General features: G+C 66.2%; 70 protein-coding genes. 9 read left to right on the forward strand and 61 right to left on the reverse strand.

What is annotated here, in order from left to right:
- The first annotated feature begins 7 nt into the window (after positions 1-7).
- The 8 genes from J2S55_RS47750 to J2S55_RS47785 all read left to right on the forward strand — a co-directional run bounded on the left by J2S55_RS47750 (position 8) and on the right by J2S55_RS47785 (position 3,943).
- Entirely contained in the window at positions 8-337 is a 330-nt protein-coding gene (locus tag J2S55_RS47750; protein WP_306876288.1) for a hypothetical protein, read from the forward strand.
- A 146-nt stretch (positions 338-483) separates the two neighbouring features.
- Positions 484-747, forward strand: a complete 264-nt coding sequence (locus J2S55_RS47755; protein WP_306876290.1) for a hypothetical protein — start codon at positions 484-486, stop codon at positions 745-747.
- A gap of 9 nt (positions 748-756) precedes the next feature.
- Positions 757-924: a hypothetical protein gene (locus tag J2S55_RS47760; RefSeq protein ID WP_306876291.1), complete on the forward strand. Its 168-nt coding sequence runs from the start codon at positions 757-759 to the stop codon at positions 922-924.
- An 11-nt stretch (positions 925-935) separates the two neighbouring features.
- Positions 936-1,217, forward strand: a complete 282-nt coding sequence (locus tag J2S55_RS47765) for a hypothetical protein (RefSeq protein ID WP_306876293.1) — start codon at positions 936-938, stop codon at positions 1,215-1,217.
- A 29-nt stretch (positions 1,218-1,246) separates the two neighbouring features.
- Positions 1,247-1,603, forward strand: coding sequence for a hypothetical protein (locus J2S55_RS47770; protein ID WP_306876294.1), 357 nt, complete (start codon positions 1,247-1,249; stop codon positions 1,601-1,603).
- 86 nt (positions 1,604-1,689) lie between these two features.
- On the forward strand, positions 1,690-2,388 hold the full coding sequence (locus J2S55_RS47775) for a hypothetical protein (protein WP_306876296.1): 699 nt from the start codon (positions 1,690-1,692) through the stop codon (positions 2,386-2,388).
- Between the two features lie 176 nt (positions 2,389-2,564).
- Positions 2,565-3,185, forward strand: coding sequence for a hypothetical protein (locus tag J2S55_RS47780; protein WP_306876297.1), 621 nt, complete (start codon positions 2,565-2,567; stop codon positions 3,183-3,185).
- Positions 3,186-3,274: 89 nt separating this feature from the next.
- Positions 3,275-3,943 (forward strand): hypothetical protein, encoded by a 669-nt coding sequence (locus tag J2S55_RS47785; protein WP_306876298.1) that lies wholly within the window; start codon positions 3,275-3,277, stop codon positions 3,941-3,943.
- Between the two features lie 125 nt (positions 3,944-4,068).
- Here the strand turns inward: J2S55_RS47785 and J2S55_RS47790 are convergent, their stop codons facing one another.
- The 10 genes from J2S55_RS47790 to J2S55_RS47835 form a co-directional block, all read right to left on the reverse strand.
- Positions 4,069-5,562 carry a hypothetical protein gene (locus tag J2S55_RS47790; RefSeq protein WP_306876300.1) on the reverse strand — a complete coding sequence of 498 codons (1,494 nt, stop codon included), beginning with the start codon at positions 5,560-5,562 and terminating at the stop codon, positions 4,069-4,071.
- Entirely contained in the window at positions 5,562-7,202 is a 1,641-nt protein-coding gene (locus J2S55_RS47795; protein ID WP_306876302.1) for a hypothetical protein, read from the reverse strand. The genes J2S55_RS47790 and J2S55_RS47795 overlap by 1 nt, the downstream gene beginning before the upstream one ends.
- The gene (locus J2S55_RS47800; protein ID WP_306876304.1) at positions 7,199-7,678 is read right to left on the reverse strand and encodes a hypothetical protein; all 480 of its coding nucleotides are present in this window, start codon (positions 7,676-7,678) and stop codon (positions 7,199-7,201) included. The genes J2S55_RS47795 and J2S55_RS47800 overlap by 4 nt, the downstream gene beginning before the upstream one ends.
- Positions 7,675-8,679, reverse strand: a complete 1,005-nt coding sequence (locus J2S55_RS47805; protein ID WP_306876306.1) for a hypothetical protein — start codon at positions 8,677-8,679, stop codon at positions 7,675-7,677. Before J2S55_RS47805 ends, J2S55_RS47800 begins: the two co-directional genes overlap by 4 nt.
- 86 nt (positions 8,680-8,765) lie before the next feature.
- Positions 8,766-9,119 carry a hypothetical protein gene (locus tag J2S55_RS47810; protein WP_306876308.1) on the reverse strand — a complete coding sequence of 118 codons (354 nt, stop codon included), beginning with the start codon at positions 9,117-9,119 and terminating at the stop codon, positions 8,766-8,768.
- On the reverse strand, positions 9,116-9,424 hold the full coding sequence (locus J2S55_RS47815) for a hypothetical protein (protein WP_306876310.1): 309 nt from the start codon (positions 9,422-9,424) through the stop codon (positions 9,116-9,118). The genes J2S55_RS47810 and J2S55_RS47815 overlap by 4 nt, the downstream gene beginning before the upstream one ends.
- A gap of 3 nt (positions 9,425-9,427) precedes the next feature.
- Positions 9,428-9,934, reverse strand: a complete 507-nt coding sequence (locus J2S55_RS47820) for a hypothetical protein (protein ID WP_306876312.1) — start codon at positions 9,932-9,934, stop codon at positions 9,428-9,430.
- Between the two features lie 32 nt (positions 9,935-9,966).
- The gene (locus tag J2S55_RS47825; protein WP_306876313.1) at positions 9,967-10,749 is read right to left on the reverse strand and encodes a C40 family peptidase; all 783 of its coding nucleotides are present in this window, start codon (positions 10,747-10,749) and stop codon (positions 9,967-9,969) included.
- Positions 10,746-10,898, reverse strand: coding sequence for a hypothetical protein (locus J2S55_RS47830; protein WP_306876314.1), 153 nt, complete (start codon positions 10,896-10,898; stop codon positions 10,746-10,748). The genes J2S55_RS47825 and J2S55_RS47830 overlap by 4 nt, the downstream gene beginning before the upstream one ends.
- On the reverse strand, positions 10,895-11,065 hold the full coding sequence (locus tag J2S55_RS47835; RefSeq protein WP_306876316.1) for a hypothetical protein: 171 nt from the start codon (positions 11,063-11,065) through the stop codon (positions 10,895-10,897). Before J2S55_RS47835 ends, J2S55_RS47830 begins: the two co-directional genes overlap by 4 nt.
- Positions 11,066-11,582: 517 nt before the next feature.
- Between J2S55_RS47835 and J2S55_RS47840 the strand changes: the two genes are divergently transcribed.
- Positions 11,583-11,741, forward strand: coding sequence for a hypothetical protein (locus tag J2S55_RS47840; protein ID WP_306876318.1), 159 nt, complete (start codon positions 11,583-11,585; stop codon positions 11,739-11,741).
- Positions 11,742-11,744: 3 nt separating this feature from the next.
- On the opposite strand, the gene J2S55_RS47845 is transcribed toward J2S55_RS47840, so the two are convergent.
- From J2S55_RS47845 to J2S55_RS48095, 51 genes are all read right to left on the reverse strand, one after another.
- The gene (locus tag J2S55_RS47845) at positions 11,745-13,304 is read right to left on the reverse strand and encodes a hypothetical protein (protein WP_306876319.1); all 1,560 of its coding nucleotides are present in this window, start codon (positions 13,302-13,304) and stop codon (positions 11,745-11,747) included.
- Positions 13,305-13,307: 3 nt separating this feature from the next.
- Positions 13,308-13,832: a hypothetical protein gene (locus tag J2S55_RS47850; RefSeq protein WP_306876320.1), complete on the reverse strand. Its 525-nt coding sequence runs from the start codon at positions 13,830-13,832 to the stop codon at positions 13,308-13,310.
- Between the two features lie 187 nt (positions 13,833-14,019).
- Positions 14,020-14,334: a hypothetical protein gene (locus tag J2S55_RS47855; RefSeq protein ID WP_306876321.1), complete on the reverse strand. Its 315-nt coding sequence runs from the start codon at positions 14,332-14,334 to the stop codon at positions 14,020-14,022.
- A gap of 346 nt (positions 14,335-14,680) precedes the next feature.
- Positions 14,681-14,977, reverse strand: coding sequence for a stage V sporulation protein S (locus J2S55_RS47860; protein WP_306876323.1), 297 nt, complete (start codon positions 14,975-14,977; stop codon positions 14,681-14,683).
- 157 nt (positions 14,978-15,134) lie between these two features.
- Positions 15,135-15,704 carry a hypothetical protein gene (locus J2S55_RS47865; protein ID WP_306876325.1) on the reverse strand — a complete coding sequence of 190 codons (570 nt, stop codon included), beginning with the start codon at positions 15,702-15,704 and terminating at the stop codon, positions 15,135-15,137.
- Entirely contained in the window at positions 15,698-15,931 is a 234-nt protein-coding gene (locus J2S55_RS47870) for a hypothetical protein (protein WP_306876326.1), read from the reverse strand. Before J2S55_RS47870 ends, J2S55_RS47865 begins: the two co-directional genes overlap by 7 nt.
- Complete coding sequence (locus tag J2S55_RS47875) at positions 15,919-16,182, reverse strand: hypothetical protein (protein ID WP_306876328.1); 264 nt, start codon at positions 16,180-16,182, stop codon at positions 15,919-15,921. The genes J2S55_RS47870 and J2S55_RS47875 overlap by 13 nt, the downstream gene beginning before the upstream one ends.
- A gap of 5 nt (positions 16,183-16,187) precedes the next feature.
- Positions 16,188-16,757: a deoxynucleotide monophosphate kinase family protein gene (locus J2S55_RS47880; protein WP_306876330.1), complete on the reverse strand. Its 570-nt coding sequence runs from the start codon at positions 16,755-16,757 to the stop codon at positions 16,188-16,190.
- On the reverse strand, positions 16,754-16,912 hold the full coding sequence (locus J2S55_RS47885; RefSeq protein ID WP_306876331.1) for a hypothetical protein: 159 nt from the start codon (positions 16,910-16,912) through the stop codon (positions 16,754-16,756). Before J2S55_RS47885 ends, J2S55_RS47880 begins: the two co-directional genes overlap by 4 nt.
- Positions 16,912-17,604 carry an FAD-dependent thymidylate synthase gene (gene thyX, locus J2S55_RS47890; RefSeq protein WP_306876332.1) on the reverse strand — a complete coding sequence of 231 codons (693 nt, stop codon included), beginning with the start codon at positions 17,602-17,604 and terminating at the stop codon, positions 16,912-16,914. Before thyX ends, J2S55_RS47885 begins: the two co-directional genes overlap by 1 nt.
- Entirely contained in the window at positions 17,601-17,933 is a 333-nt protein-coding gene (locus J2S55_RS47895; RefSeq protein ID WP_306876334.1) for a hypothetical protein, read from the reverse strand. Before J2S55_RS47895 ends, thyX begins: the two co-directional genes overlap by 4 nt.
- Positions 17,921-18,175: a hypothetical protein gene (locus J2S55_RS47900; RefSeq protein WP_306876336.1), complete on the reverse strand. Its 255-nt coding sequence runs from the start codon at positions 18,173-18,175 to the stop codon at positions 17,921-17,923. Before J2S55_RS47900 ends, J2S55_RS47895 begins: the two co-directional genes overlap by 13 nt.
- Positions 18,138-19,394, reverse strand: a complete 1,257-nt coding sequence (locus J2S55_RS47905) for a hypothetical protein (RefSeq protein ID WP_306876338.1) — start codon at positions 19,392-19,394, stop codon at positions 18,138-18,140. The genes J2S55_RS47900 and J2S55_RS47905 overlap by 38 nt, the downstream gene beginning before the upstream one ends.
- Positions 19,331-19,705, reverse strand: coding sequence for a WhiB family transcriptional regulator (locus J2S55_RS47910; protein ID WP_306876340.1), 375 nt, complete (start codon positions 19,703-19,705; stop codon positions 19,331-19,333). Before J2S55_RS47910 ends, J2S55_RS47905 begins: the two co-directional genes overlap by 64 nt.
- Complete coding sequence (locus tag J2S55_RS47915) at positions 19,705-20,013, reverse strand: hypothetical protein (protein ID WP_306876342.1); 309 nt, start codon at positions 20,011-20,013, stop codon at positions 19,705-19,707. The genes J2S55_RS47910 and J2S55_RS47915 overlap by 1 nt, the downstream gene beginning before the upstream one ends.
- Positions 20,010-20,339, reverse strand: a complete 330-nt coding sequence (locus J2S55_RS47920; protein WP_306876343.1) for a hypothetical protein — start codon at positions 20,337-20,339, stop codon at positions 20,010-20,012. Before J2S55_RS47920 ends, J2S55_RS47915 begins: the two co-directional genes overlap by 4 nt.
- Before the next feature lie 115 nt (positions 20,340-20,454).
- Complete coding sequence (locus J2S55_RS47925) at positions 20,455-21,018, reverse strand: 3'-5' exoribonuclease domain-containing protein (RefSeq protein ID WP_306876345.1); 564 nt, start codon at positions 21,016-21,018, stop codon at positions 20,455-20,457.
- Between the two features lie 401 nt (positions 21,019-21,419).
- Complete coding sequence (locus J2S55_RS47930; protein WP_306876347.1) at positions 21,420-21,716, reverse strand: hypothetical protein; 297 nt, start codon at positions 21,714-21,716, stop codon at positions 21,420-21,422.
- A complete protein-coding gene (locus J2S55_RS47935) occupies positions 21,709-22,785 on the reverse strand; it encodes a RecA family protein (protein WP_306876349.1) in 1,077 nt (358 codons plus the stop codon). Before J2S55_RS47935 ends, J2S55_RS47930 begins: the two co-directional genes overlap by 8 nt.
- Positions 22,782-22,994, reverse strand: a complete 213-nt coding sequence (locus J2S55_RS47940; protein WP_306876351.1) for a hypothetical protein — start codon at positions 22,992-22,994, stop codon at positions 22,782-22,784. Before J2S55_RS47940 ends, J2S55_RS47935 begins: the two co-directional genes overlap by 4 nt.
- Positions 22,995-23,149: 155 nt before the next feature.
- On the reverse strand, positions 23,150-23,290 hold the full coding sequence (locus tag J2S55_RS47945; RefSeq protein WP_306876353.1) for a hypothetical protein: 141 nt from the start codon (positions 23,288-23,290) through the stop codon (positions 23,150-23,152).
- Positions 23,287-25,422: a glycyl radical enzyme family protein gene (locus J2S55_RS47950; protein WP_306876355.1), complete on the reverse strand. Its 2,136-nt coding sequence runs from the start codon at positions 25,420-25,422 to the stop codon at positions 23,287-23,289. The genes J2S55_RS47945 and J2S55_RS47950 overlap by 4 nt, the downstream gene beginning before the upstream one ends.
- Positions 25,423-25,460: 38 nt before the next feature.
- Positions 25,461-25,898, reverse strand: a complete 438-nt coding sequence (locus J2S55_RS47955; protein ID WP_306876357.1) for a hypothetical protein — start codon at positions 25,896-25,898, stop codon at positions 25,461-25,463.
- Positions 25,895-26,257 carry a hypothetical protein gene (locus J2S55_RS47960; protein ID WP_306876359.1) on the reverse strand — a complete coding sequence of 121 codons (363 nt, stop codon included), beginning with the start codon at positions 26,255-26,257 and terminating at the stop codon, positions 25,895-25,897. Before J2S55_RS47960 ends, J2S55_RS47955 begins: the two co-directional genes overlap by 4 nt.
- 5 nt (positions 26,258-26,262) lie before the next feature.
- Positions 26,263-28,209 carry a DNA polymerase gene (locus J2S55_RS47965; RefSeq protein WP_306876360.1) on the reverse strand — a complete coding sequence of 649 codons (1,947 nt, stop codon included), beginning with the start codon at positions 28,207-28,209 and terminating at the stop codon, positions 26,263-26,265.
- A 75-nt stretch (positions 28,210-28,284) separates the two neighbouring features.
- Positions 28,285-29,088, reverse strand: a complete 804-nt coding sequence (locus tag J2S55_RS47970) for a hypothetical protein (RefSeq protein ID WP_306876362.1) — start codon at positions 29,086-29,088, stop codon at positions 28,285-28,287.
- A 42-nt stretch (positions 29,089-29,130) separates the two neighbouring features.
- Positions 29,131-29,439, reverse strand: coding sequence for a hypothetical protein (locus tag J2S55_RS47975; RefSeq protein WP_306876364.1), 309 nt, complete (start codon positions 29,437-29,439; stop codon positions 29,131-29,133).
- Positions 29,436-29,909, reverse strand: coding sequence for a MerR family transcriptional regulator (locus J2S55_RS47980; protein ID WP_306876366.1), 474 nt, complete (start codon positions 29,907-29,909; stop codon positions 29,436-29,438). Before J2S55_RS47980 ends, J2S55_RS47975 begins: the two co-directional genes overlap by 4 nt.
- A gap of 29 nt (positions 29,910-29,938) precedes the next feature.
- Positions 29,939-30,403, reverse strand: a complete 465-nt coding sequence (locus J2S55_RS47985; protein ID WP_306876368.1) for a hypothetical protein — start codon at positions 30,401-30,403, stop codon at positions 29,939-29,941.
- A 530-nt stretch (positions 30,404-30,933) separates the two neighbouring features.
- Positions 30,934-32,415, reverse strand: coding sequence for a hypothetical protein (locus J2S55_RS47990; protein WP_306876369.1), 1,482 nt, complete (start codon positions 32,413-32,415; stop codon positions 30,934-30,936).
- 134 nt (positions 32,416-32,549) lie between these two features.
- Positions 32,550-34,130, reverse strand: a complete 1,581-nt coding sequence (locus tag J2S55_RS47995; RefSeq protein ID WP_306876372.1) for a DEAD/DEAH box helicase — start codon at positions 34,128-34,130, stop codon at positions 32,550-32,552.
- Between the two features lie 39 nt (positions 34,131-34,169).
- Entirely contained in the window at positions 34,170-35,069 is a 900-nt protein-coding gene (locus J2S55_RS48000; RefSeq protein WP_306876374.1) for a toprim domain-containing protein, read from the reverse strand.
- A gap of 109 nt (positions 35,070-35,178) precedes the next feature.
- Positions 35,179-36,432, reverse strand: coding sequence for a DnaB-like helicase C-terminal domain-containing protein (locus J2S55_RS48005; protein WP_306876375.1), 1,254 nt, complete (start codon positions 36,430-36,432; stop codon positions 35,179-35,181).
- On the reverse strand, positions 36,432-36,875 hold the full coding sequence (locus tag J2S55_RS48010; RefSeq protein ID WP_306876377.1) for a hypothetical protein: 444 nt from the start codon (positions 36,873-36,875) through the stop codon (positions 36,432-36,434). The genes J2S55_RS48005 and J2S55_RS48010 overlap by 1 nt, the downstream gene beginning before the upstream one ends.
- Positions 36,872-37,366 carry an HNH endonuclease signature motif containing protein gene (locus J2S55_RS48015; RefSeq protein WP_306876379.1) on the reverse strand — a complete coding sequence of 165 codons (495 nt, stop codon included), beginning with the start codon at positions 37,364-37,366 and terminating at the stop codon, positions 36,872-36,874. Before J2S55_RS48015 ends, J2S55_RS48010 begins: the two co-directional genes overlap by 4 nt.
- Positions 37,351-37,818, reverse strand: coding sequence for a hypothetical protein (locus J2S55_RS48020; RefSeq protein WP_306876381.1), 468 nt, complete (start codon positions 37,816-37,818; stop codon positions 37,351-37,353). The genes J2S55_RS48015 and J2S55_RS48020 overlap by 16 nt, the downstream gene beginning before the upstream one ends.
- A 66-nt stretch (positions 37,819-37,884) precedes the next feature.
- Positions 37,885-38,568 carry an ATP-binding protein gene (locus J2S55_RS48025; RefSeq protein WP_306876383.1) on the reverse strand — a complete coding sequence of 228 codons (684 nt, stop codon included), beginning with the start codon at positions 38,566-38,568 and terminating at the stop codon, positions 37,885-37,887.
- Positions 38,565-39,632, reverse strand: a complete 1,068-nt coding sequence (locus J2S55_RS48030; protein WP_306876384.1) for a hypothetical protein — start codon at positions 39,630-39,632, stop codon at positions 38,565-38,567. Before J2S55_RS48030 ends, J2S55_RS48025 begins: the two co-directional genes overlap by 4 nt.
- A 188-nt stretch (positions 39,633-39,820) precedes the next feature.
- Positions 39,821-40,858, reverse strand: coding sequence for a hypothetical protein (locus J2S55_RS48035; protein ID WP_306876386.1), 1,038 nt, complete (start codon positions 40,856-40,858; stop codon positions 39,821-39,823).
- 146 nt (positions 40,859-41,004) lie between these two features.
- On the reverse strand, positions 41,005-41,307 hold the full coding sequence (locus tag J2S55_RS48040; protein WP_306876387.1) for a hypothetical protein: 303 nt from the start codon (positions 41,305-41,307) through the stop codon (positions 41,005-41,007).
- Entirely contained in the window at positions 41,304-41,630 is a 327-nt protein-coding gene (locus tag J2S55_RS48045; protein ID WP_306876389.1) for a hypothetical protein, read from the reverse strand. The genes J2S55_RS48040 and J2S55_RS48045 overlap by 4 nt, the downstream gene beginning before the upstream one ends.
- Positions 41,631-41,730: 100 nt before the next feature.
- Positions 41,731-44,001, reverse strand: coding sequence for a carbohydrate binding domain-containing protein (locus J2S55_RS48050; RefSeq protein ID WP_306876391.1), 2,271 nt, complete (start codon positions 43,999-44,001; stop codon positions 41,731-41,733).
- A 1-nt stretch (position 44,002) separates the two neighbouring features.
- Complete coding sequence (locus J2S55_RS48055; RefSeq protein ID WP_306876394.1) at positions 44,003-45,982, reverse strand: hypothetical protein; 1,980 nt, start codon at positions 45,980-45,982, stop codon at positions 44,003-44,005.
- 12 nt (positions 45,983-45,994) lie between these two features.
- Entirely contained in the window at positions 45,995-47,143 is a 1,149-nt protein-coding gene (locus J2S55_RS48060) for a hypothetical protein (protein ID WP_306876396.1), read from the reverse strand.
- 2 nt (positions 47,144-47,145) lie between these two features.
- On the reverse strand, positions 47,146-48,249 hold the full coding sequence (locus J2S55_RS48065) for a hypothetical protein (RefSeq protein ID WP_306876398.1): 1,104 nt from the start codon (positions 48,247-48,249) through the stop codon (positions 47,146-47,148).
- Positions 48,249-48,608 carry a hypothetical protein gene (locus tag J2S55_RS48070; protein ID WP_306876400.1) on the reverse strand — a complete coding sequence of 120 codons (360 nt, stop codon included), beginning with the start codon at positions 48,606-48,608 and terminating at the stop codon, positions 48,249-48,251. Before J2S55_RS48070 ends, J2S55_RS48065 begins: the two co-directional genes overlap by 1 nt.
- Positions 48,608-49,300: a hypothetical protein gene (locus J2S55_RS48075; protein WP_306876402.1), complete on the reverse strand. Its 693-nt coding sequence runs from the start codon at positions 49,298-49,300 to the stop codon at positions 48,608-48,610. Before J2S55_RS48075 ends, J2S55_RS48070 begins: the two co-directional genes overlap by 1 nt.
- Before the next feature lie 10 nt (positions 49,301-49,310).
- A complete protein-coding gene (locus tag J2S55_RS48080) occupies positions 49,311-50,825 on the reverse strand; it encodes a baseplate J/gp47 family protein (protein WP_306876404.1) in 1,515 nt (504 codons plus the stop codon).
- On the reverse strand, positions 50,818-51,186 hold the full coding sequence (locus J2S55_RS48085; RefSeq protein ID WP_306876406.1) for a GPW/gp25 family protein: 369 nt from the start codon (positions 51,184-51,186) through the stop codon (positions 50,818-50,820). The genes J2S55_RS48080 and J2S55_RS48085 overlap by 8 nt, the downstream gene beginning before the upstream one ends.
- A gap of 94 nt (positions 51,187-51,280) precedes the next feature.
- A complete protein-coding gene (locus J2S55_RS48090) occupies positions 51,281-51,967 on the reverse strand; it encodes a phage baseplate assembly protein V (protein WP_306876408.1) in 687 nt (228 codons plus the stop codon).
- A partial coding sequence (locus J2S55_RS48095) for a hypothetical protein (protein ID WP_306876410.1) occupies positions 51,964-52,632 on the reverse strand: 669 nt, incomplete at its 5' end. The genes J2S55_RS48095 and J2S55_RS48090, both read right to left, overlap by 4 nt.

Here is a 52,632-nt window from a genome sequence, read left to right on the forward strand (position 1 = left end):
TGACGCGATGGCCGAGAAGCAATGGTCGGTCCAGGTCGACTGGGGAAACGTCCCCAGCGAGCGCGAGATAGACACCATGCTGGACTACCTGAACGAGCACCGGCCGGACACGCTCCCCGCTCTGGGCATCCTGGAGAACGGCCTGATGTCGGCTCGGCTGATGATCGCGACCCATGAGGGCTGGGACGCCGAGGCGGCCCTGTCGAGCGCTCGAAGGGCTCTCCAGCGCGCCCAGGGGGTCAGAGACCTGAGTATCCGACGGGTGGAGGTCATGCCCTGGGCGGAGTTCCTGGAGCGTGAGGAGGCGTTTGCGGACGGGGCGATGATCTCGACCTGACCGGCGCCCTTTAGGCCCCCGTTCCCCCTATGGGATCGGGGGCTTTTTGCTGCTCACAGTCTTTTTTGAGGAATGTATTGCGCTGCATTCCTTGTCGGTGCTACGGTATTCACATCCACCAAGAACAACCGACAAGGAGCCACCACATGGCCCGCAACCTTCTCGCCAGCACCGACTACCGGGTGCGCCTTCAGATGGCACTCACCCTGCGCGCCGACCGGCTGGCCGACCTTCAGGGCCTTGAGACCGAGCTGACGGAGGCGGCCGACGGCTTCACCCGCGGAATCCTGCGGACCCGCATTCGCGCCACGTCCAACCACATCGCGGGCTGGGAGGACTACATCAACGACGGCTGCCCCTACGAGCCGCGCGCCCAGGTCACCCGCTCCACCTACCGCCGTACCGCCTGAGGGGACGACATGACCGACGGTGAATTTCCCACGCTCCCCATCCTGTGCCCCGCCTGCTTTTTCAACCTCAAGGACGACGGCTACCCCAGAGCACACCAGAACGCCACGGACGGGAAGACCTGCTCCTACGAGCTCAGCCCCGCATTGCTGGACTTCTGGTCCGACCCTGACGCCTGAAGGGAGCTGTTATGCGTACCTGTCTCACCCCTGATCAGTTGGCAAGCCTCGCCGCGCAGGGATTCGCCGAGTCACAGCGCAGCCGCTTCGTTGACCCTGACGCAGTCGCCAAGTCCAAGCGGATTCTTTGCGAACGCGGAGAGGAATGGGCCGCAAGCGTTCTCATGCGCGACCTTTCCCGCCGGTCTCTCCTGCTTCCCCATCTTCCGTACCTGGAGAACGGCGAGTTGGAAACGCTCATCCTTGCCGACCGCGCCGAATGGGATCAGCTCGCGGCGCTGGCTCAGGCATAACCACCCTGAAAATACGAGAGGAACCGATCATGGAACAGACCACCGTAGACCAGCAGATTTCCGAGGCCGAGCAGCGTGCGGCGCTGGCCCAGACCCGCGCGGACTGGGAGAAGTTCGACGGCATCCGCCAGCGGGTGAACGCCATGGACATCATGGTCGACGCCTTGCGCGGCAAGACGGCCGACGGCCCGTGGCTGATCACGGCCGGAGCCATCCGCGTGAAGGACCTGGAGAAGCTCGTCACCCTGGCCGAAATCGCGCTCCGGGTCCACCGCGAGATCCAGTCGTGCGCGGACCAGCAGATCCCCCTTGAGGGCCGCGAATCTGAGCTGGCATTCGACCTCTGGAACCGCGTCAACACCTTGAACGCCCAGCAGTCCGAGTAACCCTCACCGTAGGCGGGCCGATTTGGTCCGGTCCGCCTGCGGGCAAGGCCACTCGGCCGAGTCTGTTCGCACTGAAGGGAACCCCCGTGAAGAAGTCCGGCATCAAGCCTGGCGAGTTCTACGCCCTGAACAATCGCTACAGCACCGACCTGGTACGCGTGATCAATCTCGACCAGCTGGTGGTCAACGTTGACCGGAGCTGGGACCGCACCGTTCGAGCGTGCTTCGAGACCTCCCGCGACAAGCGGCCGACCCGCTGGAACTACGCGCAGGCCTCGGGATTCGCCGCGGTGAAGCTGGCGAGCGACACCCCCGAGCTGCGCGAGGCCGCGGCCAAGCTGACCCTTGACGACTTTCTGGCCGCCACGAATTCCGAGCCGGCTGACGGTCTGGAATTCGTGATCGTGACGACCCTGGCCAAGATCCTCGGCCCGTACACGGAGGTTATGGCCGCCAAGGAGGCCGAGGAGGAGCGGGCGAGGCTTGCCCGCGAGCAGTCCGAGAAGAAGGCCGCGGAAGTGGCTGAACGGTTCAACGGCATTCGCGGGCGGCTCAACGCGATGGGCGTCACCGTCTTCCCCGAGCGCGTTGGCGGGACCATGTCAGGAAGGGCCTACATGGACGACTTGGAGCGGCTCGCCGCGCTGGCCGAACTCGCGGTTGATCTGCACACCAAGATTGACCAGGGCGCCGGATCCTTCGAGATGGCGTCGATCGAAGCGCATAGGTACGGCGCGGGATACGCGTTTGGGGTCTGGGAGAAGGTCCAGGCTCTGAACGCCTAGTTGTCCCAGTGGTCCTGTTCGCCGGCGGGCCGATTTGGTCCGACCCGCCGGCGGGCAAGGCCGCTCGGCCAGCTCCGCTACGCACCACCGAAGGGAATCCGATCATGAAGCGCTCCGAGATCGTACTTGGCTCCGTCTACGCACACCAGCGCACTGGTGGACACGCTGAACCGATCATGTTCGTGTCGACGAGCTCCATCTACGAGCAGTGCTCGCGCGCTAACTCCCCCGTCGGCGGTGTTTTCCGCCAGACGAGCGATGTTCGGCCGCGGTCCCGCTACGGCGTCGCCCTGTCCGGCTACCCCGTGGTGCGGCTGATCGTCGACACGCCGGAGAACCGCAAGCGCGCCGCCGAGGTCTCCATGGAGGACTTCGAGCACGCCACCACGGCTGACCTCGGGGACGGTCTGTGGCTCGATGTCGTGGCCCGTACGCAGCTAATCACGGGCCTGTATGACGTGCTGAAGGCCGAGACCGCCGCACGCGACGAGCGCAGCCGGGCCGCCCTCTCAGAGCACGAGGCGAAGGCCGCCGCCAGCCGCCAGCACTACAACGACACGCGCAACAGCCTGTCCGTCTACGGGGTCAAGCTGCGCGAGCTGAGCCCCTACGACGACGACATCATCACTCACGCGAAGGTCAAGCTGGAGGACCTGGACAAGCTGCGCGGCATCCTGGACACCGTGCGCAACCTGGAGATGCTCGTCAAGGAGTGGGACACGGGCGGCCAGACGGAAACCGCGGCTGAGATCGTTCTGATTCTCCGCAACCTGCAGCGCGGTCTCGTCTCCGAGTAGCCATGGTGGGGAGCGGCGCGGAGTAATCTGATCCGTTCCCGGCCACGGCCGCTCGGCCGATTCCGTTCGCACCGCGCGAGGAGTTTGCGATGTTGATCACTGAACTGATCCCCGAGGGTATGTCGGGACCTGGCCGGCAGACGGTCGAGCTCGACGGCGTGACGTATGAGCTCGTCGCCTGGGGACATCTCCGTTCCGGCGACCCGGTTAGCTGGGACGTGGTCCGCTTGGCTGGAGAGGATCGCGTCAGGTTTGCGCACATCATCCAGCACCAGCCGACAGAGCGTGTGTTCGACGTTCGGCCGGTTTCGTGGTTCATGCCCACGGTGACGACCAGCGTGACTGGTGACCTGGCCGAGATCGTGGCCGAGGTTCGCAAGCACAACGAGGCCGACGACAGGCTGTTTGCCGAGGAGGTAGGCGATCTGCGCGGGTTCGCTGCGCTGGTCTGGGCGGTCAGGCACTCGCCGATCAAGTCGGAGTTCAGCAAGCGGTACGACACCTACCGGATCCCTGTGTACGACGCGTTGCCACTGGTCTGGGTGACTCTGCGGTTCGAGACCGAGTCGCGGACCGTGCCTTACTACGATGCCGAGACGAACGAGATGACGACCAGGCTGCTGGAGTTCGGCCCCAACGGCAAGTACACGGTGCAGGTGCGCAACCCGGAATACCAGGATGAAGACGTCCGGCTGTTCGACGACCCGCGCGAAGCGGTCCGCAGCGCTGCGGAAGCGGCGAACTCTGCCTACACCTGATCCGGTCATGACGAAGGCCCCCCGGCTTGCGCTGGGGGGCCTTCGCGTTTATCCACCACGGGCGGCACCGAAGGGAATTCCGTACCACCGCGGCATCAACGGTAGCAGGCTGCCGGACGGTCCGGTCAGTCTCCGATCACCTCGGCCTCAACAATGCCGGCGTCAGCGAAGACGTGGTCCGACTGCACCGGGGCCGCCAGTGCCCGAGCCGATTCCGACGCGTCTTTGCCGAACAGTCTGGCGATCATTCCGGACTGGGCCTGAGCTCGGGACGAGGCCTTGACCGAGATGGACAGCGTTTCCGATTCCGACTCGCGGTGCTTGGCGATGCTGCGGTCCCATCCGTCCAGCTCCTTAGTCAGGTTCGGGTCGGCGTATCCGCCTTCCATCTGCTCGACCATGTGCATGAACGCGATTCGCTGGAATCTGATGGCTCGGATTGCGTCGTCGGCGGCGTCGATCTGCTCGCGCGTCCGCAACGTGATGGGCACCTCATAGGCGCAGCCGGCGTCAGGGCGAAATGCCTTGCAGTGGGAGGCGATATAGCAACTATTGCACTGGCGTAGGGACGTGCCGGCGATGCTCGGCAGGTTGTCGGTGCGGCTGATCTGCTCGCCGTTTTCTCCCAGCTCAGAGCGTGAAACCTGGCGGAGCGAGAGGCCCGGGAGGAGCTCGCGTTCGCTCTCGTCGCGGGCGACCGCAGTTGTGGTTTTGGTCCGAGCTTCTGGGGTGTCCATCCCAACTACGGCAGGGGTGGTTTCCCCATTTACGTCCGTGACCGGTTCAGGCGACATAGTAAGTGTTTTCTTTCGCGAGTTGAGATGTCCGACCAGCTGGCGCCACGACCAGACGGCGACCTTCAGGACCTCGGTGGAGTCGTCGCCCTCGAACAGGTCCGTGTCGAATCCCTCACGGTCCAGGTGCGCGCGGTGACGCTTGCGGCCCTGCGCCTTGTAGGCCTTGGGGTAGCGCTTCAACGTGTGGCCGGTCCAGATCTGGGAGTCGCCGTACTGGGCCGGCGACAGCCAGCTGGTGGATGCGACCGAGTCCCAGGCGATCGACTCCATGAGGTCCGGCTTGGTCATTGCGATGCCGTGCAGACGAACCCCGCGGCGGGCGATCCGGTTGAGGACGCCGGCGATGTCTCGGCCGGAGATCGACGTCTGCGGCACCCCGACGCGGCCGTAAGAGTCCGCCAGGCGCTCCAGCTCGGGCAGGCCGGCGGCTGCGTCCCAGATCGGGAGGAATTTCTCCCCCAGGTCGCCGTAGAAGTCCGATCGCTGGCGCTCGATCCAGTCCGGTCCCATGGCGCGGGCGTCCAACTCGGAGACCATCTCGACCCTGTCCAGGTTCGCCAGGACGAAAGCCTGATAGCGGTCCGACAGGGTCTCGATGTCCTCGCGGCTGTAGGAATCCGGTTTGCTGTTGACGGTGTAGGCGCCGGAGTCCAGGAAGACGCGTTGTCCGTCTGGGTATTTGTCGCTGATGAGCCATGGCCGGGCGAATTTCGTCCGGCGGGACAGACCGACGAAGGACAAGCCAACGTCGGTCACGTCCTGCTCGGCGAGGAGCTTGCGCCAGCCTGGGATCTCCGACCCACCGAAGTAGAGGGTCAGCACTAGAAAAGCCGCTTCATGCTGTCCGGGTCGTTGCCCGGCTTGATCTTGTTGATGTAGGCCCGGTGCTTCTTCAGCTCCGTGTCAGTAAGGGTGTCGACATTCTTGCCGTCGTCGCCCCACTTGCGGCCACGCCCGCGGAGGTTCCGCCACACCTCGGAGTCCTTGTCCCTGGGGGGCAGTACGGGACCATGCAAGGTCTGTCCGAGGACGCGCATCTCGTCGTCAGCAGTGGCGGGCCTGGAGAGGTTCCACTTGACCGTTTCCCGGCCGTGTACGTCCGTGCCGTTGTACTCGGCGCTGATGAGATCCGGGTGATTGGCGAACTTCTCCGAGACCTTGCGCACGGCCGCCGCGGTGTCCTTGGACACAGGGATCTTCCGGACGGACTTCCACTGGTCGATGGAGGAACGGTCGGAAAGGTCGGCGAGCTGCGTCGGCTGCTGCGCCGGGGCAGCTGCAGTCGCGGCGGCGGCGGCCGGCTTCTTGGTGCGCCGCTTGCGTGCGGGCTTAGCAGCCGGCGCGGCGGCCGGCGCCGGGGCCGAGGCGGTCAGTGAAGGCTTCGCCGCGGGCGCCTCGATGGCGGCCAGGGTGCTCGGAGCCGCGGGCGAAGAGGTGGGGGCCGGCGAGCTGGTCGGCGCGGCGTACGGATTACGCAGCACGGACCCGCGGACGACGGTGGGCGGCGCAGCGGCGGCAGGCGTCGCGACGGGCCGGGGTTTCGGTGTCGCCGAGCCGCGCAGGGTCGGGGTGAACTGCGGTCCGGTCAGCGGTCCGTGCATACCAACGGCTTCGCGCGATGCGGGGTGTGCCGCCAGCGGGTTTCGGCGCGTCGCCGATTCCGGGGCGCCGTAGGGGTTCGGGCCGGCCTTGCGCGCGGCGGGTGCCGCGGTGGTGGGCGTCGGCGCGTACGGGTTGCGGCCGGCCTTGGACGCGGGGGTGGTGGACCTCTGGGTGAAGTCGGCCGGGCGGCTGATCTGCGCCATGGCCTGCTGACGGGCGGCTGCCAGGCGGTCGTAGGAGCCGCTGAGGTGCGCGCCGGCCGCGGTGCCCTGCAGCGACTGCGGAGTCCCGTGAATGCTCTGTCGGGCGTTGCTGATCGTCTGCTGGAGGCGAGCCTGGCCCTGGTCGGCGATCTCCTGCCAGCTGCGGTTAGGCGTCGGGGCCGATGCGCTGGGGCGCGCGGATACGAACGAGTTGCCGTCGTTGCCAACGCGGTGGGAGGAAGAGGCCACCAGCTTGTCAGGGCGCGCGGCCGGCCTACTGGGAGCTGCGGGAGAGGCTGCGGGGCCGCGGGCTACGAGCTGGTCAGGGCGGACGTTACGGGGGGCGCTGGTGAACTGGGCTCCAAGGTGCGGCGCCGGGGCGGGCTGCGGCCTGTCGTACTTCGACAGGTCCGCCGTCGACCTGGCCGGCAGGGTGTGGGAGTCGATGTCTCCGGGCGCGGCCGGCGGGCCGTTCTTCGGCTTGGGCGAGGCCTCGGGGGTTCGGCCGGGCTTGGCGCCGGGCTTGGCGGTGACGCGCTTGCGGTCGATGTAGGCGGCGCGGCGCTCGGCGTAGGGGTTCTTCAGCTGCCCGATGCCCTGGGAGACCCGTAGGCGCTGCTCGTGGTTGATGTTGTGGAGGGCGTTGAAGTCGATCATGGATTCTCCAGGGGGCGGTGCGCTGCCCGAAGGGCTCGGGTGCGGTCGAGCTCGGAAACCATCTGGTCCCAGGGGGTGACGTGCTTGTCGTAGTCGGGCCGAAATTCCGGCCGGGAGAACGGGGCGTCCACGTAGTGGAGGCAGGCGACACCCATGTGGGAGATGACGGCGACGACGCCGGGGTCTGGGTCGACCAGCAGGTCCACGGTGGCGCCCATGCCGCGCAGCCGTTCGATCTGGCGCAGCCGTCGAATGGCGTTGTCGCTGGGGTCTTCTGGCCGCCGCTCGACCAGCACCTGGTGCTTGGTGTAGCCGTTGATGCCCAGCCACATGTCGTCCAGGGGCGAGTCAGCGATGACGGCCAGCCGGTAGATCTCGGACAGCCCGTGGTAGAGGGCGCGGCCGACGGGGATGGTGCCATCGGTGGACTCGTCGCGCAGGACTCCGTCCAGGGTGATGACGGCTAGCGTGCTCATCGGACCCCCCGGGCGCTGGTCCAACTCAGGGCCTCGCGTAAGGCCGTTTTGTGGTCGGCGATCGATTGGCCGTACAGGCCGAGCTCAGCGGCCTTGTGGGCGCTTCTGGCCACCGCGGCGGCCTCGGCCAGGGCCGGCCCCACGCCGTTAGCCTTGAAGGCCTGCCACCGGAAATTGGCGTAGTCGCCGTAGCCGGATCCGCCGGGGCCGAAGGCTGCTTTGCGGCCCAAGTGGATGTCGTCGAACAGGGCCGCGGCCTGGGCGGCGGCCAACCGCAGCTCGGTGGACGCGTTGGTTTCGCCCGGGGATCCAGGGAGGGCGCCGGCCAGGCGTGCGTGTGCGTTGTTGAAGCGGGCCAGGATTTCGCGGGCGACGTCGGCCTGGCGGTCGATCTGCTGCCACCACTCGCGCGGGTACAGCGAGCGCGGGTTGGCCGGCAGCTGAGGCGGTCGGATGGTCCAGGCACCCGCGGTGAGGTCATAGGCGGCGTAGGGGTTGATGTTGCGCACCCCGCCGAGGTCGGCCGAACACGCGGGGTTCCAGAAGAACGTCAGCTCGAAGGTCTTGCTGGCGAAGGTGGTCGACGCCGTGGCGGGCCACAGCGCTGTTTTGAGCTCGCCGTTGATGTGGTCGGCCAGCTCGGCGTCGGTGTAGGCGCCGTAGCCTGGGTTGTGCTGGCGGAACACGGCCGCGGTGATGCCGACCATGACGTCCAGGTCGCCGTTTCCGCGGTCTCCGGACCACTGGTAGGAAATCCCGGAGCCGGCCAGCCACAGACGCGACCAGGCGCTCTGGGAGTTGTAGCGTCCGCTCCAGAATCGGGAGATTTCCCCGATGATGTGGGCGCGGATTTCCGGCTTCAGGTGCTCGCCGGCGAACAGGGACGGATCAAGATCCGAATCCGGGGACGCGAAATAGCCGCTGTGGCCTGGTTCCGGGATGATTTCCGGTGTGACCTTCACAGCATGCCTTAAATAAAATGCATCGGATTCATAGCCCATGGTCCGATTCTAGTTTCGTGTGTTCTTTTTAAGTTAAATGCGAAAAGCCCCCACAAGTTACTGTGGAGGCTTTTCTAGTTGGGTTATTAGGCGTGCGGCTTGATGCGGTTCATGATGGCGGCGTTGGCGGCCTGTTCCTGAACGAGGCGGGCGGCCTCGCGCATCCTGCGCTCAACCTCAATGGCGGTCTTCTGGGCCTGAATGTCGGAGCGCACGGCCGCGCAGCCGGCGTCCATCTCGTCGGGGTGGGCGATCTTGTCGATGCTGAGCTTGTCGCTGATCAGGCTGATGTCGTTGTGGGCGACCCACTGGCCGTCGTAGTCCTGGAAAAGGACGAACGCGACACGGACCGGCAGTCCGGGCGTCTTCTCCGGCGTGGGCTCGTCGCCGGCGGGGGCTGCGGGGGGCTGGCCAAGGGCGGCTGCGCCGGAACCGTTCACTGGGAGGTCTCCTTGTCGTTGTTCTTGGTGAGGTCGACTTCCAGCGCGTTGATGCCGGACTGGAGCCAGCCTAAAAACTGGTGTCGGGCCTGGTTGTGGCCTCGCAGGAAAGCGGCCTCGGTGTCGGCCTTGACCTCGGGGGTGGCCAGCACCCGCTCCAGGCGGTCGCGCATCTCGTTAGCGGCGCTCTCGACATCGGCGCGGCGGCGGCGTTCCAGCGCGACCTCACGCTGGGCGTATTCGAGCTGCTGGCGCGCGGCCTTGAGCTCCCGCTTGAGCGTCTTCTTGGTCCTCTTGTGGTCCACGGCTCAGTCCTTGAAGCTGTAGTCGCCGCGGCCGGCGCGCATGCGCTGCATCGCGATGGAGAAATACGGGCAGAACTCGCACAAGAACCTGTTGGACTTGACCGGTGACAGGCCGAGGTCTTTTCGCTCGGCCTTGGTGTCGGGGATCAGGCGCTTCTTCTCGCTCTTGAAGTCGCCGCAGTTCTTGGTTCTGTTGCGGGATTTCCAGCAGGTGAAGGCGTCTTCCTTGAAGGTTGCCTTGACCTCGTAAAACTTGTCGCCCAGGCCCTTGCCGGTGCGGGCGTTGATCTGCTCGATGATCATCTGCCGGGCGTTGGGGTCTTTCCAGTGCTTCTCGGGCACGTCGAACAGGGCGCCGCCGCGGTGGCGGTTTCCGTCGGGGTACTGGTGTCGGGAAGCCAGATAGTCCAGCAGGTGGTCACCCCGGACGTCCCCCTCATACCAAGGGAGCTCCTCAATGGACTTGCACTCGCCGCACAGCAGTAGCCGCAGCTTGGAATCGTCAGACATGCGCCAGGTCTTTCTGCAGATCAGGGGGTCAATTAGGAAATCGGAGCGTTCCAGAGCGCTGCCCAGGTGAGCCGGCCCACGGCGCCGTCGACAGACAGGCGGTGCTCGTCCTGGAAGGCCCGGACCACCTGCGCCGTCTTAGGGCCGTAGCGGCCGTCGACCTCGATGGACCAACCGCGTTCCTTCAGCCGGGCCTGCAGCCGCCGGACACCGTTGTTGGGCTTGGTCTTGCCGCTGTTACGTGCCTGGGAGAACCAGTCGTCGGGGGCCAGCGGGAACTTCGGTGCGCTGTCGCCGGCGGCGGGGCGGCCGACGGGCTTGGTGGCCACCGGCGGCGGGATCGGGGCGCCGGCCTTGGCGTACTTGGGGTAGCCGAAGCCGACGAACAGGCTGCGGTCGCGGTAGCGGATGGCCACCTGGTCGGCGGTGTTGCCCTCGATGGTGACGACCCGACCCCGGGCGTCAGTGCCTAGGACGATGACCACGTGGTCGATCGCGGAGATGATCTTGGTGCCCGACCAGTCGATGAAGCCGATGGCACCTAGGGTGGGCTTGGCGCCCCAGCGGCCGTTGCGGGCGAACCAGGCGGCGTGGTGGGGGGTGTATGCGTACTCGCCGACGATGTCGACGGCTTCCTCGCCGCCGGCCTCGTGCGCGCAGTAGACCACGAACATGTCGCACCAGGCGGCCTTGTCGAACGCGCTGTTCTTCTGGCGGTCGCCGTACCACTGGCCGAACTTCGTCGCGCCGTTCTTCTCGGCGTAGCCCTCGTAGGACTTGGCTACCCTGATCAGCTGCTCAGCAGTGAAGCTCATGCCACACCGCCGCTCAGCTCGTCGAAGGTTGGCAGCCCGAGCACCTCGCCGCCCTGCGCGCCGTCGCTATCGCGCACCGGCGCCATACCAGGGACGTTGACCGGGACCGGGGAGACATACACAGCGGGGGCATACTCGTACTCGCTCACGCCAGACTCCCCTTGGTTCCAAGCAGCCCGACCATGACGTGGCCCGGGTAGGTGTTGGAGGGGGAGGCGTCCGGGCCGCTGCGGTCAACGCGGGGCTTGCGGATGGCGCCGTCGGTCATGCCTTCGTGCAGCTCGTCCTTACAGCTGCGGGGGGTTGCATAAGCCATTTACGCGATCCGCTTTCCGGTACCGTTGGGCTTCCGCCTGTCATTGAAAATGTCAGCCAGCGGAGGCCCCGCACCGTCGGTGTCCTGGACGGTGAACTTCACGTTGTCGCCAATTCCACCGCGCCGCCGGTCGGTGGCCTTCATCGGCCTCTTCGTGCCCATTCAGGTACCTCCGAGAAATTGGGGGAAATCAACTCACCCCAGGGTATTTAACCCGCGCTGAATCCTGGTAATGCCGTGGCCGAGTAACCAGGCCGCGCAGATAGTGGGTCGGCATTCGGACCCGGATATCTTTCGTTCACGGAAATAACATCGTCGATGGATAATGCGCCTGTTCGATATCCGAATCGGGGAGCTACTTTCCCGATGTTGGGGATCGGTGGCCGTATGGACGCCATCGCCTCAGCGTTGGCGTCCATGAGCTCGGCCAGCCGGTCGGTGACCAGCCGCTCGGGCAGGGACGCCCAGGGACTTGCAGTCATGGGTTTCGTCACCCCTCGGAGGTAGGATTTTCGGCATGAGCGATTCCCTGGACCACGCGGTTGAGCAGCTGATCGACGGCTACCTGGAGCACGACAGCCCTGGTACGTCGCTGGAGCCCGCCGACATGACCCGCGAAGAATTTCTGGCGGCCGGCGGCGACGAGGACACCGCGGACTTCTACTACGGCGAGTAAGGGCTACTCCCCCGGCATGATCGGGTAGGGCTTGGCCTTGCTCGCGTTGACGTTGGTCTTGGTGTTGGGGTTCTCCCGGAACTGCTCGCCCATATGCATGCGCGCGTTTTCCCCGAAATGTGCCTGCCACTCCGGAGCCAGTGACCGTTGCCCCTCCGAACCCCAGTCCCGCACGACCGGATACTGGTCGGCGTGAGAGACGTGTACGTCCGCCCGGCGCATCTGCTGTGACCCCCAGGCCGCGGCCTGGATGGTGTGCACGTTGTCGGCGTGGTCGACTGACCGCGAGATTCCGTAGCGCGAGGCCACCTGACGGGTAGCGCGGTCGTTGAGGGCGTGTACGTAGCTCTTTCCCTCACCCAGCATCTGCTCGGGACGGGAAAACCCGGTCTCCTGGTTCCCCGCGCGGCCCGATGTCTTTCCCTCCTTGACGATCGGCGCGGCCCCCTTGAGCGCGCTCTTGGGCTGGTCGGGGTAGTGGCTGAACGCCTTACCGTCAGAGCTCGTGTAGCGCAACGACTTACCCGTGGGCAGGCCCGGGGCGATCACCGACGCCTCGTGGATGTCGCTGACCTTGTAGGCGTCGGCGGCGTCCTTGTCGGCCAGTGCCCCGCGGAACGCTACGGTTTTTGCCGCTTCCTTCGGGTTGCCGAAATGGTGCGTGGACGGGTCGGCGCTGGCCAGAGCATCCTTCGCTCGGCCGTGGGCCTTGTCGACGTTCTGGATTCGGCCGGCAATGAACTTCGGATCACGCCCCTCCACCGCGGCCACCGTGGACTCCTCGGCCTGCTCGATGTTGGGCCACCGGCTGCCCTGACGCCACTTGGAGTTCGGCGAGGTGTCGGCCACCGACTGGTTGACCGCCGCACGTGCCACGCTCGCCGCATGATCACTCGGAAGGTGCGCGGTCGCGGCCTGAAACTGCGGGTGGTTCAGTACCGATGCGTGCGCCTGCTCCAGCCGGCCGTAGGCGGCCATGACGCCCTCGTTGTGCGTCTTTTGCAGGTGCCCGGGGATACGCGTGGTCGGGCGCCCGCCGTAGAACAACTGGCTGGACGACTCGTTGACGCCGGCCTGGGTGTGCTCGGCCATCACCCGGTCCAGCGCAACCGAATGGGTGCGGTCCAGCGACTTCAGAGGATCCCGGGTGTCGTGGCCGAAATGCTTGAGGGTGGCGGCGCCGTGCTCGTACTCGCCCTTGGACAGGTCCTCGGCCCGGCGCTGCACGGTCACCTCGGGGTGCGCAGCGTGGGGAACGTTGATCGCCGAGGTCCCGCGGGCGGCGGCCGTGTTCGGCATCATACGGTGGCCGCCCATGAGCCAGGAGAAGTGCTCGTCGGCCATGCCTTCAGGCCGGCGATACCCAAGCGGTGCGTCTGCGCTTCCGCCCGGGGCGACGGCCTCGCGGTGGAGCTTGCGCAGGCTCGCGCCCTCCTTCGCGTCGAACGCCTTGGGCTTGACGTTCGTTGGTCTGGGAAGCTCGCGGTTGGTCGACTTGGTGTAGGAGTTCGGCGGCTGACCGGTCAACGGGTTACGGTCGTCGGGGGTGGGGGTCTTGGACATGTGCTACTTCCACGTCGGCAGGTGGCCGCGCATCTGGGCGGCGAAATTCGGGTCGGTCTCACGCCGGGCCGCGGGGTCGTAGGCCGATACGCCGTACTTGGCGGCCAGCCGGCCGAGCTCCTCGGGGGAGGTGAACGCGTGCTTGCCTCCGTGGGCCAGGCGCTCGATGTCGGAGCCCTTGGCGGTCCACCGTCGGCCCTGCGCTTGGGCCTGCAGACCGGACTGCGGGCCGAATTCCTTGGTCCAGAAGTAGTCGCTGGCCTCGGTCTTTTCGCCCTTGTGCACGCCGCGCTGGTAGGAGCGGTCGTTGGTCTTGGTCTTGATGGCGTCCAGGAGACGGTCTTCGCGGCGGGAGTTGACCGTGCCGAGGTAGCCGTCCGGATACTGGGCGGAAGGAACGCCGGGGACACGGCCGGACCGGCGGGCGTCCATCAGGTCGCGGAAGCCGGTACCGGCCCCACCCCCGCCGCCGGCGGTGACCGGTGCGCCCGGCTGGTCGACGGGCGGAAGGTAGGACCAGTTAGCCATCAGTACCCCTGTCGGTGGGGGGCCTGCTCCTGCTGCGGAGCCTGATGGTTGGCCAGGTGGGATACAGCGCCCTCCGCCATGTGCGTTGCCGCGCCGCGCGCTGCACTGGTGGCGGCCGTACGCAGCAGCGCGCTACCGCCGACGCGCGCCACCGTGCCGAGCGCCGCAGCAATGAGAGGGATAGGCATTACTGCGCCGTCTGTCCGTACTGCCGCTTGTCCCAGAACTGGCGGTTGCCGGTCGACGGGGGAAGCAGGTACACGTTGCGCCCGGTCGCGGCGGACTCGGGGCTGTTGGGGTAGGAGTAGCGGACCTGCACGGCGCCCTTGTGGCCGAGCCGCTCCAGGATGTTGCGCCGGGAGCCAGCCAGCGAATCGTTCACCATGGAGTAGGCCTGGCGCGGGGTCCTCAGACCCTGTGACGCCCTGGACGAGACGTTGGACCAGGTGGTCGCAGCCTCGGTGCCCATCTTCGGAAAATTGGTCGTGGTCTTGTCTGCCACGGGGGACTCCTTGCTCGTTAGTACGCGCTCAGCCAGGTGCGCCGGTCATAGGTCTCAGCCGAGGAGCCGTTGGGGGTCGGCAGCATCTGGCCGCCGGGCAGGATGCGGGAGGAGTCCGAGGAGCCATATCCGATAGAGCTTCGAGTAATGGGTTCGAGCACCGAATGGGGCCTGTAGCCACCCGATCCAGTTCCGACCTGTCGACTGTGGAACAGCGCAGTATTGCGGCGCGCAGAATCGGTGAACGCTGTGGGTCGGTCGCCTCCAGGCATCCTTCCCGCCTTTCCGATGCTCGCCATTGGTCTCTATCAGAGTAGGTTTTTCTTGGACGAAAAATGTAATTCCGTCAGGCGACCAAGACCTTGAAAACCAGCGCGGTGACTTCGCCCTCGGGCATCTTCACGGTGGTAAATCCGATCCGGGCCGACAGGGTAATGCCACGGGGTCCTACGAATCCCTGCGCGATGGCCAGAGACTTTGAGGTCTGGTTGACTGCGCCGGCGCCGATCGCCCGTAGGGAGACGTTCTTGCCCGCGTAGATGGCGTGTGCGACTGCCGCGCCCAGGGCCGACGCGTTGGAGGAGGACTTCACACGCAGGACGACGTCATCGCCGGTGGTGTCGGTGGGGGCGTTTTCACTCATATTGAGCTCCTACTGGATTTACGTTTTGGGTACGTAAGTCCAGATTAGGAGCGAGGCTTTTTTGGATGGTAAAAGTGAAAAGCCCCAGTGCCTTGTGGGCGCCTGAGGCTTTTCACTTCATGGATAGCGATGCGCATCCGTCCGTGTCCTGCCCCCATTATGCCGCAGGTGGCGCCTCGGTGTGTAGTTTCAGTTCCTGGAGTACGGATTTCTCGTACGGATAGTTGGTATTTCCCGTATCGATGGCCTCCGCAATGCGGGCCAGCGCGTAGGCGTCGGCGGCGTTATCGTTGGTGAACGCTCTGCCCCACCGTTCATTGACGGCCTTAACCATTTTCTTCTTATCAGCGGAGCCGGAACCGGTGGTGAAAAGCTTGACCTGGTTCGGGGTAACGATCGTCGGGTACCGCGCTCGGCCGGGGATCAGGTCGTGAAGCAGGCCCTTGACCGCGTAACCGAGCTCGCCGGCCTTCTCCCGGCCGTTGCTTGAGCCGTAGGAGTAGCCCTCCATCGCCACGTGGGCGATCCCCAGCCGGTCATCGCGCAGCGAGATAGTCAGCCAGTATTCGATCGCCTTGAGCACATCCACGCCGGGAGTGACCTTGAGCTGCTTGGCGTCGAACTTCCTCACGATCGTGCTGTCACAGCTCCGGGCGCCATCCACGTAGAGCTTGCTCAGGCCGAACCCTCCACGCGACTGGTCAATGCCGACATACAGCTTCACCATGCGAATTCGCCGGTTTCGGTGACGAACTCGCGGGTGACGTCGTGCCATACGATCTCACCGTTGACGTTGCCGAACGCCTGGTAGATCCGGATCCGCTGACGCTCGTGCGAGTACCGGCCGTTGAGCGCGAGCTTCACGTGACCTCGCTGGGCGTACGGCCGATCCCGCCTACCGCCCTTGATGAAGTAGATCTCCTTGGGGAGGTTCGGCGTCTTCACCAGGCCCACTTCCCGTCCTTGACGAAGGTCTCGGTGACGTTGGTCCAGCCCTCGGCTGCGCCGATTTCTGACCGCAGGATCTTCAGCTTCGGGTGGGGGATGTAGCTTGGCGGCTGACCGATGTGATCTTCCGGAACGTAGGTCTGCCACGACGTGTTGTTCTTCAACGCGCCCTTGACGGATGCACGCGTCCAATACGCACCGTGGTAACAGCCGGTGCTGACGTAGTAGACCTCAGACGGAGGCTTGTCATTGAACATGGGACTCACTGGGGGGCCGTCCTCTGTACGTTGATGCGGTGCATGACCATGTCGGCGCGGGCGTGCAGGTCGGTCAGGTCGCCGTCGTTGCGGACCACGAAGTCGAGCAGCTGCGGGGGCAGGGTGGCCTGCTCCTGGGAGTTGGCCGGGCCGACGCCGGGGCGAAGGAGGTTGACCAGCTGGGCGCCGAGGGTGGCCTTGAGGACCATGGCCTCATTGAGCTGGCGGACGTCGGAGAAGACCACCCGCTGGGCCTCCCCCATCCGATCGATCGCTGCGTTGATCCAGATTCGGGAGTCGACCCGCTGACGCATTGACTGTCCAAGGGCGACCATCATCCGGCGGATTTCCGGGTAGAGGATCTTGGCCTCGCCCCAGCCGATGGTGTCGATGACCTCGCGCAGGTGCACCGGCCGGCCGTCGTCGACCATCAGGACGGGGTTGGTGTCGAGCAAGACGTCGCGCAGCGGGTCAGCGAAAGCGATCTTCTTGAAGCCATACCAGTGCACCAGGGTGTCGGCAAAGGCGTCCTTGCCGGAGCCGGCGAAGCCGTGCACGCCGAGAACAACGATCATTCGTCGGCCTCCTCTTCAGGAGTGGTAATCGAGATCCGAACCACCAGCTTTCCCATGCCCCACAGAAAAAGGACCGAGCCCATGACAGCCAGGGCGAACAGGCCCAGCACGGCGACCAGAAACTCCATGAATCCGGCAATCGTCATAACGTCCATCAGGCCTCCACCTCGATGTCCTGGAAGGTGTTGGGGGCCAGTTCCTTGAGCGGCTCCAGGAAGAGCCTGGCCAGCTGGCGGATTTCCCTGTTGGCGCCCTCGGCCGCGCGCAGCTTGATCACATCGCGCCAGGCCCGCAGGTTGGCGGAGACGACCAGGTCAGTGGACGTCATCAGCGGCAGCACCTGGGCGCACGCCTCGCGGATTTCCTTCTTACTCAGGTCGCCGCGGTCCGACAGCCGCTCGGACAGAAACTCGTACTCCTCCTCAGCGCTGAGCCAGGCACGTTCCAACGCCTCGTAGATTTCCCGGTCGTCCTCGGCGGCCTCTTCCAGGGTGGGGTGGACGACGAATTCCCGGGGCGGACAAAAGCGCAGGCTCTCCACGCTGAACTGGTGGAAGCGGTGGCGAGTGAACTCCCCCAGCAGGTGTCGGGAGACGCCCTGGACCAGGAACGGGAACGACACGTGTTCGTAGATGTTGAAGTGCCGGCGTGCCTGAATGTTGGCGTGGTAGCCGCGGCTGGTGCGGGTCTCCTCCCGCGGCCGGTCGAAGGACCGATAGCAGCCGCGGCCGGCGAACTCGCCGATACGGTCGGCCGCGGTCGGCATCTCGTCCTCGAACTCCAGCGGCTGGAGCATCTCGTCAACGATCGGCGTGGTCTGAATGGTGTAGAGCAGGGAAATCTTCACGGGGCATCTCCGGTAGTGGCGGGGGCGAGGCAGCAGCCGTCACAGGTGTGGACGGCCATGTAGTCCATGCCGGCGGTGCGGTAGTAGGCCAGCGAGTCAGGGTCGGGGTGGTTGGCTCCGTGCTCGCAGGTCCGCTCGGCGAGGAACTGCTTATCGGCCCTGTAGGTGATCGGCCAGCGCCGCATGTGGTGGTCGGTCGGCTTGTGGATCACGCAGCGGTCGCCGACGCAGGTCCGCACACCGTGGGTGCGAAGCAGCGTCGGAGGCTGGCCCGGGACCGGCTCGACGGAAAACAGCTCGTAGGTGTCGGGGTCGGTCAGGTGGTCCATTTGGCTGCTCTTCCTTCACGGTCTGATCGGGCGGTTCGTCGGGTGAGTTCGCGAGACAGGAAACGCTCCAGGCGCTCGGCGTTGAGGTAGCCGGTTTCCTCGCGTTTGCGGTCGGCGTAGGCGTCCAGGTAGGTGTCATTGGCCTGCTGCACCTCGTCGTCTGCGTAGGCGCCGGCCTTGGCCGCGGTGACGGACTTGGCGGCCTTACCGAGGACTGCCTGAGCTCGGCGGATCTCCAGCACGCTTTCGGCGTACTTTTCGGCTACCTGAGCTCGGGAGTGCTTCGCGCTGTGGTAGTTCACCCACTGAGACATCTCGCCGAACAGGCGCATCAGCTCGCCGTCGTCCAGGCCGGTTACGTCCTTCGGGATCCGCGGTGGCGCGTCGTCGGGTTCCTCGGGGTCGTACAGGCTTGCCAGCTGACGCTCGGCCTTCTGCTCCAGCCGCTTCTCCTCGGCGGCGGCGACCACGTTGCGGCTGCGTCGAATCGTCCGCATCGCTTCCCTTCCAGCATTCGGTAGCCCAGCTGCAGGAGCTGCACGGCTTCTTGTCGGACTTGTCGAAAGCGCGCGGCGGGACCGGTCCCCCGTGCAGCGCGTCGGCGACGGATTCGGCCTTGGCCAGCAGCGGCTCGATCACGCGGGGGCTGATCTTGATCGTGAACGATTTGGTCTGCTGATTCGGCTTGAACTCGTACAGGAAGACCATTTCGTCTACGTCGATGCCCATGAGCTGGGCGATTTTCAGGTAGACGTTCGCCTGCTTGACGTGGGGCTTCAGAGGCCTCTGAAGGTCGGCCCACAGGCCGTCCAGGTCGACCAGGTTCTTTCCGTTGACCGTGGCGTGGGTGTGCTTCTTCAGCAGCTCCGGCTCGTCCATCCGGACGGTTCCCTTGCCGATGGACTTGATCTCGATCAGGCGGCGGCCCACCTTGCCGTCGGCGTGGCCGCAGATCAGCAGCTCCTTCTCGGCGTCCAGCGGGACCTCGCCGTAGGTGAGGCCTGTCACGCTGTCGCACTTGGTGCAGGAGAGCGGGTCGGTACCGAAGTCGACGCCGCGCCGGCCGCAGTCCAGGCAGTCCCAGCGGCCTTCCAGCACCCCCATCTCCCGCAGCCAGCCCTGCCACTTGCGGTGGATGTCGTGCCCCTCCTCGAAGATGGACAAGGTGCCGACGGCGAACTGTTCACCCGCGTACGGTTTGCCGTCCCGAACGTCGCGGATGCGGTAGTAGGTGGCCCTGGGGCACCAGTCGTGGGCGGCCATTTCGGAGGGGTGGATGATGTCTTGGCGCCGGTCTGAGGGGGCGTCGGCCTTCTTGATCAGGTGGGCCTGAATGTCTCCCATCAGGCCGCCGGTTTTCCGGGTGTTGGCCAGGTCTGCCAGGCGTCCCTGAAGCTTCAGTCGAGCAGGAGAAGGTCGTCCTCGTCGAAGTCGCTTGGCTTTGGTGTCGGCGGGTGCCACTTCAGCTCCAGGTAGGGATCGGCCCGGCGGGCGAGGCGGAGGTTGCGTCGGTCGTGTGGGAGCATTCCGCCCCATACGCCGCCCGTCTCGTTGTTGATCAGCGCGAAGTCCAGGCAGGTGTCTCGCATGGGGCACCGGCGGCCGTCGGATTCGCCGTTGCAGATGTCCAGGCAGTCGATCTCGTATTCGACGTCGAACCAGGGGTCGTAGCCGCGCGAGAGGTCCGGCGGGAACTTGAGGCACTTGGCGGCTTTGGTGTCGTTGCCGGCTGCTCTCCAGTCCGGGGCCTTCACCCGCGGCTTGAGGACCACTAGCCGGCCTCCTGTACCAGCGTCAGGTAGTCCTCTTCGGACATCACCAGCCAGTTCCGCCCGCCCATCTGGATGCCGAAGAGCATCGACCTGCCGTTGTCGAGCAGGGCTTGGCGCTCGGCGGCCAGCAGCTCGGCCAGCTTCAGCGGATACTGCTTGGCTGAGGTGACCTTGTATTCGATCGACGTGGTCGGGGTGCGGACATCGTTCTTACGCCAGGGGCCGTTTCCGGAGCCGCTGTTGACGGTCCCACCGTGAAGTGCCGCGCCGCGGCGCTCCTGCTGGCGGGAGTCCTTGAGGCTGCTCACTTCGGAACCTCCCCGAGCTCCTTGGCGCGCTTCACGACCGCCCCGAGGGTGTCGTAGAAGTCGCGTGCCAGCCCCTTGCCGAACTCGTCGCTGTTGATCCAGTCACTGAACGCGCGCAGGCGGCGGATCTCGGCCACCAGCTGCGGCGCGTACTCGCGCATCACCAGGTAGAAGGTCAGGTCTCGGCCGCGGTCGTCGTCGGTCAGGCGTAGGCCGTCGGGGAAGCGGCGGCGAGTGAATTCCGGGTCTCCGGGACGGCCGGGCCAGAAGTCGGTGACGACCTCGTTGGAGAGCTTCTCCAGGTAGTCGAGCGTCTCGGGGGTCATGCGAATAGTCCGTTCAGTGCTATGACGAGTAGGCCAGCGGCGAGCATGGTCAGGCCGATAAAGATGAGCAGCAGACCTTTTTCGGCGCCGGTCGCGGGCCTGCGGTGGGCGGCCATCAAAACAGCGTCCGCTGGTCGGGGTGCACGGCCGGCGGATGTGCGGCGCCGGTGAGGAAGTCGTGGATCTGCTTGTCATGGTGGGCATCGGACAGCGCATGGTGCGGCCGGCCGATCTGCTTGGGCAGGCGCGGCTTTCCCATCCGGACGATTTCCTGCTGGAGCTCGTTGGTGTACTTCGGGCAGTGCTGCGGGAGGTCGAGCATCCGGCCGAACAGCTGCGCGAGGGCCACGTGATCGTAGGCGGCGTAGTAGGCCCACAACTCCGGATCGGGGGTCTCCCCGATGAAGGCAGAGACATCATCGGCAATGTTGTGAGGACGCCGGACGGCTCCGTACTCCGGGTGCTCGTAGTCCCAGTCCCAGATTTTCGTGGTGCCGGTGTATCGAACGGGCAGGTGCGGAAAGACGTTGTCCATCAACCAGGGGTTGCCGAGCATCCTGGGGATGTTGGCCGGGCTGACCCGGTAGAGCTCGCGGCCGTCCTCGGCCACCATGCCTATGGAGATGAACAGGATCCGGTCCCCGGTATCCACGAACTCGGTGTCGTACCAGATTTTCACTGGGGGTCCTCTCGGTCCTGCTCGAACTGTGCCGCGATGGCGTCGGCGAGCAGGACCACGATCAGGAAGGCGAAGAAGATCGCCGCGAAGGTGTGCTTCACTTCTTGCCGCGCTCCCGCCAGGCGCTGATGGCCTGGGTGAGGGTGAAGTAGGTGAGGATCATGGCCATGCCGATCAGGAAGTCACTCACTGGGCCGCTTTCTTCGCGTTGGCCCAGTCGCAGCTAGGGCCGCCCTTACTGGCGCCGCTCCAGACCAGGCACAGAACCCTGCGGCCGTCCTGGGTCTGGACCTGTACCTCGGACCAGCTCTGCGGGCTTTCGGGAGACCGGTTGAGCTCAGCGCAGCCGGAAGTTGCCAGGACCAGGCCAGCCAGGGCGGTGAGAAGAAGTCCGCGGCGCTTCACTGGACACCGTCCTGCGGGCACTTCGAGTCGCGCTCGACCCAGATCTGAGAGGCGTACTCGGTCTTGTCGTCACTAGACCCGTGGGTGGTCGACCAGACGCGGAACCCGTGGGAGCACTTGGTGGCGAGGTTGCCGAAGGTGTCGGGCATGTTGATGATCTCGGCGCCGGAGTTGTCGACCTTGCCGATCGGGGTGTCCCCGCGGCCGTTTTTCTGGTTGAACTCCGAGCAGCCGGTCAGCAGCAGAGCGGCGGCCACTGAGCCGGCGACCAGGAAGAGGGTATGGCTACGCATCAGCGGTGTCCTTGAGGTTTTCGTGGTCGGGGCGGGCCGCGGCGGCGAGGATGTCGGCGCGCAGCTGGCCCTGCAGCTCGGCGTCTTCGCGCAGGTCGTCCAGGAGTTTTTCCTTGCCCGGACCCCACCGGCGTTCGCCGACGGTGTAGTAGGCGCCGCGGCGGACGATCAGGTCGTAGAGCAGGCCGTAGGTGAGCAGTTCCTTGACGGTGTCGTAGTCGCCGCGCGAGAAGCCCAGCACCGGGGCGTCGCGGAAGAAAAAGTCCACGGTCGCGACCTGCTGGGGCGGGCCGGCCTTGTGCTTGATGGTGCGCACCTTGATGACTTGGCCGACGCGCGTCTTGCCCTTGCCGGGGCGGGACTCGTCGATGAACTCGTCTCGCTTGACTTCGACGCGGGTGTAGAAAAAGTAGTTCTTGGCCTTGCCGCCGGGCGTGGTCTGGGGCACCCCGTGGGGGCTGAATCCGCCGATCTGGTCGCGGTACTGGTTGATGATGATGCCGAGGATCGGGCGCTCTTCGCCGTTCATGGCGCGCTTGGTGGCGGCGCCGGCTTTTCTGAAGAACTTGCCGGTGAGCCTGGCGCCGAGTGCGACCACGGCGTCTTCCATCGTCTTCTCGGCCTCTTCCGACGGGATCAGGGCCGGGTAGGAGTCGAGCACAATCGCGTCGACCGACTTGGATTCGGCGAAGCGGAGCATGGTTTCGTAGGCGAATTCCATGTCCTGGGTCGGGACCACGATGACGCGGGAGTTGTCGACGCCGAGGGCCTTGGCCTGGTCGGCGTCGTAGTGCTCGGCGGCGATCCACAAGGCCACGAACGCCGGATTGAGGCGCTGATTGGCCGCGATGGTCTTGAGGACGATCGCCGTCTTGCCCTGGCTCTCCTTGCCGATCACCTCGACCCACTGGTTACCGGGCCAGCCGCCCCCGAGGATCACGTCTAGGCCGAGAGATCCGGTCGTGAATCGGGCTCCGAGCACCATGTCAGTGCCGGCGACGATGGCGCCTTCCCCGTGCTCCTTATTGATCTTCGCGATGAGGGCGGCGGCCTCGGGGGCGAGGGTCACAGTCCGTTCCTGCGGTCGGCTACGGCCTTCTTGGCACGGGCCTTGGGCGGCAGGTCCTTGGCGACCGGCGGGAGCGTGCGGATCGCGTTGTAGTCAACGGCGTCCATGCCTTCGCCGGATTTCGCGCCGGCGCGGGAGAGCGCGGACTTTCCGTCCAGAATGCGGCCGTCGGCGGCGAGGGCCTTGGGGGTGCTGCAGGGGCCGGGCAATTCAGGCTCCTAACTTGGACAAACGGAAATGGTGTGGGTGAAACGCTAAGGAATCACCCACACCATCACCAGTTAGGACCCAACTACTGAAAGCGTTTAATTTCCGGCGGCCACTGTCTTTTTTGATTACCCCTCGGCGGGGGTAGGGCTGTTTGTCAGTGCGGCGAGCAGACGTGCTCGCCGGCCGCCTCGTCCATCTCCGAAAGGGCGGTGCCCGCAACCACTTCCATGAGTGCGTCCTGGCAGGTATCGCAGGTCAGCCAGTAGTAGCCGCTGTCGCCGTTGATGTACATCACGCGGTGACCAGGTCGACCACGTCACAGGCACCGGCCACGCAGGCGAGTTCCTGGGCTCCGGTGGTGGAGTCGGTGAGCTCGTAGAACGGGAGGTCAGCCCATCTGATCTCGGGGAAGGCCGCGGCCAGGCGCTGGTACTCCTTGCGGGTGATCTCCTGGTAGGGCGCCTGCTTGTAGACGTGGTCGCTGTGCGGCAGGAAGGAGACGCCGCTCAGCTCGTCCAGGTGGGCGAAGACCCAGTCTCCGACCTTGTCCCACTCCCCCGATTCCCAGTCGATCAGGTCGCGCAGGGCGTCGCAGAGACTTCCCCAGTCGCCGTCGGGAGCGGTGAGCTCGGGGTGGGTTACCAGCCACTGGTCAAGCTCAGCCGGGATGTTGGCCAGCAGTTCGCCATCGTCGCCGGCGACGAGCCGCATTGCGAGCTCTTCAGAGAAAGGCCCGGGGTTGGTGATGCGCGGACCGCGGACGGAGATGGTCACGCTCGGCTTGTGCTCACACCAGGCCCGCTGATAGTCCAACCAGAGCTCCAGGTGCTGGATCGCGGTGATGCTGTCCCTGGTCACGGCGAAGTTCGGGGCCTTGATCGGGAAGGAGAAGACCCACGTGCTGTCGGGCTGCATGACGTCGTCCTCGCACGGCACGCCGCTGTCCTTCATCAGCTGGGCGAGCGGGTCCTTCTTGTCTGCACGGACGGTGCGCAGGTAATGCTTTGCGTGCCAGGGGTGGATGCCGGAGGAGACTCCGGCCAGCTGGGATACGGTTCCCGACGGCTTCACGCACGTGACCGCGTGCGAGCTCGGGATGCCGATCGCCCGGGCCTCCTTCATGTTGGTCACCCGGGCGAACCGCTTGATTCGCCCGAGGTATTCGGCCCGGTTTTCGTCGGTGGAGACGAGCGGGTTTCCGAAGACACCGGTCAGGGAGACGCCCAGCAGGCGCTCCTCGCGGGCGTTGGCGGCCCACTGCGGGCGCAGAAAAGGAAAGTCGGTCAGGGTGCTCTGCCAGGTGCCGAGGATCGTCGCGAGCCGGACCTTCCGGCCGATGGACTCCAGAGAATCCTCAGGTCGGACAATTACCTCAGAAAGGTTACAAAAGGAAAAAGGACGCATAATGATCTCCGAGCACGGATTAGTCCCATACTCGACAAATCGGTCACGACGGCCATTCTTGGCCGCCTGATTCTGGGCCGCGGTCCGGTTGAAGATTCCGCGCTCACCACTCCCCGAGGCGACCAGCGAACCCCATTCGGCGTCGAACTGCTCCCGGGTGATCTTGCCTTCATACACTGCGCTGTTGTTGGCCAGCGCGCGATGCGGCGCCGCCGTCCACCACTCCCCTGACTTAGCGGCTGCCATCTCCGGGTCGTTCAGGTCTGACAGGCTGATCATCGCCGAGCGCCGCACGCCGCCGACGACCACCACGCTGGCGATCTTGCAGACCAGGTCGTGGACCTCCAGCGAGGTCAACTGGCGCCCCTGGGCGGCCTTCAGCGCCGTGACGGTGTACTCGAACAGCTCGCGCAGCGGCTCCGGCCCCGAGGCCCTGCCTCCGAACGTCTGCAGCCGGGCGCCGGCCGGCCGGACGGCCGACAGGTCATAGCGGGGAATCCAACCCTCCAGCCACAGCTCCTCGATCAGCATCCGGTAGGCATGCGCCCAGCCGAGCTTGGAGTCCCCCACCACGATGAGCTCCTGAGGAGCGTCGACCAGGCGCGGCACCGGCGGCAGCTCGTCGATGTAGCGCTTTTCCACGCTGAAGCCCACACCGGTGCCGTTGAGCAGGATGAACAGCACCTCGGAGAACGCTGCCAGGTCATCGATGGGCAGATAGCTGCAGTTGTAGCCGGCGATGTTGGAACGTTCCAGGGCTTCACCGGCGGTCATGACGGCCCGCATCGACGGGACGATCTCCAGATTGGCGATGGCGTCGCGCACTTCGGCCACGAGCTCGGGGTCGGGCTCGTAGGCGTGGTTGTCCGACAGGTGGCCAGTCATGAAGTCCATGAATCGGTCCACGGACTCGGTCCAGGTCTCGCGCCGATTCTCGGCGTCGATGTATCGGGCGTACCGGGAGGTGGCGATGAAATTCTGGTAGGGGTCGCTGATGGACCCGTCAGCGGCAAGCATGCTCACGGTGAGGGGGTTCCTTACGAGGAGGAGGGAGGAGAAGGTCAGCCGATGCGGCCGATGATGTTCCCGGAGTTGTATTGCGAGGTGCCGTCGTGGACCTGCGTGGCGGGGGTGGCCGGCCCGCCCTGTCCGGACGGCAGTCCGCCGCCGCCGGATCCTGCCTGGACCAGCGGGTAGCCGCAGTCGTAGCAGCGCTTACGCGCGCTGGTGCCAGGAGGCGCCATGTAGTTCACCGAACCGCAGGTGACGTCGGGGCAGGTTTCGGTCAGCTTGGCGCTCTGCGCCTGGCGAGGCGCCACGTACGGGGCCGGATCGACTTCGGCGGCCGGGTTGCTCTGGGGCTGCTGGGGCGTCGGCGGGTAGGGCGGGGTCGGATCCCACCATGGCCGGGACGCGCTCGCCTGCGGTGCGTACGCCGGCGTCTGAGGGGCCTGCGGTCGGGCGTTGGGATTGAGCTTGCGCTCCCAGAAACTACTCATTTGGTGGTCCTCGAATACGTCAGGATTCCGGCGTCCAGGAGCTGGGCTGCGCTTACCAGCGATCCCACGCGGATGACTTCGCCGTGCTGTTTCACCAAAAGAGCTACGAGTTCCGAATCGAGTTCGTCGACCGCACCACCAAGCATAGTGCGGATCATGATTTCGGCACTCATATGCGACATTTTGGCGAAATCCGCCTTCAGTGGCTCCACTCGCTTGAGGCGCCGGTGGCTATCGGCGCATGACAGGGTGGCCACGTCAGGTCCGGGCGCGGTCATGCCTAGGAGCTTGAGCACCTCCGGGACCTCGTGGTGCGGGGTCAGGTCCCACACGAGACGCGCCCGGAGCAGCGGTTTCATATCCATCACTTGGCCTCCGCCCAGTTGTCGGCTACAGAAATATCCGCGGTCAGAGGGACGCACAGCAGCTTCTGGATGCCTTCGCCCAGCATCGCCTCGCGTAGCGCTGCCTCGATCAGCGACACCTGATCCTCGGGGCCGTGACAGACGAGTTCGTCGTGCACCGTCATGAGCAGCTCGGCGCGGTCGGGCAGCAGCGGCAGCAACCGGACCATGGACTTCTTCACAACGTCGGCTCCAGACCCCTGGATCTTGGCGTTGAAGATCTGTCGTTCGGCGCTGGAGCGCTTGAAGTCGTCGGCGCTGCGCAGCTCGGGGATACGTCGGATGCGTCCCAGCAGAGTCGCGGTGTGCGGCGGGCGCTGGCGGCGAGCGGTCTCGATGACGTGCGCCCGGTACTTGTAGATCTCCGGGAACATTTCCCGGTGTACCTTCATGTGGCGCTTGGCCTCGGCCACGCTGATGCCGGCCATTTCCGCCACGGTCGTCGGGCCGGCTCCGTACACGATCGCGAAGTTAAGTCCCTTTGCTACAGCTCTGTACGCTTTTGTCACATCATCGAATGGGACGCCGAAGACGAGTGACGCGGTCATGGTGTGCGCGTCGATTCCCTGATGGAAACCGTCGTAAAGCGCCCCATAGCCGATGAAGTGGGCCAAAAGCACCAGTTCGATCTGGCCATAGTCGGCCACGACCAGTTTGTGGCCGGGCAGCGCCCGGTATGCAGTGCGGATCTTCTTGCCTTCGACACCACGGGAGGGGATGTTTTGCAGGTTGGGGCCGGCCGAGGAGAACCGCCCGGTGCGGGCGCCCATCTGTTTGAACGCGCCGTGGACACGGCCGTCCACGATCAGACAGGGCTTCTCGTCCGGGTCCTCGGGGTCGCCCAGGACGCCGGTGACGTAGGTCCCCTTCAGCTTGGCGTCGCGCTGGTAGTCCAGGAACCGTGCGACGACCAGGTGCTTCTTGTGCGGCTCCAACGAGTCGGCGTCCGTGCTGTAGTCGGTGATCAGCAGTTTCTCGCCGCGCCCTGCTTTGGCCTTACCTCCCTTGGTCAGGGTGGTCGGACGAAGTCCCAGGTTTCCCTCAGCCTTCGGCCCGTACAGAGCCACCGCTTTCTGCTGGGGAGAGTTGAGATTGACCTTCTTGCCCAGGCCCTTGTAGATCGCGGCCTCGGTCTCCACCAGGCGGGCGTCCAGCTGCACGCCGAGCTCGGCCAAGACTGCGCCGTCGACCGGCGCCCCGGCCAGGGCCATGGAGATTACGGTCTCCAGGACGCCGAGCTCCAGGTCCAACAGCGCTGACAGGCCCGCGTGGCCGATCAGGTCGCGCTCGCGCTGGTACAGCAGCCAGGTGTATTTGGCGTCCATGTACGCGTAGCGAGCAACCCGGCTGAAGGCGTAGGTCTCGACCTTCTTGCCGACGTTGTCTTTGTCGTAGTCGAGCTTGTACAGCTGCTTGATGCGGGGCTTCAGACCGTTCAGCCGGTTTTCGTCCAGCAGGACGGAGCTGATGAAGGTGTCATGCCAGGGCTTGGACGGCACGGCGCCGTCGTAGTACTTGGCCACTGACGCGATGTCGAATGCTGCGTTGTGGCAGACCTTCAGCCGATCAGAGAACAGCAGCGGCTCGATGGCCTCGAACACCTGGCTCGGGCGGAGCTGTTCGGGGGCATTCGACCAGACGGGGACGGTGCGGTTGCGGACCTTACCGCTGGGGCCGATCGTGGGCTCTTTCCGCTCACCGATGATCTTCCCGCGTTCGTGGCCCATGGGGATGGACACGGTCATGCCGTGGGTTGCCATGGACAACCAGGTGATGGTGTTGTGCGCGGGGACGCCCCGCAGCGGCGGCACCGTCTCCACGTCGTAGGTCAACTCACCAAAACGGCTGAAGTGGGCGACGACGTGGTCCAGGTGCTCGGCGTCCAAAACGGTGGTGCTGCTCAGCACGCGAGGGACCTTTCCTAGACACAGCGGCCCGCCCCTGCCGTTGGCAGCTCGGCAGGGGCGGGCCTTGAAGGAGGGCTAGGAGAGCTCGTCCACGAGCTCTTCGAGATCCTCGCGAGAGTCCTGCTTGACGGTCTCGGGGCCGGCGGCCTGCGCGGCGAACTCGGCCAGCTCCTCTTCGTCCAGCGGCTCGATGTCCTCTTCGTCGGCGAGGCTATGCGCGCGGACCGGGCGAAGGTTGTACTCGGTCTTGGTGCCCTTACCACTCTTGGAGACGACCCAGTAGGTGTCGTCGCGGTTCAGCGGGCCGGTCTTCTTGTTCTCCGACAGGCCCTCCAGCTTCTGCGCCACCCGGACGCCGCACGCCCAGACCTTGACCGTGGGCTTCTCGGGGTTGGAGAAGTCCACGACGTTGAACAGGATCTGATACCTAGGCTCGTCGCCCAGGTCGTCGCACAGCGGGCAGTCCTCTTCGAGACAGACGTAGGACTTGCGGCCCTCGGCTTCCTTGAGCCAGTGCTGCTGGTAGACCGCGAAGGGGCCTTCCTCCAGGAACTTGATGACGATTTCGTCATTGTCGATCTTGAAGTTTTCGGCGAACTTGCCGCTCTTGGCCTTGTTCCGGAAGGTCTCCCATCCGCCTTCGGCGGAGCCGGCGGAGGACTTACGTCGGGCGGGCTTGGCGTCGTCCCGGGTGCGGGAGTTGGCACGGCCGGCGGGGCGGGTGCTCTCGCGGCCGGAGCGGCCGGCCGGGCGCCGGCCTGCGGTACGAGTTCGGCGCGGGGCCTCCTCTTCGTCCTCGTAGTCCTCCTCAGGCTCGGAGTCGTGGTTGCTGGCGGGGGCAGTGCTCTCAGAGGAGCGGCGGCGCAGGGTGCGGCCCATACAGAAGGTCCGTTCAGTCAGTCAGTCAGTGAGGGGCGGGAATTACCTGCTGCGGCGTACGAGGCGGCGGGGGGCCACGCGGCGGCGGCGGCGGGGGACCACGTGGCGAGGACCGTCCAGCAGGTGGTTGACGTAGGTGTCGTCCTCGGCCGTGAGCGTTCGAGCCAGGTCCAGGTCGTCGCGGAGCCGATTTTCGACGATCTCCTTGGCACGTTCCATGAGGGCCTCGGGCCGCTCATGGTCAGCGGCGGCGGTCGCCTTGACCGTGGCTGTGGCGGAGAGCTCGACCCACTCGAAGGAGCCCATGTTGACGTGGTGGGTCTGGCTGTAGGTGGCCGATTCGACGATCACTGCTGGCGCCCGTCGGCCTCGGCGCGCTGCTGGCGCTCGTGCGCGGCGTGGTCAGCAAACAGCTTGGTGACCCGAGCGGTGAACTGGGTCTCTTGGATCGGCCGTGCGTGGGGCTCCAAGATGCCCTCTTCGCGGGCGATCTGGTAGATGCCGATGATCAGGGCTTTGGTGTACAGCCGGCGGCGGCCGTGCTTGGCGCTGGCGGCGTTACGCGGGTCGCGGCCGGGGAATGCCGCCGGCGGGCGCGGGAGCCAGCCCTGCTCCTCCCAACCGCGGATCGTGTCCGACTTGCGGTTGAGGACGCGGGCCAAGGCGCCGATCTTGTAGAAGGCGACCTTCCGGCCGCGGACGTCGTAGATCTGGGGCTTCTCGCCGGCCAGCGGGTCAGTGGTGAATGCGGTGGCAGGGCGGCGGTCGGGCCGCCACGGCAGAGCTACGTCAGCGGTGATTTCGGGGGTGGAGCTGCTCACAGCGCGGCGCCCTTCTTGTCGATGTTGAACTAGTACGCCTTGAGGGCGTACATGGTGTGGGTGTCGACAAGCGCGTCCAGTTCTTCGACGGTGAGCAGGCCTTCCTGCTCACACGCATACAGCTCGTTTTGGTCCAGGACCTCGATGATCTGCTTCTTGAAGATCCGGTCGGTGAGGCCCTTGGCCTCGGCCAGCTCACGGACCCTGTCCTCAGACAGGGACTGGCTGACGCGCTTCTCACGCACCCACCCGGCGTATGCCTTGCCTCCGGGCACCGTGAACTCCGCGGGGAGATCGACGGTGTGGTGTCCCTTGGCGTTGGCTTCGCCGTACTGCTCGGCCCAGGCCAGGAGCTCCGCTCGGAGAGACTCCTTGCGGCCCTTCAGCTCCTGCTCCTGGGTCGAGACAGCTGCCCACTGATGAAATTTTTTGGTGATGCTTTGGAGATCCGCGGAGGACGGTTGGTATGGGCCGTCAACTTTAGGATCGGACATTGGTGATGTCCGTGACACTCTTCGCATCGTTGATCTTTCGTGCCGAGAAGTTGGTATTTCCCCCTCGGGGTCACGAACAGTACTCCTGATTTGGGTCCGTCCGCAACCATTCTATGGAGAAATAGTTTCTCGACTTCCAACTAGTTGGGATGTGCTCTGACCAGTTGGGATGTAGTCAGCAAGCGCCTATTGAGCGGCCATAGTGTGAGGGTTTAAAAGGACTATGGGACGCACATAGTTAGTGCCCGAAAAGAGCAGTCGTCACTATTCGTAGTCATGCGGCATCACTTCGGTGGTCAATGTCGCAGCGGTGACCGACTGCGGACACACCGACAACAAGACACCTCTGCTGGAGGCGTCGGGAAACGAAGCGACCGCGCCAGCGGCAAAGGGTTTCTTCACTGCTGACACGGTCGAGTAAACCTGCTCAGCTGTCCCGGGGGCAACTCTGGTAACGGCCGGGTTTTTGCATGTTGCAAAAGAAAGAAACGAAGATCGTTATTGCAACATGCAATGCCCCTGACCTGCGATTATGCGTCCTCTGTCACGAAGGCCGTCAGGGACGGCTCGGCCTGCTGGCCGGGCGCGTACGGAGACTGCGTGGGCTCCGCAGAAGGCACCGGTTCGGGTTCGGCGGTGGGATCAGCCGGCTGGCCCGAGGTCGACGCGGTGGGTTCGCTGGACGCGGTCGGATCCGGTGGCCGCGTCGGAGATTCATGGGAGCCGTCGCTGGGCTCCGGGGCCTTCGGAGCGGTTTCGGAGACGCTGGGGGTGGGCGCCGGCGTGGTCGGGATCGGCGACGGCGCGGGAGCGGTCGGGCTGGAACTTTGGATCGGCGACGGGGCAGGCTCTGCCGACCGTGTCGGATGGGGTGATGGCTGTTTCGGGGCCTCGGTGGTCGTGGGCGCCGGAGCAGCGGGGGACACTTCCGGCTGCGGACGATTGGTGCTCTGCGATACGGGGCCGGACAGGGTAGTCGTCCGCACTGCGGTGGGACTGGTGGTGGTCGTATGTGCGGGCGTGGGCGAGACGCTGGTGGTAGGGGTGCTTTCCACAGGACTCGGGGGGACGACGAAGACCGGATTGCTGGGGGATGGCATCTGAGCCGGCTCCGAGAACGTGGGTGTGGGCAGCCCCTCGAAAAAGGACGGTGCGGGGCTCGCCGTCACCTGGTCGGCATAGGCCCTGGGAGGGCTGGCCCGCTGCTCAACGACGCTGACACCGATCACTCCGGCAACCGCAATCGCCCCGCTGACTCCGAGCGCGACCGGGCTAGCGACCAGTGCTGCAAGGACTCCCCCACCGGTCGCCGCCGCGGTGACTCCGGCGGTGGCGGTGACAGCCACGGCGCCGCCGGCGGCGACTGTTCCAGTAGCCGCCACGGTGCCCACACCGGCCGCTGCTGCCGCGGTACCTCCTCCTGCAGCCGTGCCGACGCCGACGAGCTTGTGGACCAGTGGCCAGGCAAGGACGATCGCTCCGACCTTGGAGGCCTGCTCCCGGTCCTGGAAAAATCTCCGCCACAGGCGGCTGATCAGCGTGATGTGTAGGGCGGCCTGGGTTCGTACCTCCGGCGCGGTGGCCGGGTCAGCTACCACTTCGGCCGATTCCTGGGCGGCGTCCTGAAGCAGGTGTATCAGCCTCGCGTTGCGCCGGTCGGCGATGGCCGCCCCGCTGTCGTAAGCCCGCGCGTCGGCCTTGAGCCTTTCCCATTTCTTCAGGATTCTGGTGATTGTGGAAGGGTCCGGCTTGTCTTCGGGCCGCTTCATATGGCGGGATATGCGAGCGTAGATGACGCCTCTGGCGGTGAGCTCGTCGATGAAGGGCACCAGCGCCATCTCGTAGATAGCCTGCTTGTCCTCCAGCTCGTGGACGGTGTGGCTGAACTGCCCGACGACCGTCAGCAGCTCATCGGTGGTGAATTCGTGCAGATCCTCGCACGTGGTCAGTCGTGTCGTGTCGCTCACATCGGCGATGGCATCGGCGATGTGGCGGTGAGGCGAGTGATACACCCCCCGTGCCTTCCTGTGAGCAGACCGTAAGTCCACTTTCGTAGCAAAAGCGGACAAACGACCCAAAGGTGGTAAATGTGACACCAACGGCCCCGGCTGTTGGTTATGCGTCACATCGGTATGCGCCTGAAGATTCAACCACTTAGCACCACAGACAGATGTTCCGTCAAGGAGGTCACATCATCTATGATCGTGCCCGTCTCATCAGCACCAACTCCGTCTACGACGGCACTTCCGACACGTGCCCGCAGGTCGAGACGCTGATACGAGCGCTCCTCGACGGAATCCCGCGTGATCAAGTCCGAGACCATCACGATTTTGTTACGGGATCCAGCTCTCACGTGGCGGTGGTTGATCTGCGCACGCTGTCCCGCGCTTCTGGCCGGGTCCAGATTGATTAGGTGCGTAGCCGCCGGGATGTCGACACCGTAGGCACCAGCGTGGGACATAAGAAACAAGCGCGCTTCCGGCCGATCTTGGAACCGGTTGACCGAAGCTTGTTTCTCACTCGGGTTCATCCCTCCGTGGTAGAACACGTGTTCGTGTTCCTCGAAGATACGCCCCAACTTCGCCAAAAGCGAGCGGAAACGCGTCACAAGAATCACCTTTTCGGACGGGTCCGAAAGAATCGCTTCAACCTCGGCGCGCAGCCGGACCAACTTGGCCGACTCCGGTAGCCCTTCCAGCACTCCGGAGGCGACCAGATTTCGGACATAAGACGACTCGCTATCGACCATCATCTCGGGGTCGGTAATGAGCTGCTGAGCAGCCAAGTGCACGGCCATCACACGACCGGCGGGGGTGTTTTCATCGGTGCCGGAGTAGTGCGCTCCGACGTCGAACCCTGTCTTGGTCGGCATCTGCGCCAGCTCGGCCGCCAAGTCCGCGGCGATCAACTTGTAGACCGCGGCCGTGGCCGGCTCCATGGTGACCGACCAGGTCCGGTGGTCGATCTTCGGCATGTACGGCGCAACGTCAGGGTCCGTGGTCCGCTTGCGGATCAGCGCCGGCGAGACTTTGGCGTGCAGGGTCGGGGTGTTGCGATACCCCTTGACCGAGCCCCAGTCGTCGCGGTCGATGTAGGCCTGGTCGAAGATCCTCGCGGCGTCGGGGTCGTCGGGGTCGCCCAGCACGCTCTGGTCGACCCACCCCATCAGCTGGAACAGCTCTTCCAACCGGTTGTCCACCGGCGTCCCGGTCAGCGCCAGCCGATAGCCGGCGTCCAGCTGACGGACGGCCTGGGTGATGTCAGCCGACGGGTTTTTGATCGCCGTGGCCTCGTCCAAGATGATCAGGCCCGGCCGCATCCGGCGGATCGTGCGCAGCTCCGCGACCACGGTCTTGTAGCCGGCGATGACGTACTGCGGGCGCAGCTCTTTGATGAGTCCGTACTGCTCGCGCCGCTTGGCCGGGCCGCCGTCGATCACCACGGCGTAGCGCTCTTCGGGGATCTGGAAGACCTCGCCCTTGGCGGTGATCTCCCGGGTGGCTACGTCGGTGCGCGCGGCCAACGCGACCGCCCACTGAATTTTCAGCCCCGATGGCACGACGATCAGGGCTTGGTCGATCTCCCCGGAGCCCAGCAGCTCCTCGGCCGCGGCGATGCTCGTGATCGTCTTGCCCAGGCCCATGTCGTAGGCCAGCAGCAGGGAACGACGCTCCAGCAGGCGGTCGACGGCGACATCCTGATACGGATGCAAGGGGATCGTCAGCACACCCCTTACCAGCAGCGCATCCGAACTGCGGGTATTCCCTCAGCGCAGCAGGTAGGGCATCAACGAGGCCGGGACGGTCAGATCAGTCAGGCGGATCAGCTCGGCGTCCGACAGGTCGCCCGGGTCCAGGCCTTCGGGGTCGTCGCAGTCGAGCAGGTTGCGGTAGTCGACGGAGGAGATCCCGATTCGGTGGCGCCAAGCGGCGGCGGCCTTGTCGCGGTACTGGCGGCCGGGGCCGTCGTTGTCCAGGAACAGCACCACGTGCTGGGTGCGCTCCAGCATCAGCTGCATCTGTGCGTCCGAGATCGACGCGCCGTAGCTGGCCACCACGTTCTCAATGCCGGCCGATGCCAACCGTACGGCGTCCAGGGGCGACTCCACCACGATGATGCGCGAGCACCCGTAGGTGATGGTGTGCAGGCCGAACAGGGTGTGTGACTTCTTCAGACCCTTAGGCCGGTTACGGAAGTAGCGGGCGTTCTTCTCCTGCCAGCCAAGCAGAACGTCGTTTTCGTCGCGGACCGGGGTAATCCACAGCTCCTCGGTCGGCTCCCACAGCACGCCGTAGCTGGCGCACGCCTTGGCGGTCAGGTTGCGGTCGTCCAGGGCCTCGCGCGGCGGTGGGATGTACAGCGCCAGCGACGCCTCGTTGATCTGCTGGGTGGTGTCGATGGTCGCCGGCGTCTTCTTCGCCATGAGCCGCTCGACCTGGCGGATTGTGCCCCGGGCGCGGATCCAGGACACGGCCTCGGCTCTGTCGACCTTGAGCACGTAGGCCACCAGGTCACCGAAGGTGCCCTTGAATCCGCAGCTGAAGCAGGCGAACAGCCCTGATCCGATGTTCACCGAAAACGACGGGTGGCGGTCCTCGCGGCCGAGAAACTCCATGTGCGCCGGGCACCGGCACGTCGCCTCTCCCGAATCGTCCACGCGCAGCACGTCCAGGCCAAGCTCCTCCATACAGGCCACAGGGTCGCCGGGCACGACGTTCGTGACGTGGCCCCAGCCGGATCTGATCGCCGGCCCGGCTGGGCGGCGGCGCGGTCGCCTACCAGCCATCGCTGCCGCCCTCGTATCCGTCGCCGCCAAACGGGTTGTACTCCAGCTCCTCAAACTTCACCGGCTCCCACGTCCACGTGTAATAGGCCTCCATCGGGGAGGCGTTACGGCCGGCAAGGAGCTTCATCAAGGTGATGTTCGGGTCGTCGGTCTGCTGCACGCCGATGACCGCGTCCGAGTCCTGAACGAAGCTGGAGCTGTAGCCGATGGAGTAGGTCGTCAGCTTCTTGCCGTTCATCTTGCTTTCCAGGGCCTGGGTCGCGATGACGATGGGCTTTTCGAGCTGCTGGGCCAGGCGTTTCATGCCGCGGGTGATGTTGGTCAGCGCCTGCGATGATCCGCTGGGCTCTCCTTCCTCGTCCTGCATCATGTAGACGCCGTCCACGTAGACGATGTCCGGGTCCAATTTTTCGATCTTGGTTCGCAGGCCGGTCAGGGTGGTGACCGAGCTCGTGTCCTGGGACATGTGGAAGCTCGGCAGGTTCTGACTTGCTCGGACGGAACGTTCCAACAGCTTCCACTCGGCCGGCTTGAGTGTGCCGTTGCGCAGCCGCTTGTGGGAGATGCCGGCGCGGATGGCGTCCAGGCGCTCCCACTGCTCACGGTTGCTCATCTCGAACCCGACGAACAAGGGCTCCTTGCCCGAGTCGTTGGCGGCCTTGGCCATCAGCAGCATGGACGTCGACTTGCCGGTTTTCGGCGGGCCGACGAACGTGATCAGCTGTCCCGGCTCGAACCCCTGTAGCGCAAGATCGATCGCCGGGAACCCGCTGGGGATGCCACGCAGCCGGCCGTCCAGTGCATCCAGCTCCCGGTAGTGGGTCAGGCGCTCGTCACCATTGGTCGACAGGTCGATGTCGTAGGCGGTCGGCGTGGTCCGGGCGATCTCGGCCAGCACGGCCGCCAGCCGGGCAGTGGTCGCCGCGGTGTCGCGCCGGATATGGGACTGGGCCGCATCCGTGATCGCGGCCTCCAGCATGACCAGCTGGCGGTGCTCGCGCATCTGGTCGACCAGGTACGGCAGCCCCTCGGGCGTCGCCAAAAGCTTGTAAGTCGGATAGTCCCGCTTGACCGCGGCGAGGGTGGGCACGTTGCCGTAGCGGCCCTTGTGGTCCACGATCATCGACCAGACCCTCGCCGAGGACGGGTCGGCGAACCACCCGGGGGTGATCCCGGCTTCTGCGGCCGGCGCGAGGTCTGCTGACTCGATGACCTTGGAGATCAGCAGGCGCTCGGTGTCCATCAGTAGCGTCCTATCTGGGTGATCGTCTCGGGGGTGATCACGCGGCCCCTGCTGCCGTACATCAGCGCGTGCTTGGGGTCGGGGGTGTATACGGCCGTGACGTACGGCATGGAGATCAGCCGGCGGGCCAGGTAGCGGGGGTCGTAGGTCCAGACCCGGCGCACGGGCACCTGTTCGTTGTCCAGCCGATCGCCGAGCGCGCGGGCGAACTCCCGCGGCCCGGTGGTGACCACGTCGATCTCCTGATGCAGCCGCCACGTCAAGTCGATGATCACCTTGATCACCAGGTCATCGAGGTCCCATAGGTCCGCAGCCTGTTCCCAACGGCGGAGCCTGCGGGCCACCAGATACATGCGCCGTGAGGTCAACTTGGCGCCCAACAGCCCCTCAAACTCGATCAGCAGGCGCGGGGAAACCTCGTTGGAGATGTCGCCGTTTTTCATCGGATCCACGTCCTGCCAAGCTTGATCTCGCCGATGGTCAGGCGGTGGACGCCGTAGCGCGCGGCCAGTGCGGTGTTGGTCTCCGAGCTGGCGCGGATGGCTTCGACCTCGGGCCAGCCGAGCTTGGCTCCGCCGCGGTTTTTCGCGAAGCGGCCTCGGGCGACGCACTCGCGGATGTTGTCGGACTGGGTGCCGATGCTCAGGTGCAGCGGGTTGACGCAGTTGCGGACGTCGCAGGCGTGGCGAACGACCAGCCCCGCGGGGATCGGGCCGTGGAAAGCCCGGTAACTCCAGCGGTGGGTAAGGTCGCGCTCGTGGTCCACCATCATCTGGCCGTAGCCGTTGCGGGTCATGCCGACCTGGACCAGCCAGCAGCCACGGACGTGGTCGACGCGCATGTAGTCGAGCAGCTTGCGGCGGGCCTTGGCCAGCTTCCCGGTCTCCTCCACCAGCTCGGTGGCGACCATGGCGGCGGTCACCGGGTCACCCACGACTTGAAGGAACGGACGTCGCGGATGGTGACGCGGTGCACGCCGTACTCCTCGGCCAGCGCGGTGTCAGTGTTCGTGCTGGCGCGGATCAGCGCGACGGACTCCCAGGTGAGCTTGGCCCGGGGCCGGTTGGTGCGGCGCCGGTCGAACGCTACGCGCGTGCGGGGCTCGGCCTTGCGGGCGTACAGGTGCTCCGGCGCCACGCAGTTGTCGGTTCGGCAGGTGCGGAAAACGCGGTGGCCGGCGGGGATCGGGCCGAAGTAGATCCGGTAAGACCATCGGTGGGCCAGGTCGTAGTCGCGATTGACCATCAGCCGGCCGTAGGCGCGGCTGGCCCCGGTCGGCTTGACCAACCAGCAGCCGGTCGGGGTGCGCCTGTTGACCAGGTGCATTAGCCGGTTACGTGCCTTGCTGAGCAGGGGGTCGGTGGGGTCGAATTCGACGATGTCCATCAGCAGAACTCCTTGGCGGGGGTGGTGAGGGGGTATGCGCGGGCGGTGACGGTGGTGTGGATGTGGTCAGCAGCCACGGCGCAGGTCCTTGCCGCCCAGGACGACCTCGTCAAACGCCTCGGAGGCGAACGAGGCCATTGACGGGTTGTAGAGCTTGGACCACCGTTCGAGCGGTTCGTTGGACGTGACGACGTTCAGCAGGCCGTTGCGGAAGCGCTGGCGCAGAAGTCGGTCCACCTCGTCGACCGCCATGTTGGAGGCGGTTCTGTGCTCCTTGCCGACGTCGTCGAAGACGACCAGCGGGCTCTTGTAGACCCGCTGCTTGAGCTCGTGGATCTTCCAGTAGCGCTCGACGGCTTCCGGCACTCCGCGGTCGGCCTGCGGCTTGATGGAGTGCTGCTCGGCCAACACCGCGATGTAGTCGGCCATGGCGACGAAGAAGATGGCCGGGTTGTGCTGAATGTGGATTTCACTGGCCGTGGCGCAGGCCAAGGTGGTCTTGCCGCCGCCCCACGGGCCGATCAGGGCCAGTCCGCGGCCAATGAGGGGGCCGGCGGGCTCGTCCATGGGTTCGACCGCGAGGCGCTCGGGGACGGTGGCCACGAAGTTGACCGCGGCGGTGTAGGCCTTGGCCGCGAGGTCGTTGTAGGGCTGCCAGTCAGCCAGGCGCAGGTGGCGGTACTTCATCGGGATGCCGGCCACCGCCAGACGACGCCGGTAGAGCTCGGTGATGTACGGGGGGTGTGTCACTGGGAACTCCAGTCGTCCGGATTGAAGTCGTAAGTGCCGTCTGAGGCGCTGTGAGGCTCCTGGGAGGTCCAGGCGGCCGGATTGAAGGTTTCGGGCCGGCCCGCATCTACGGCAGCGGCTCCGGCTGCGTGGGCGGCCAGCAGAGCCCGCTTGGCGAGGAAGTCGACCCAAGGGATTGCCCGGGGGTTGCGGAAGCCGGCCACGGAGACGTAGGCGTCGACCATCCGGCGGATTTCGTCGGGGCTGATCCCTTGGTTCTTCCACCGGTTGAGGGTGGCCGCGAGCTTGGTCCGGTTGGCCACGTCGGTGAACAGCAGGCGGCTAACGCCTCCCCCGCCGCTCTCGGCGCGGCCGAGGTCGACAACGGCCTTGGCGAAGTACGTCGCCAGGCCCATACCGGTGTCGGGGCCAGGCTCACGGAGCTGGCGCGCAGGCTTGTCTCGGCGTGCGCCTTCGGGGAGCTCGTCGTCGGTGAAGAGGAACCGGGCAGGGTCGAGCTCGGCGTCGGCCGCGTCGGCCTTGCGTGCGGCTTCGGCCTTGGTCGTCTTCCCGTTCCGCCGAGCCGAAGGCGCGGCGCTATAGGAGTACGAAGTACTCCTATAGGTAGTTATCTTTCTATTGGGTCCAGATTCTGGACTAGTTCGGATTTCACCGGCCTCTGGATCCGAACTCTGTGCAGCCTCCTCCCCAACAGGTCCAGATTCTGGACTAGTTGGGATTTCCCCGCCGCCGACGGGGGTCCGGTACTCCGGCGCCGGGCAATTCTCGTCCCAGAACTCCACCGGCGTGATCCGACGGACGACCGACATATAACCGTCGGCCGCGGCCGGCCACTCGGTCTGGGCCACTTCCTGAATGACTCCCCTGTCGGCCAGCTTGGCCAGGGCTCCGTAGACCGCGGACCGGGAGGCCCGAACCTGCTTGGCCAGGGCGTCCACGCCGAGCCAGGTCATCCGGTGGTCGTAGCCGGCGGAGTTGGCCAGCCGCAGCAGGACTAGCAGTTCAACGCCTTTGATTTCCCGCGGCGCTTTATGCCAGACCTCGGATTCGATTTCATTTGCCAACTGCGGGTCCTTCTACTTGCTACGGAATTCGCGTTATTCAAGGGGTTCCGGTATGTTCTTCATCACCGGCGCTGCTACGGGCGCCGAACCCCTCGCGGTGGGTTTCCCGGTTCCCGCCCACTCGCGAGCGCGTGGTGGTGATGAAAGGCCCTGGCCGTGCCCCTTCCCTCGGCCAGGGCCTTTCTCTGTTACTCCATCTCGGCGAATTCCTTCTTGATCCGCTCGAATTCCGAACGCGGGATCGTGTCCTTCGCCTCGCCCTTGCGCGGACGGCCGCGGCCACTGATCAGGCGGATGGACCCCTTGGCCTCGTCGATGTAGACATCGACCATGTCCGCGTCGATGTCGCGGGCCTTGCCGCGCCGCCTGGCCGCGGGAGCGGGCTCCTCCTGGGCGGGCTCAGGGTCGGGCGTCGGAGCCTCGCCCAGCGCGTTGACCAGCTTCTGCATGTGGTAGCGGACGGCCTTGGTGAGGGGCCTGTAGACAACGCCGGTCAGGTGGTTGGCGGCGTTGGCGCGGTCCTGGTAGGTGAGGAGCTCGAAGACGAACGCGAGCGTGACCTGAAGGTCGGGAATGTTCTGCTCGTCGTCGGCCGGCTGCGGGTCGACGTAGCCGGGCAGTTCGGCCTGAGCCTCGTCGCCGGCACCGAGCTCGATCTCCGGCTCGGTGAGCTCGATCTGCTCGGCGTCCTTCTTCTTCTTCTTCTTGGCCGGCGGCTCGTCCTCCTCCTCGTCGTCCTCCTCCTCGTCGTCGTCGTCGAAGCCGAGGTCGTCCAGGCCCATGGTGAGGTCCTTGGCCTTCACCCCAGCGGCGGCGGCCAGGTCCAGCAAACGCTGGGTGTGCTCGTCGGGGGCGTCGTCACTGTCGCCCCAGGCCAGCAGCAGGTACGCCTCGTGGCCGTCCGCGACGGCATCGGCCAGGATCTTGACCAGGTGCTCGGCAACGTCCTGGCCGTCCTCGCCGATCTCGTCGTCAGCGTCGGACAGGATCGGCTTTCCCTTGCGGCCGGGGTTGCCGCCGGTGACGGCGATGTAGCCCACGTCCTCGAACTCCTCCAGCCACTTGGCGGTCTCCAGGACGGCCGTGGTGGTCAGCGCGCGGTCGGCCGGGAGGTAGACGGCGAACTCGCGGGCCTCGTCGGTGTCGACCAGCAGGAAATCGGACAGGAGATCGTCGATGTGGCTGCCGGTAATGGGAGCAGCGCCGGCCACAGCCAGAATGACCATCGGTTCCTCATCAGATGCCACGTAAAGGTCCTTTTCGCGGGGTCGTTTTCGGGGTGACCAAAGCATCCGATGCATCCCAACTAGGGGCGCAACTCATATCCCAACTGCGAACGAGAAATAATCTGGGAAAATGTGAACTTGGGAGGCTACGGGAGGTCGGGGATCCGCGACGGCTTGGCCGGTCGGGACGCGCGCAGACGCTCCAGCAGCGACGGCGAAGGCGCCGTCTGGATCCGCTCGGGGACAGCGAGCCGGGCGAACAGCAGCCGGACGGCCGCGACCACGGCCGCGGCGTTCAGCGCGAGCAGGGCGACCGGCGGGGCGAAGGTGAGCCCGTAGCAGACGGCGATGACGAGCAGCGGCTGGAGCGCAGCGACCACGGCCGTGACCGCGCGAATGGCTTCGTACACCATCCACGCGGCCACGCCGACCTGCAGAATCTGAATCACGCGGCCAGGTCCACGCGGTCCTTGACCAGCGCGCCCTGAGCGGCGGCGGTCAGGCCCGAGGGCTTCCACACCCGGTCGTGGGCGGCCTGCGCGGCCAGGAAAGCACCCACGGCGACCAGGAGAGCGGTCCGCCAGTCGAAGCTCTGCCCGGCGCCGGCAGCCTGCTCCCAGGCGACCAGGAAGCCATCCAGGGCGGACAGGGCGGTCAGCAGCAGGCCCTTGGTGGTGCCGCTCCAGGACGCCTTGGTGACCAGGCCGACGACCAGGGAAAGGGCCGGGCCGACGACTAAGCCGAGAATGAGAACGAGATCAAAACCAGCCACTGCAATAACTCCTCGCGAGAGAGTTGGTATTTCCCCCAGAGAATTCCGGGGGTACCAATAGACGCTAGGAGATAATGCGATCCGATTTGTAATTGAGCATTTAATCCAGGTGGGGGATGTCGCCGAATCGGGGGGTTCCGATGCGGACTCCCAAGGGGGCGTGCTCTTCCAGAGCCGCCATCAGCGCAGGCGTGCGCTCTTCAATGTTGGGGTACCAGAAGACGCCCTTGGTCGGGTCGCCGCCGTTGCCGCGGTAGTAGTAGTCCTTGGATCCGGCCACCAGGTGGAAGTAGCTGCCGGCCTTGGTCGCCTGCTCGACCATGACTCCCGCGGCCCAGAACGTCGCCGGCCGCGGCAGGTTCGCCGGCGGGCTGACGAATTCCAGGAAAACGCCAGCAACGACGGACCTGAACGGCACTTCGATCCGCTTCCAGCCGGCCGTCATCGGCACCGTCAGCTGGCCGAGGGTCGTGTACGGCGGCCCGTTCAAGGTGACCTTGAGCACGATCTCGGGAAGGCTGCCGTCGCTGTGCACATACAGCGACAGGACGCAGTCGGCGCCCGGCGGCGGGGTGACGATGGATCCGCCGACGAACCCTGTCGAGCCGGCACCGTAGGTGATCTTACGGGCGGGGAAGACGTCGCCGGCGACGGGCGAGACGCCGTCTTCGGTAACGGTGAGGTTGGTCGCGTCGCCTGAGGTCCACAGCACGCCCTCGGCGTAGTTCGCCCTGTCGGCGATCACCAGCGGGACCAGGGTCTGCGCGGTGGTGTAGGGACGCGGGCCGGGCGACGTCGCGGTGCCGGACGGCTCGACCTGCACGCAAGCGACCTCGTGGAAGTTGGCGGCCGGGACGGCGTTGAAGCGGAAGCCCACGGCAGCGTAGGCGGCGCGGCGCCAGACGTACTTGCCGGAGCCGGCCGGCTGGTCGGCGGGGGCGATGAATTCGGCGTGCACGCGGTTCCACGGCTGGCCGTTGGCGCCGGAGGTGATGCCGGCGTTGGTCGCGCCGGTGCCGAACTGGAGCGGGTCGTTTTCGGTGGGGGCCGCTCCCCAGATCGCGAAATCCGTGAACGCACCGTCGGGGGTGCCGTCGGTCAGGTCCGCGGAGCCGACGGAGACGCCGTATCCGGTGGCGACCAGCTGCAGGCCGATTCCCAGCTGCGCACTGCCGCCGCCGACGCCTGCGCCGGACATGGAGATCGGTTGGGGCGGGGACAGTGACGCGCTGCCGCCGCCGACGCCGTGGCCGTCAGCGAAGGTCGGCCACGCCTTGAACATGATCACCCGCGGCGCGTCCAGGCCGGTGCCGGGGCCGCCTTCGCCGGAGGCGGATATGGGCACGATGCGATACAGGTAGGCCGAGCCGAGGCTACCGCCGACGCCGGAGGCCGAGAACGCCCCCGAGCTCCACAGTCTGGCTCTTCCGGTTCCCTTACCTGTGCCGGAGGCCTTGACGGTGCCTTCGGCGCTCAGCTGCGCGCTGCCGGTGCTGGCACCTGAGCCGCTGCCCTGCAAGAACTTCAGGCGGATCATCTCGACCGCGGGGGAGGTCATCGCACCTGCGCCGGCGGCCGACAGCGCGACCATGGCCAAGGTGGCCGAGGCGTGGGCGGCGCCTGACCAGACGTAGCCGGGACTGCTGCCGTCCACGTAGCCGGTTTCGGTGGTGCCCTGCTCCAGCTTGACGGCGTCGATGTCGGCGGAGGAGGTGCCGCCGGAGATGGGCGGGTTGGTGATGGTGGTGACGGTGCGGAAGCTGCCGAAGCGCTGGCTGCCGGTCGTATGGGAGGTGCTGCCCTGCCAGTTGGGCGACGACAGCATGCTGGTGTAGGTCGACGGGCTGACGACGATCCATCCGCCACCGGACACGGGGCCGTCGGTGTAGTCCTGGTAGGACCCGTAGCTCGTCGATGTCGAGCCCGCCTGGTAATAGCTGCTCGCGGTGGTGACGGCGATGACGAGCCGGTCGGCGCCCGCGCGGGGCACGAGGTTGCGTACGGCTACCCGGCCGTTGGTGGTGCGGGCAAACGTCTGAGTGGCTACCTGCACGCGGGCCGACATCGCCGCGCCGGGCAGCAGGTCGTAGACGGTGACCCGCACACCGTCGTTGTAGCCGCTGCCGTGGCTTTCGGTGATGCCCTTGATGCTCAGCGACAGGCTGTAGGCCAGGCCTCCGGGCTCGACCGGCACAGTGGTACGGACACCACCGTAGACGTTCTGTGAGCCGAAATTCGATAGGCGTAGGGAGTAGGTGCCGGAGGCCGGATTGGCCGCCACGCGGGAGAAAGAGGCGCCGTTTTCGGCCTCCCACAGAGCGGTGCCGAGTTCAAAAGTTGGGTTGGTGACGTAGTTCGCGTAGATCGCCATGTCAGGCCTCCAGGACGATGCCGAAGCGGGTGGCGGTGTTTTGGAAGGCGGACGTGGCCGTGGCCACCGTGGCTGAGTTGATCTGAATCGTGAAGTTGTCGCCCGCCGCGCGCACGGACAGCCGGTCACCGTTTTGCACGGGGTAGGCGTAGGTGGCCAGGGTCGTCACCACGCCGGCCTGCACACGGTCCAGCGTGGAGCGCGAGGCACGGATGTAGTTGGCGGCGTCGATGTAGCGCAGAATCAGGCCCTGTTTGTTCGCCCCGGAGGGCGTGGTGGCCAGTGTCGCGGCCACGACCGCGTCCTTGACGCCGTAGTCGATGATCGACAGGCAGCGCTGGCCGGGGACGGCCGGCCGGACGGCGCCGTCGGCGTAGGAGTCGCGGATGAATCCGGCCACGGGGCTGGTCCAGGTCTTGCCACCGAATTCTGTGGTGCGTCCCTGCAAGGGGGCCAGTGCGTCGGCGCCGGGGTACCCGGTGAACGTGTCCAGCACCCGCGTGTCAGCGCTGGCGACGGCCGCCCGGGTGCCGATCGTCCGGCCGAACTCGTCGAACCACGTGACGTAGGGGAAGCACGGCGCGGCGGCCTGGGCGGTGCCGTGAGGCTGGTGGATGTAGGCCGACACGGTCAGCCGCAGCCGGCGGTCAGAGGAGTTTTTCGCCCACTCCGGGGAGGTGTCGGGGCGCAGGCCGACCGAGCGGCGCACGGCGCGGTAGACCTGGCCACGGAACTCGGTCAGATCCTCCACACGGTAGGTGCGGGTTTTGTCCCAGACGGTGATACGCGGCAGCGGGATCCCGTACTGGACGGGAATCATCGGGTCAGCGGTCGGGTTGGGCGGCAGTGACCAGGCGGCGATGTCGGCCGCGGCGGTGTGGGTGTTGTGGATGGTCAGGCAGTTGGCGTCCCGGTCGCCGGTGACCGGGTGGGGCACGCCGACGGCGATTTTCGGCACCGCCTTGGCGTCGATCACGCCCGCGGTGAAGCTCGCGCCGGACCAGCCGTGCTGGGTGCTCAGGCCTGAGTCGTAGGCGGCCGTGCGGTCGTCGACCGCGGTGTGCACCGTCCACCAGGTGTTGTTGGACCCGTTGCCGGGCGGCGCCTGGTCGATGCCGTAGGCCGCTACCAGGCAGCGGTACAGGTGCAAGTCCACCGCGACCACGGCGCCGACGGCGTAGCGGATGGAGGCATCCCACGGTGGGAAAAGCGGGTTGATCTGCTCGGACATGTCCGAGCTCGGCAGCAGGTTGAGGGTCTGGCGCAGCTCCAGGTCCCAGCCGCTCGCGGCGCGGGCGGCGGCCTTCATCGTGTCGGGGTGTCCGCGCTCGCTGCTGAGGTAGGCCGAGTCGATGGTCATGACGCGGGCCTGGGTGGGGGTGACGCCCTCGGGGACGAAAGCTCCCAGGGAAGCGGCCAGGTGGCCGGCGGTGGTGATGTGGGTGGTCCGCAGCTCCGAGGCGGTCAGGGCCGCGTCCATGGACGAGCGAACGCGGTCCAAGCCGTAGCCGATCATGTGAATGAATCGGGCTAGTGTCTGGTTTGAGTCGGCGTCCACGGTCAGGTTGGAGCCCTGCAGCAGCCGGTGGTGAATCGGCATCCGGCGCCACAACCAGTCGACCATCTGGTGGTTTTTCACGTGCAGCGTGCTGGCGGTGCCGGCGCGCACCCACACGTTGTTGATCTTGAGGAAGATCGCGTAGTAGTGAAAGCGTCCGGGCAGGGTCTGGGCGTCGATGTAGGAGCTCGGCGCCGCGTCGGCGTCGATGACCAGGCGGCCGTCATCCAAGGTGCGCGGGTAGCCGTCCAGGCTTGCGACCAGCCGGAATCCGCCGTACTGGCCGGCGGGCAGGTCCCACGACAGGTAGATGCCGTCGTAGGCGACCGAGTGGGCGGTGAAAGCCTGCTCATCGAAGCTGGGTAGCTCAGGGTTGGGACCGTAGAAGGTCCGCGCGTACTGGTCGACGCGGTAGACGGCCATCTGGTTGTCCGATCAGGGGTAGGTGTTGATGGTGCGCTTGCCGCCTGGCCCGTCGAAGCTCGGGACCTGGCCGGTGCCGTCGTCGGGTACGGGGCCGACGGTGCCGTAGCCGTAGTAGGCGTACCAATTGCCGTTGATGTTGACCACGGTGTGGCCGCCGCTGTAGTCGGCGGGCGGCGCCGAACTTGACGGCGAGCCGGGCCTGGGCGGCGTCGGCGCGGGAGGTGCGGGCGGCGGAGGCGGCGGGGGCGGGGTGTAGATGCTCCGGGGGAAGTCTCTCAGCATGCCGTCGTCCTCCTCCTCAGTGCATCGCACCAGGTACACGCGCAAATACGCGTTGATCGGCAGCGCGTCGGTGAGGTCGGTCCCGTCGATGCGCGCCGATGCGGTGATGCGCGTGCCGCGCTTGAGGACCTCGCTCCAGTGGATGGTGTTGATCAAGAAATCGCCGTTGTGCTCGTTCTGGCGGACCATGTGGTGCAAGGTGGCGTCTCTGCCGTTGATCTCCAGGCGTGCGCGGCGACGTGCCCTGACGGCGCGGGTGTCGGCGTCGGGGGTGTGGTCCACCTTGAGGCTGATCATCCACAGGCCGGTTTCGTTGAGCACGACGCCGTCTTGAACGCCCATGACGAACGGGTCGTCGTAGTACCTGATCGGGAGTCGCTGCCAGCCGCCGTCGGACACGGTCAGCGCGTCGGCCTCCAGGGGCAGCCCGACCCACGGCGTGTCGATACCCTCGGGGTCGGCGAGCTCGTAGTGGTAGGGCAGCAGCAGCCGCTTGCCGTCGGCCGTGGGCAGTTCCTTGCACAGCTGCCGCCTGGCCGTGCCCACCCATCGCAGCGGGTTGCCGTCAGGGTCGGCGGCCGGCACGCCGGGTGATCCGACCAGCAGCGGCGCGGTGTTGAGCCGGTAGTTGCGTACGGCGCCCTGGTAGTAGGGCAGGTGCTCGCCGCGGGTGTGGGAGGTCAGCCGGTCGGCGACGGTGGTGTAGTCGATCACCAGGCCGCCGGGGTTGTTGTTGGCGATCTGCGGGTTGACGCCGAGCACGGTCTGGGTGGCCCGGATTTCGTCTTGGACGTCGTTGGTGTGGGACTCGATGATCGTCTGGGACAGGTCGCGCTTGGTGGGCCACGCGCGGTAGCCGTTGGGGTAGGTGGCCATGGTTACCAGCCGGTGATTCGGTAGATGTCGCGGGAGTTGATGATGTTGCTGCCGGTGCTGCCGCCGCCGTAGGATCCGCCACTCCCCCAGCCGGTCGAGCTCCACACGTCGATGAGTTCGCCGTTGACGCAGCGCAGGTAGCCGACCTGGCCGGCGTCGTTGGTGAGGAAGCGCTGGGCAAAGGAGGTCTCATTGCAGGTGCCCGGCCGGTGCGGGATGGCCGGTGCGTGGTCGTTGGGTCCGCAGTAGCCGCCCATCGGCAGCTCGGGCAGGGGCAGGCCCGGAGTGGGAGAGGGCGGGGCCGGGAAGGTCTCCATGTCCATGCCGCCGTCGAAGCACCGGACCAGGTGGGCGCGCAGGTAGACGTTGCAGACGGCGGTGTAGTTGGCGCCCAGCCCCTCGGTGCGCACGTCGATGTTCAGGGTGGTGCCGGCGCGGAAGGTGTCACTCCAGGTGAGAGTGTTGATGGGGATCTTCGAGCTGTAGGCGTCGTCGTCCAGGTAATCGCGCAATCCGACGTCGTGGCCGTTGACCATGAGGCGGGTGGCCTGGGCGGCGCCGACGACAACTTCGGCGTGGCCGATCGACCAGTCCGTTTTCACGGTGATGGTCCACAGCCCGTCCTGGTTGATGATCATGCCGTTGCCGGAGGTGATCTGGTACGGGTCGTCATGCGCCCGCAGCGCTGCCCGGGTCCAGGTGTTGGCCGGGACCTGCTGGTCGTAGGAGGCCGATCGGACGTAGGGCAGGTGCAGGCCGCGCGCCTGGTACTGCAACCGGGCCGCGACGGTCTGGTGGTCCTTGGCGCCGACCTGCGGGGGCTTGCGCACGTCACCGCGCGGAGGCGTGGTGGTGCCGCCGCCGGAACCGCCGCCGGGCGTGGTCGTGCCGCCGCTGGGCGGGTCGTAGCGGGTGCAGTCCCGCACCCAGGCGTCCACGTCGGGCCGGCGCAGCTCCAGACCGTTGGAGGTACGCGCCTTGATTCGTCCTAGCAGCTCGGACATGGCCGACGACGAGGTCCCGGTGATCCACGAGGAGATGCGGTCGGGGCTGCCGGACAAGTGGTTGTCCTGACCGTAGGGCAGGGGTGTGTTGACGACGGGCATCAGCTGGTCCTGACGATGTGGGGGAAACGCTCGGCCCACTGGGGCCAGTGGGTGTACAGGGCGTCGGTGACGGCCGCCGGGTCGAAGTTGTGTTTGACCGGACCGGAGTCCTCCAGCACCTGAATAATCCGCTCGACGTCGGCGGACGGGGCGCTGCTGATCCAGTCGACGACCGCTTGCAGCGTGAACGGCGTGCTGCCGGGGTCGTTGCGGGCGATCTGCGGCGTCAGGCCCAGGGTGCGCTGCAGGCCCGTGGTGAGCTCGTCCTGGACGGTGTTGAAGTGGTCGGCGAGCACGACCGTGGTGTAGTCGAACTTGGTCGACCACTCCCGCAGCTCGGCCGGATACAGGGCGCTCATCAGGCGGCCCCGGTGATGTGCAGCAGGCGGCCGTCCTGCTGTACCTGCTTGACGTAGCGCACCAGGTAGGCGCGCAGCACCACGTTGGCCAGCAGCGTGTGCTCGGGCGCTTCCAGGTCGGTGCGTACCTGCACAGTGACCTTGGTCCCCTTCTCCCACACTTCGGGCCAGGTGATGTGGTTGTGCAGGGCGAAGGAGTTGCGGGCGTCCTCGCCGGTGAAGTCGCCCATGCCGACGTCGATTCCGTTGAACAGCACCCGCAGCTTGCGCCGGGCCTTTTTCTGCAGGCTGTAGCCGGTGGCCTTGTATTCGGCGCGGGCCTCGATCATCCACAGGCCTGTTTCGTTGAGGGTGAGGACCCCGGCGTCGTCGGACATGACGAACGGATCGGACTTCGCCACCAGCGCCACCGGATTCCAGGCGTTAGCCACCAGCGGCACACCCAACGCCATGCCGCGATAAAACGGCAGGTCAGAGCCTCGGGCGTGTTCCGTCATGCGCTGTTCGACGGTGCCGTACTCGCGCAGGAGGCCGCCGGGGTTGTTGCGGGCGATGTGCGGGTTAACGCCGACCGTGGTCTGGGTGGCGCCGATCTCCTCCTGCATCGTGTTCATGTGCTCGGCCCACACGATGTTGCGCCAGCCGAGTTTGGTTGAGTAGGTGCGGATTCCTTCGGGGTAGGAGGCGGGCATGGGGCGGCTCCTATACCGGGGTGATGACGCCGCCGGTCGTGGCCAACTTCACCACACCCAGGACGGGCATCTCGTAGTCCTTCATCACCGCGTCGTCGGCGCCGGCCTGGGGGGCGTCGCTGCGCGCCATGACGGGGATGTTGATGTTGATCACACCCGGCAGTGAGGCCAGGGTGGTGTAGATCTTGCTCAGGGTGACGCGCGTACCGAACGTCATGTCCGCGGCTTTGAACAAGGCGGCCAGCTGGGTCTGCACGGCCGCCTTGACCTGCGTGTCGCGCCAACCGGGGGCGACGAAGATCCGAAGCGGGTTGATGTCGGTCCCGAAATTCACCGGGACGAACGTGGGTGAGCTGACCGACACGGCGACGCCGGACAGCGCCGCGGCCTTCAGCCGGGCCTGCACCGCGTCCAGCAGCGTGGTGTTCGGGGTGGAGCGGTCCGGGCCGGCCAAGAACACCGTGACCGAGCTCGTACGCGCGGAGACCGCCTTGGCGGCCGAGACGCCGGGCACCTCCAGGGCGAGGCGGGAGAAATCCAGCAGGGTGACGCAGCGCCGTTGGGCGGCGAAAGCGTGGGGTGCGTTGCGGCGGATCTCGTCGTTGTCCTCGGGGTCGGAGCCGCCGAGCGTCGCCGTCGACAGGGGCTTGCTGGCCGCGTCCAGGGCGACCAGAACACCGGTCACCGTGTTGGAAACCAGCTGGCCGATCTTCCCGGCCGGGAGGTTGCCGGCCCTGCCGACACCAACCCGATACGACAGGAAGATCTTCGCGCCGAGCTCGGGCACGTAGCCGTTGATCCCGTTTCCGAAGATCACCGAAGTGGTTCCGTCGGCGCGCAGCCGGACCAGAAACACCCGGTCCTGCGGGGCTGCGTCGACCGCGCGGTTGACCCGTACCCACTCGATGTCGGCGTGCGGGGCCTGGACCCACACGCGGACGCTTCCCTCGATGACGCCCTGGTGAGGGATGCGCACCGACAGGCCGGCGCGGCCGGTGCCCTCGCCGGCCTCGTAGCGGTTGACGGTCTGGCCCTGGGTGATCGCCGCGTTGATTGTTCCGCCGGCGGCCGGGACCACCACGTCGCTGTCGGTCTCGAAAACGATCGGGGCGTCCAGGTCCTCGATGTAGTCGGTCAGCAGCGTCGTACCCTTGGGTACGGTGATCGCCGCGGTGGTGGTCGCGTCGGAGGTCAGGGTGACTGACCCTGTCGCCGCGATCGTGCCGTGGGTGATGTAGCCGATCTGCTCGGCCAGCGCGAGCACCGATGCCCGCTGCGTCGCGGTGGCCAGGACGCTCTCGCCCAGCACCCGGTCGATGTACAGATTGTTGAGGTCGGTACTAGAGGCCATGATCTCGGCGAGCATCATCACGAAGTCGCCCTCACCGTTGGCCACCCACTCGGGGATGACCTGGCGCCCGCGGCGGACCAGCTCGGCCAGCACGGCGTCGTAGTCGCGGGCGGTGTAGTCCAGGGAGACCTCGGGGACGGTGTAGCCGATCTCGGCCAGGGTCTCGTCAGCCACGGATGACCTCGCTCACGGTGCCGCCGGGGCCGACCACGCCGCGGTGCACGAAACGGCTCGCGGCCACGCCGGAGTCGGGGGTGTCGGTCCGCTTGAATCCGACGTCCAGCAGCGCCATCCCCTTGGACGGCTCCGGGTACGGGGTCAGCTTGGTGATGACCGCGCCGGGCTCGTACAGGGCGGCCTGCTCGGCCACGTCAATGGACAGGTCCGCGACCACAGTGGACGGGTCCGGCTCAAAAACCATGCGGGCCACGCCGACGCCGAATTCCGGCATCATGACGCGTTCGGTGGGGTTGGTGGCGATGATCGTGACCAGGCGCTGAAGAATCTGCCGGTCCACGTTTCGCGTTGTCGTCACGCTGCCGTCCACACCGAAACGGAACGGCTGGTCGATCGCAACAGGAGCTTTTCCGAGCGACACGATAGTTCATTCCTCCTGCCGCGATAAAGGGTTATCCAGAGTCACCATTCAGTGTATTTGGGTTGGCGATTTCGTTTGCAGTTGCGAGCGCCTGCTCCAACAATTCAACTTTTGCGGAAAGTGTTCTTACCGCTTCCCATAGGATGCCGATCACGGCGCCGGTGTCGACGGTGGAGGCGCTCGCCTGGACGACCTCGGGCAGATCTTCCAGAAGCGGCCCGACGTGCAGCCGCGAGTCGCTGGTGTGGTCGCTGGTGTAGCACCACTCGTAGGAGGGGGCGGCCTTGACCGCGGCCAGCGCGTCGGTGGTCAGGGGCCTGATGCGCTCTTTGAGCTCGGTGGTGGAGGCGATCTCAAAAGCGGTGGCGACCATGGCCACATACCCGCTGTTGGACTTCTTGGCGTGCACCTTGGCGTCCAGCACCACGCCGGCCGGGCCGGGGCCGTCGACCGACAAGGAGCCCCCGGTGGGGATGATCCTCCCGTGCTTGGGGTCGTTGGGCACGTGGTAGACCGGCCAGCGCAGGTCACCGTTCGGGAAGGTGATCCACACCATGGCGCCTGGTTTGAGCGGGGCGTCCACGATCGTGGCCGGCCGCGCCCATTCGGAAACGGTCTGGCCGAGCACGTCGGGCACTCGGGCGGTGATGCGGCGCTGATTTTTCGGGTCGCGCGCCGAGACGACGATGGCCTGGTACTTGCCGGTGTGCTCCCTCACAGGATCACCACCTGTCGGTTACGCGCCCGCCACCGGCCGCCTGAGAGCATGCACCCGTCGTCGACCCGCGGCGCTCGCCGGTCGCGCATCTGAAATCCCTGGTCGGTGTTACGCGACAGGGTGAGGGAGGAGTCGAAACGGCGGGTGCCGAGCTTGGACACCAGCCGCGACTCCAGGTGGTGGGCTGCCTCGGTGATCAGCCATGTTCCGTGCATCTGAGGGCTGACGGCCTTTCCGGTGAGGTTGACGAGCTGTCCGGGCAGGTGCTCGACGTCGGACAGGTGCTTGATCTGCATGGTCGCGTGCAGCCACTCCTCGTGCTCGACGCTCAGCGCCTGGGCGTTGGTGTAGAGGTCGGTCGGGGAGGTGATGGCGGTGTCGCGGGCAACGAAGTCTGGCGACGGTTTGCCGGGGGTCTGCTTGGCGTTGATCAGCCTGTTGGTGTCCAGGTCGAAACCGGTCAGGTCACGGCGGGCCTGCTTGCCGGCGCGCGGGACCAAGGTTCCGTACAGCGGTTCGACGTTGACCACGGCCTCGCCGTCGCGGCCCTTGTCCATCTTCACCGGCAGCGCCCGGGAGGTGCGGGCCATGGCCAGCGAGGCGGGGTCAACGAAGTACAGCACGCCGTTTTCCACGTGCACCCGCCGGCCGACCTCGCGTGCACG

The organism is Streptosporangium brasiliense, assembly GCF_030811595.1.
Classification (GTDB): Bacteria; Actinomycetota; Actinomycetes; order Streptosporangiales; family Streptosporangiaceae; genus Streptosporangium; species Streptosporangium brasiliense.

Coding starts and splice junctions, on each gene's coding strand:
- J2S55_RS48075 (WP_306876402.1), bottom strand. CDS start 49,300: ATGCCCGCCTCCTACCCCGAAGGAATCCGCACCTACTCAACCAAACTC.
- J2S55_RS47970 (WP_306876362.1), bottom strand. CDS start 29,088: ATGGGCCGCACCCTGCGCCGCCGCTCCTCTGAGAGCACTGCCCCCGCC.
- J2S55_RS47845 (WP_306876319.1), bottom strand. CDS start 13,304: ATGTCCAAGACCCCCACCCCCGACGACCGTAACCCGTTGACCGGTCAG.
- J2S55_RS47770 (WP_306876294.1), top strand. CDS start 1,247: ATGGAACAGACCACCGTAGACCAGCAGATTTCCGAGGCCGAGCAGCGT.
- J2S55_RS47820 (WP_306876312.1), bottom strand. CDS start 9,934: ATGTCTGACGATTCCAAGCTGCGGCTACTGCTGTGCGGCGAGTGCAAG.
- J2S55_RS47835 (WP_306876316.1), bottom strand. CDS start 11,065: ATGGCTTATGCAACCCCCCGCAGCTGTAAGGACGAGCTGCACGAAGGC.
- J2S55_RS48010 (WP_306876377.1), bottom strand. CDS start 36,875: ATGAAAAACGGCGACATCTCCAACGAGGTTTCCCCGCGCCTGCTGATC.
- J2S55_RS47755 (WP_306876290.1), top strand. CDS start 484: ATGGCCCGCAACCTTCTCGCCAGCACCGACTACCGGGTGCGCCTTCAG.
- J2S55_RS47955 (WP_306876357.1), bottom strand. CDS start 25,898: ATGAGTAGTTTCTGGGAGCGCAAGCTCAATCCCAACGCCCGACCGCAG.
- J2S55_RS48060 (WP_306876396.1), bottom strand. CDS start 47,143: ATGGCCACCTACCCCAACGGCTACCGCGCGTGGCCCACCAAGCGCGAC.
- J2S55_RS48005 (WP_306876375.1), bottom strand. CDS start 36,432: ATGGACACCGAGCGCCTGCTGATCTCCAAGGTCATCGAGTCAGCAGAC.
- J2S55_RS48065 (WP_306876398.1), bottom strand. CDS start 48,249: ATGCCCGTCGTCAACACACCCCTGCCCTACGGTCAGGACAACCACTTG.
- J2S55_RS47785 (WP_306876298.1), top strand. CDS start 3,275: ATGTTGATCACTGAACTGATCCCCGAGGGTATGTCGGGACCTGGCCGG.
- J2S55_RS47960 (WP_306876359.1), bottom strand. CDS start 26,257: ATGAAACCGCTGCTCCGGGCGCGTCTCGTGTGGGACCTGACCCCGCAC.
- J2S55_RS47780 (WP_306876297.1), top strand. CDS start 2,565: ATGTTCGTGTCGACGAGCTCCATCTACGAGCAGTGCTCGCGCGCTAAC.
- J2S55_RS47880 (WP_306876330.1), bottom strand. CDS start 16,757: ATGATCGTTGTTCTCGGCGTGCACGGCTTCGCCGGCTCCGGCAAGGAC.
- J2S55_RS47800 (WP_306876304.1), bottom strand. CDS start 7,678: ATGAGCACGCTAGCCGTCATCACCCTGGACGGAGTCCTGCGCGACGAG.
- J2S55_RS47875 (WP_306876328.1), bottom strand. CDS start 16,182: ATGTTCAATGACAAGCCTCCGTCTGAGGTCTACTACGTCAGCACCGGC.
- J2S55_RS47750 (WP_306876288.1), top strand. CDS start 8: ATGGCCGAGAAGCAATGGTCGGTCCAGGTCGACTGGGGAAACGTCCCC.
- J2S55_RS48035 (WP_306876386.1), bottom strand. CDS start 40,858: ATGGTCATTCTGGCTGTGGCCGGCGCTGCTCCCATTACCGGCAGCCAC.
- J2S55_RS47860 (WP_306876323.1), bottom strand. CDS start 14,977: ATGAGTGAAAACGCCCCCACCGACACCACCGGCGATGACGTCGTCCTG.
- J2S55_RS47850 (WP_306876320.1), bottom strand. CDS start 13,832: ATGGCTAACTGGTCCTACCTTCCGCCCGTCGACCAGCCGGGCGCACCG.
- J2S55_RS47795 (WP_306876302.1), bottom strand. CDS start 7,202: ATGATCGACTTCAACGCCCTCCACAACATCAACCACGAGCAGCGCCTA.
- J2S55_RS48050 (WP_306876391.1), bottom strand. CDS start 44,001: ATGGCGATCTACGCGAACTACGTCACCAACCCAACTTTTGAACTCGGC.
- J2S55_RS47985 (WP_306876368.1), bottom strand. CDS start 30,403: ATGTCCGATCCTAAAGTTGACGGCCCATACCAACCGTCCTCCGCGGAT.
- J2S55_RS47825 (WP_306876313.1), bottom strand. CDS start 10,749: ATGAGCTTCACTGCTGAGCAGCTGATCAGGGTAGCCAAGTCCTACGAG.
- J2S55_RS48055 (WP_306876394.1), bottom strand. CDS start 45,982: ATGGCCGTCTACCGCGTCGACCAGTACGCGCGGACCTTCTACGGTCCC.
- J2S55_RS47865 (WP_306876325.1), bottom strand. CDS start 15,704: ATGGTGAAGCTGTATGTCGGCATTGACCAGTCGCGTGGAGGGTTCGGC.
- J2S55_RS48070 (WP_306876400.1), bottom strand. CDS start 48,608: ATGAGCGCCCTGTATCCGGCCGAGCTGCGGGAGTGGTCGACCAAGTTC.
- J2S55_RS47805 (WP_306876306.1), bottom strand. CDS start 8,679: ATGGGCTATGAATCCGATGCATTTTATTTAAGGCATGCTGTGAAGGTC.
- J2S55_RS47765 (WP_306876293.1), top strand. CDS start 936: ATGCGTACCTGTCTCACCCCTGATCAGTTGGCAAGCCTCGCCGCGCAG.
- J2S55_RS47840 (WP_306876318.1), top strand. CDS start 11,583: ATGAGCGATTCCCTGGACCACGCGGTTGAGCAGCTGATCGACGGCTAC.
- J2S55_RS47760 (WP_306876291.1), top strand. CDS start 757: ATGACCGACGGTGAATTTCCCACGCTCCCCATCCTGTGCCCCGCCTGC.
- J2S55_RS47895 (WP_306876334.1), bottom strand. CDS start 17,933: ATGGACCACCTGACCGACCCCGACACCTACGAGCTGTTTTCCGTCGAG.
- J2S55_RS47920 (WP_306876343.1), bottom strand. CDS start 20,339: ATGACCCCCGAGACGCTCGACTACCTGGAGAAGCTCTCCAACGAGGTC.
- J2S55_RS47885 (WP_306876331.1), bottom strand. CDS start 16,912: ATGGACGTTATGACGATTGCCGGATTCATGGAGTTTCTGGTCGCCGTG.
- J2S55_RS47930 (WP_306876347.1), bottom strand. CDS start 21,716: ATGCGTAGCCATACCCTCTTCCTGGTCGCCGGCTCAGTGGCCGCCGCT.
- J2S55_RS48020 (WP_306876381.1), bottom strand. CDS start 37,818: ATGGACATCGTCGAATTCGACCCCACCGACCCCCTGCTCAGCAAGGCA.